The 56,238-nt window shown below is 55.6% G+C and carries 56 protein-coding genes (1 of these 56 only partly in view); 32 read left to right on the forward strand and 24 right to left on the reverse strand.

Annotated features, from left to right (window positions below; translation table 11 throughout):
• The 7 genes from ACR0NO_RS21130 to ACR0NO_RS21160 all read right to left on the reverse strand — a co-directional run.
• Positions 1 to 519: sulfatase-like hydrolase/transferase (locus ACR0NO_RS21130; protein WP_480725486.1), on the reverse strand; the 519-nt coding region annotated here is incomplete at its 3' end.
• 298 nt (positions 520 to 817) lie between these two features.
• Positions 818 to 1,834: a DUF2955 domain-containing protein gene (locus tag ACR0NO_RS21135; protein WP_170473361.1), complete on the reverse strand. Its 1,017-nt coding sequence runs from the start codon at positions 1,832 to 1,834 to the stop codon at positions 818 to 820.
• Entirely contained in the window at positions 1,824 to 2,888 is a 1,065-nt protein-coding gene (locus ACR0NO_RS21140; protein WP_480725488.1) for an HlyD family secretion protein, read from the reverse strand. The genes ACR0NO_RS21135 and ACR0NO_RS21140 overlap by 11 nt, the downstream gene beginning before the upstream one ends.
• A complete protein-coding gene (locus tag ACR0NO_RS21145) occupies positions 2,885 to 3,964 on the reverse strand; it encodes an AI-2E family transporter (RefSeq protein ID WP_480725490.1) in 1,080 nt (359 codons plus the stop codon). The genes ACR0NO_RS21140 and ACR0NO_RS21145 overlap by 4 nt, the downstream gene beginning before the upstream one ends.
• Positions 3,965 to 4,144: 180 nt before the next feature.
• The gene (locus tag ACR0NO_RS21150) at positions 4,145 to 4,471 is read right to left on the reverse strand and encodes a potassium channel family protein (RefSeq protein WP_170377193.1); all 327 of its coding nucleotides are present in this window, start codon (positions 4,469 to 4,471) and stop codon (positions 4,145 to 4,147) included.
• 84 nt (positions 4,472 to 4,555) lie between these two features.
• The gene (locus ACR0NO_RS21155) at positions 4,556 to 6,169 is read right to left on the reverse strand and encodes a mechanosensitive ion channel family protein (protein ID WP_480725492.1); all 1,614 of its coding nucleotides are present in this window, start codon (positions 6,167 to 6,169) and stop codon (positions 4,556 to 4,558) included.
• Positions 6,166 to 7,491 carry a mechanosensitive ion channel family protein gene (locus ACR0NO_RS21160; protein ID WP_480725494.1) on the reverse strand — a complete coding sequence of 442 codons (1,326 nt, stop codon included), beginning with the start codon at positions 7,489 to 7,491 and terminating at the stop codon, positions 6,166 to 6,168. The genes ACR0NO_RS21155 and ACR0NO_RS21160 overlap by 4 nt, the downstream gene beginning before the upstream one ends.
• Positions 7,492 to 7,911: 420 nt before the next feature.
• On the opposite strand from ACR0NO_RS21160, the gene ACR0NO_RS21165 reads away from it, so the two are divergent.
• Positions 7,912 to 8,256: a DUF1254 domain-containing protein gene (locus ACR0NO_RS21165; RefSeq protein WP_480725495.1), complete on the forward strand. Its 345-nt coding sequence runs from the start codon at positions 7,912 to 7,914 to the stop codon at positions 8,254 to 8,256.
• A gap of 295 nt (positions 8,257 to 8,551) precedes the next feature.
• On the opposite strand, the gene ACR0NO_RS21170 is transcribed toward ACR0NO_RS21165, so the two are convergent.
• On the reverse strand, positions 8,552 to 9,463 hold the full coding sequence (locus ACR0NO_RS21170; protein WP_480725497.1) for a LysR family transcriptional regulator: 912 nt from the start codon (positions 9,461 to 9,463) through the stop codon (positions 8,552 to 8,554).
• A 113-nt stretch (positions 9,464 to 9,576) separates the two neighbouring features.
• Here ACR0NO_RS21170 and ACR0NO_RS21175 point away from each other — a divergent pair, with 113 nt between their 5' ends.
• Both ACR0NO_RS21175 and ACR0NO_RS21180 read left to right on the forward strand, forming a co-directional pair.
• Positions 9,577 to 10,512, forward strand: a complete 936-nt coding sequence (locus ACR0NO_RS21175) for a VOC family protein (protein WP_480541374.1) — start codon at positions 9,577 to 9,579, stop codon at positions 10,510 to 10,512.
• Positions 10,513 to 10,526: 14 nt separating this feature from the next.
• On the forward strand, positions 10,527 to 11,147 hold the full coding sequence (locus tag ACR0NO_RS21180; protein WP_480725499.1) for an alpha/beta hydrolase: 621 nt from the start codon (positions 10,527 to 10,529) through the stop codon (positions 11,145 to 11,147).
• Here ACR0NO_RS21180 and ACR0NO_RS21185 read toward each other — a convergent pair.
• Entirely contained in the window at positions 11,109 to 12,059 is a 951-nt protein-coding gene (locus tag ACR0NO_RS21185) for a LysR family transcriptional regulator (RefSeq protein ID WP_480725500.1), read from the reverse strand. The two genes, ACR0NO_RS21180 and ACR0NO_RS21185, sit on opposite strands and share 39 nt — an antisense overlap.
• A gap of 307 nt (positions 12,060 to 12,366) precedes the next feature.
• On the opposite strand from ACR0NO_RS21185, the gene ACR0NO_RS21190 reads away from it, so the two are divergent.
• The 8 genes from ACR0NO_RS21190 (at position 12,367) to ACR0NO_RS21225 (ending at position 20,738) form a co-directional block, all read left to right on the forward strand.
• Positions 12,367 to 12,621 carry a DUF1427 family protein gene (locus ACR0NO_RS21190; protein ID WP_480725502.1) on the forward strand — a complete coding sequence of 85 codons (255 nt, stop codon included), beginning with the start codon at positions 12,367 to 12,369 and terminating at the stop codon, positions 12,619 to 12,621.
• A 30-nt stretch (positions 12,622 to 12,651) separates the two neighbouring features.
• The gene (locus tag ACR0NO_RS21195; protein ID WP_480725504.1) at positions 12,652 to 13,356 is read left to right on the forward strand and encodes a hydrolase; all 705 of its coding nucleotides are present in this window, start codon (positions 12,652 to 12,654) and stop codon (positions 13,354 to 13,356) included.
• Between the two features lie 132 nt (positions 13,357 to 13,488).
• Complete coding sequence (locus ACR0NO_RS21200) at positions 13,489 to 15,222, forward strand: amidohydrolase (RefSeq protein WP_480725505.1); 1,734 nt, start codon at positions 13,489 to 13,491, stop codon at positions 15,220 to 15,222.
• Positions 15,223 to 15,246: 24 nt separating this feature from the next.
• Entirely contained in the window at positions 15,247 to 15,555 is a 309-nt protein-coding gene (locus tag ACR0NO_RS21205; RefSeq protein ID WP_480524940.1) for a GNAT family N-acetyltransferase, read from the forward strand.
• A complete protein-coding gene (locus tag ACR0NO_RS21210) occupies positions 15,539 to 17,149 on the forward strand; it encodes an MFS transporter (protein ID WP_480725507.1) in 1,611 nt (536 codons plus the stop codon). The genes ACR0NO_RS21205 and ACR0NO_RS21210 overlap by 17 nt, the downstream gene beginning before the upstream one ends.
• Positions 17,146 to 18,048: an efflux RND transporter periplasmic adaptor subunit gene (locus ACR0NO_RS21215; RefSeq protein ID WP_480725509.1), complete on the forward strand. Its 903-nt coding sequence runs from the start codon at positions 17,146 to 17,148 to the stop codon at positions 18,046 to 18,048. Before ACR0NO_RS21210 ends, ACR0NO_RS21215 begins: the two co-directional genes overlap by 4 nt.
• Before the next feature lie 55 nt (positions 18,049 to 18,103).
• On the forward strand, positions 18,104 to 18,556 hold the full coding sequence (locus ACR0NO_RS21220) for a (2Fe-2S)-binding protein (protein WP_480725511.1): 453 nt from the start codon (positions 18,104 to 18,106) through the stop codon (positions 18,554 to 18,556).
• 1 nt (position 18,557) lies between these two features.
• Positions 18,558 to 20,738, forward strand: coding sequence for a xanthine dehydrogenase family protein molybdopterin-binding subunit (locus ACR0NO_RS21225; protein ID WP_480725512.1), 2,181 nt, complete (start codon positions 18,558 to 18,560; stop codon positions 20,736 to 20,738).
• A 7-nt stretch (positions 20,739 to 20,745) separates the two neighbouring features.
• Here the strand turns inward: ACR0NO_RS21225 and ACR0NO_RS21230 are convergent, their stop codons facing one another.
• The 10 genes from ACR0NO_RS21230 to ACR0NO_RS21275 are packed head-to-tail and all read right to left on the reverse strand — an operon-like array spanning position 20,746 to position 30,631.
• A complete protein-coding gene (locus ACR0NO_RS21230; protein ID WP_170377160.1) occupies positions 20,746 to 21,567 on the reverse strand; it encodes a 3-oxoadipate:acetyl-CoA acetyltransferase in 822 nt (273 codons plus the stop codon).
• Position 21,568: 1 nt separating this feature from the next.
• Positions 21,569 to 22,453, reverse strand: coding sequence for an intradiol ring-cleavage dioxygenase (locus ACR0NO_RS21235; protein ID WP_480725514.1), 885 nt, complete (start codon positions 22,451 to 22,453; stop codon positions 21,569 to 21,571).
• Positions 22,454 to 22,492: 39 nt separating this feature from the next.
• A complete protein-coding gene (locus tag ACR0NO_RS21240; protein ID WP_480725516.1) occupies positions 22,493 to 24,250 on the reverse strand; it encodes an FAD-dependent oxidoreductase in 1,758 nt (585 codons plus the stop codon).
• A gap of 28 nt (positions 24,251 to 24,278) precedes the next feature.
• Positions 24,279 to 24,860, reverse strand: a complete 582-nt coding sequence (locus tag ACR0NO_RS21245) for a VOC family protein (RefSeq protein ID WP_480725517.1) — start codon at positions 24,858 to 24,860, stop codon at positions 24,279 to 24,281.
• A gap of 3 nt (positions 24,861 to 24,863) precedes the next feature.
• Positions 24,864 to 25,931, reverse strand: coding sequence for a branched-chain amino acid ABC transporter permease (locus ACR0NO_RS21250; protein ID WP_480725519.1), 1,068 nt, complete (start codon positions 25,929 to 25,931; stop codon positions 24,864 to 24,866).
• Positions 25,931 to 26,794 carry a branched-chain amino acid ABC transporter permease gene (locus tag ACR0NO_RS21255; RefSeq protein ID WP_170637753.1) on the reverse strand — a complete coding sequence of 288 codons (864 nt, stop codon included), beginning with the start codon at positions 26,792 to 26,794 and terminating at the stop codon, positions 25,931 to 25,933. Before ACR0NO_RS21255 ends, ACR0NO_RS21250 begins: the two co-directional genes overlap by 1 nt.
• Complete coding sequence (locus tag ACR0NO_RS21260) at positions 26,791 to 27,501, reverse strand: ABC transporter ATP-binding protein (RefSeq protein WP_480725521.1); 711 nt, start codon at positions 27,499 to 27,501, stop codon at positions 26,791 to 26,793. The genes ACR0NO_RS21255 and ACR0NO_RS21260 overlap by 4 nt, the downstream gene beginning before the upstream one ends.
• Positions 27,501 to 28,220: an ABC transporter ATP-binding protein gene (locus ACR0NO_RS21265; RefSeq protein ID WP_480725523.1), complete on the reverse strand. Its 720-nt coding sequence runs from the start codon at positions 28,218 to 28,220 to the stop codon at positions 27,501 to 27,503. The genes ACR0NO_RS21260 and ACR0NO_RS21265 overlap by 1 nt, the downstream gene beginning before the upstream one ends.
• A gap of 49 nt (positions 28,221 to 28,269) precedes the next feature.
• On the reverse strand, positions 28,270 to 29,544 hold the full coding sequence (locus ACR0NO_RS21270; RefSeq protein WP_480725525.1) for an ABC transporter substrate-binding protein: 1,275 nt from the start codon (positions 29,542 to 29,544) through the stop codon (positions 28,270 to 28,272).
• A gap of 25 nt (positions 29,545 to 29,569) precedes the next feature.
• A complete protein-coding gene (locus tag ACR0NO_RS21275; protein WP_480725527.1) occupies positions 29,570 to 30,631 on the reverse strand; it encodes a maleylacetate reductase in 1,062 nt (353 codons plus the stop codon).
• Positions 30,632 to 30,736: 105 nt separating this feature from the next.
• Here ACR0NO_RS21275 and ACR0NO_RS21280 point away from each other — a divergent pair, with 105 nt between their 5' ends.
• The gene (locus ACR0NO_RS21280) at positions 30,737 to 31,666 is read left to right on the forward strand and encodes a LysR family transcriptional regulator (protein WP_480725529.1); all 930 of its coding nucleotides are present in this window, start codon (positions 30,737 to 30,739) and stop codon (positions 31,664 to 31,666) included.
• 1,498 nt (positions 31,667 to 33,164) lie between these two features.
• Here ACR0NO_RS21280 and ACR0NO_RS21285 read toward each other — a convergent pair.
• Positions 33,165 to 34,016, reverse strand: a complete 852-nt coding sequence (locus ACR0NO_RS21285; protein ID WP_480725531.1) for a helix-turn-helix domain-containing protein — start codon at positions 34,014 to 34,016, stop codon at positions 33,165 to 33,167.
• Positions 34,017 to 34,080: 64 nt separating this feature from the next.
• On the opposite strand from ACR0NO_RS21285, the gene ACR0NO_RS21290 reads away from it, so the two are divergent.
• Positions 34,081 to 35,682, forward strand: coding sequence for an ABC transporter substrate-binding protein (locus tag ACR0NO_RS21290; RefSeq protein ID WP_480725533.1), 1,602 nt, complete (start codon positions 34,081 to 34,083; stop codon positions 35,680 to 35,682).
• An 83-nt stretch (positions 35,683 to 35,765) separates the two neighbouring features.
• Entirely contained in the window at positions 35,766 to 37,241 is a 1,476-nt protein-coding gene (locus ACR0NO_RS21295) for a M81 family metallopeptidase (RefSeq protein ID WP_480725535.1), read from the forward strand.
• A 364-nt stretch (positions 37,242 to 37,605) separates the two neighbouring features.
• Here ACR0NO_RS21295 and ACR0NO_RS21300 read toward each other — a convergent pair whose 3' ends face one another.
• Positions 37,606 to 38,280 carry a GntR family transcriptional regulator gene (locus ACR0NO_RS21300; protein ID WP_170680896.1) on the reverse strand — a complete coding sequence of 225 codons (675 nt, stop codon included), beginning with the start codon at positions 38,278 to 38,280 and terminating at the stop codon, positions 37,606 to 37,608.
• A gap of 124 nt (positions 38,281 to 38,404) precedes the next feature.
• Between ACR0NO_RS21300 and ACR0NO_RS21305 the strand changes: the two genes are divergently transcribed.
• The 11 genes from ACR0NO_RS21305 to ACR0NO_RS21355 all read left to right on the forward strand — a co-directional run bounded on the left by ACR0NO_RS21305 (position 38,405) and on the right by ACR0NO_RS21355 (position 47,040).
• On the forward strand, positions 38,405 to 38,911 hold the full coding sequence (locus tag ACR0NO_RS21305; RefSeq protein WP_480725537.1) for a TRAP transporter small permease: 507 nt from the start codon (positions 38,405 to 38,407) through the stop codon (positions 38,909 to 38,911).
• Between the two features lie 3 nt (positions 38,912 to 38,914).
• Positions 38,915 to 40,201 (forward strand): TRAP transporter large permease, encoded by a 1,287-nt coding sequence (locus ACR0NO_RS21310; RefSeq protein WP_480725539.1) that lies wholly within the window; start codon positions 38,915 to 38,917, stop codon positions 40,199 to 40,201.
• 19 nt (positions 40,202 to 40,220) lie between these two features.
• Positions 40,221 to 41,231, forward strand: coding sequence for a DctP family TRAP transporter solute-binding subunit (locus ACR0NO_RS21315; protein WP_480526410.1), 1,011 nt, complete (start codon positions 40,221 to 40,223; stop codon positions 41,229 to 41,231).
• Between the two features lie 21 nt (positions 41,232 to 41,252).
• On the forward strand, positions 41,253 to 42,221 hold the full coding sequence (locus tag ACR0NO_RS21320) for a C-terminal binding protein (protein WP_480725540.1): 969 nt from the start codon (positions 41,253 to 41,255) through the stop codon (positions 42,219 to 42,221).
• Positions 42,215 to 42,526 (forward strand): hypothetical protein, encoded by a 312-nt coding sequence (locus ACR0NO_RS21325; RefSeq protein WP_480725542.1) that lies wholly within the window; start codon positions 42,215 to 42,217, stop codon positions 42,524 to 42,526. The genes ACR0NO_RS21320 and ACR0NO_RS21325 overlap by 7 nt, the downstream gene beginning before the upstream one ends.
• Entirely contained in the window at positions 42,523 to 43,173 is a 651-nt protein-coding gene (locus ACR0NO_RS21330) for an RraA family protein (protein WP_480725543.1), read from the forward strand. The genes ACR0NO_RS21325 and ACR0NO_RS21330 overlap by 4 nt, the downstream gene beginning before the upstream one ends.
• A gap of 70 nt (positions 43,174 to 43,243) precedes the next feature.
• Complete coding sequence (locus ACR0NO_RS21335; protein WP_480725545.1) at positions 43,244 to 44,434, forward strand: L-dopachrome tautomerase-related protein; 1,191 nt, start codon at positions 43,244 to 43,246, stop codon at positions 44,432 to 44,434.
• 61 nt (positions 44,435 to 44,495) lie between these two features.
• The gene (locus tag ACR0NO_RS21340) at positions 44,496 to 45,413 is read left to right on the forward strand and encodes a sugar kinase (RefSeq protein ID WP_480725547.1); all 918 of its coding nucleotides are present in this window, start codon (positions 44,496 to 44,498) and stop codon (positions 45,411 to 45,413) included.
• A 3-nt stretch (positions 45,414 to 45,416) separates the two neighbouring features.
• The gene (locus ACR0NO_RS21345; RefSeq protein ID WP_480725548.1) at positions 45,417 to 46,121 is read left to right on the forward strand and encodes an SDR family NAD(P)-dependent oxidoreductase; all 705 of its coding nucleotides are present in this window, start codon (positions 45,417 to 45,419) and stop codon (positions 46,119 to 46,121) included.
• A gap of 12 nt (positions 46,122 to 46,133) precedes the next feature.
• A complete protein-coding gene (locus ACR0NO_RS21350) occupies positions 46,134 to 46,661 on the forward strand; it encodes a 2,4'-dihydroxyacetophenone dioxygenase family protein (protein ID WP_170668350.1) in 528 nt (175 codons plus the stop codon).
• Positions 46,639 to 47,040: a methylglyoxal synthase gene (locus tag ACR0NO_RS21355; RefSeq protein WP_170668351.1), complete on the forward strand. Its 402-nt coding sequence runs from the start codon at positions 46,639 to 46,641 to the stop codon at positions 47,038 to 47,040. The genes ACR0NO_RS21350 and ACR0NO_RS21355 overlap by 23 nt, the downstream gene beginning before the upstream one ends.
• Before the next feature lie 192 nt (positions 47,041 to 47,232).
• Here the strand turns inward: ACR0NO_RS21355 and ACR0NO_RS21360 are convergent, their stop codons facing one another.
• Positions 47,233 to 48,180, reverse strand: a complete 948-nt coding sequence (locus ACR0NO_RS21360) for a LysR family transcriptional regulator (protein WP_480725550.1) — start codon at positions 48,178 to 48,180, stop codon at positions 47,233 to 47,235.
• Between the two features lie 236 nt (positions 48,181 to 48,416).
• Here ACR0NO_RS21360 and ACR0NO_RS21365 point away from each other — a divergent pair, with 236 nt between their 5' ends.
• On the forward strand, positions 48,417 to 49,157 hold the full coding sequence (locus tag ACR0NO_RS21365) for an SDR family oxidoreductase (RefSeq protein ID WP_425085527.1): 741 nt from the start codon (positions 48,417 to 48,419) through the stop codon (positions 49,155 to 49,157).
• Positions 49,158 to 49,646: 489 nt separating this feature from the next.
• On the opposite strand, the gene ACR0NO_RS21370 is transcribed toward ACR0NO_RS21365, so the two are convergent.
• A complete protein-coding gene (locus ACR0NO_RS21370; RefSeq protein WP_170474859.1) occupies positions 49,647 to 49,865 on the reverse strand; it encodes a hypothetical protein in 219 nt (72 codons plus the stop codon).
• Between the two features lie 211 nt (positions 49,866 to 50,076).
• On the opposite strand from ACR0NO_RS21370, the gene ACR0NO_RS21375 reads away from it, so the two are divergent.
• From ACR0NO_RS21375 to ACR0NO_RS21385, 3 genes are read left to right on the forward strand one after another with little or no spacing between them, the layout of a single operon-like run.
• Positions 50,077 to 50,577: a Dps family protein gene (locus ACR0NO_RS21375; protein WP_480725552.1), complete on the forward strand. Its 501-nt coding sequence runs from the start codon at positions 50,077 to 50,079 to the stop codon at positions 50,575 to 50,577.
• A 51-nt stretch (positions 50,578 to 50,628) separates the two neighbouring features.
• Positions 50,629 to 50,913 (forward strand): sll1863 family stress response protein, encoded by a 285-nt coding sequence (locus ACR0NO_RS21380; RefSeq protein ID WP_480725554.1) that lies wholly within the window; start codon positions 50,629 to 50,631, stop codon positions 50,911 to 50,913.
• 44 nt (positions 50,914 to 50,957) lie between these two features.
• Positions 50,958 to 52,220: a DUF2254 domain-containing protein gene (locus ACR0NO_RS21385; RefSeq protein WP_480725556.1), complete on the forward strand. Its 1,263-nt coding sequence runs from the start codon at positions 50,958 to 50,960 to the stop codon at positions 52,218 to 52,220.
• 502 nt (positions 52,221 to 52,722) lie between these two features.
• Here the strand turns inward: ACR0NO_RS21385 and ACR0NO_RS21390 are convergent.
• Positions 52,723 to 53,325 carry a helix-turn-helix domain-containing protein gene (locus ACR0NO_RS21390; protein WP_480725558.1) on the reverse strand — a complete coding sequence of 201 codons (603 nt, stop codon included), beginning with the start codon at positions 53,323 to 53,325 and terminating at the stop codon, positions 52,723 to 52,725.
• Between the two features lie 147 nt (positions 53,326 to 53,472).
• Here ACR0NO_RS21390 and glyA point away from each other — a divergent pair, with 147 nt between their 5' ends.
• The 3 genes in view from glyA to lipA are tightly spaced (at most 14 nt apart) and all read left to right on the forward strand, a layout consistent with a single transcriptional unit that may run on beyond the window.
• Positions 53,473 to 54,726 (forward strand): serine hydroxymethyltransferase, encoded by a 1,254-nt coding sequence (gene glyA, locus ACR0NO_RS21395; RefSeq protein ID WP_480725559.1) that lies wholly within the window; start codon positions 53,473 to 53,475, stop codon positions 54,724 to 54,726.
• 11 nt (positions 54,727 to 54,737) lie between these two features.
• Complete coding sequence (gene lpdA, locus ACR0NO_RS21400; protein WP_170380686.1) at positions 54,738 to 56,120, forward strand: dihydrolipoyl dehydrogenase; 1,383 nt, start codon at positions 54,738 to 54,740, stop codon at positions 56,118 to 56,120.
• A gap of 14 nt (positions 56,121 to 56,134) precedes the next feature.
• Positions 56,135 to 56,238, forward strand: the 5' end (the start) of a protein-coding gene (gene lipA / locus ACR0NO_RS21405) for a lipoyl synthase (RefSeq protein ID WP_170380687.1). The gene runs 841 nt beyond the window's last position; only the first 104 of its 945 coding nucleotides appear in the window; its start codon is at positions 56,135 to 56,137; the stop codon falls past the right edge of the window.

The following is a 56,238-nucleotide window of genomic DNA, read 5'->3' on the forward strand; positions in this document are numbered from 1 at the left end:
TGGCTCTTCCATGTTGGCTTCAGCAAATCCCGGAAGCGTGCGCCAGACTGTAACGTCCGTGGTTTCAACACCGTAAAACTCGTCGAATCCTTGATTCGTTGGATAGCGCCCTTCGGTCCATCCAAGGTGCCATTTTCCGTACATGGCCGTGTTGTAGCCAGCGTCTTTGAGCATCTCGGCCATCGTGACTTCCCACTGAGTCAGACCGTAAACGCCGCCTCCCAGTGGGACTGTATGGTTTCCGCTCCGAATGCCATATCGTCCTGTCATGGTCGCTGCGCGGGACGGCGTGCACTGACTTTCCACGTTGAAGTTCGTGAGTCTCAAGCCCTCAGCGGCCAAGGCGTCCATTTCCGGAGTGGCGGTGCCGCGAATGATTCCACCGCCATTGAACCCTGGTTCACCCCAGCCAAAATTATCCAGAAAAATAAAGACTATGTTGGGCTTGTCCTGAGCTGAGGCGACAGTGCCCACTAGAAGAGATAGCAACAGTAGGAAAGTTCGCGAAAACCGCTTCATGATGACGCTCCCTATAGATATCATTCGTTCGAGACTGGCGAGGTTGGATGCCTGCGGTCGAAAATGACCGTCTTGTAAGGGATCGCTTAAAACCTTGGCTACGTCCTGAACGAACGGTAAGTTTCAGATCCAGAGTGATCAGTCCGCGAAGCGATCTGGTGGCAATTCGTACAACGCGGAAAGTCAACTTCCCGAGTTTGGATGTATCCTTGAAGTGCGCATTCTGTGTCATGGTAAGTGACTTAGAACAGCAAAACATCCAAACCTTCTGTGGAGTGAATTGTCTAACGGTTTCACCTTAGGCTTCTGATGCAGGCTGTCGTTTCTTTTCAGGCCAGAATTCGTCAACCACGACATAGGCAACAATTACGAAGATCGCAGCGCTGGCGACTTGCAGAACTCGCGTAATACTCTTTACGTCAGCTTCGTCGGAAAAGGGCGCAATTGACCCACCGTAGACGATCAAAGCAGTCGTAATTGCAGAGCCAGCGGCGGCGGCGAGCGGGGCTTGTGATTTTCCAAGTGCTCCGAGGGTCAGGCAAAAGAAAAAACACAGCAGAATAGAGGTGAGAATGACCGGGGCTATTACGTTTACTTCGTAACAAATGATGGAGACTGCCGCCCCAAGAAGGTTAGCCGTCAGCATTGCTTTCGCTACGGTTTTGCCCGCCGCAGGCATCGCCGCGAGTTGCTGGCTCAGCAGCGCGACAAAAAACAGAACCAGTAGTGCAGATGCACCTGAAACAAAGAACGCCATAGCAAACGGAACTGTGACAAGTGACATTCGGACGATGCGGCGATGTGGGTCAAAGTCTGACGACGTTGCTGCTTTCTTCTGAGCGGCCGTCGGAGGTTCAGCGGGAATTAGCACGAACATCAGTGTCGACACGAAACCTGCAAAAAACAAATTCAGCGGTATCCAGTACACGAGCACCAAGGCCAAATCCTGCGATTGCAGAACCAAGTTCGGGATCATTAACGCCCCCATAAGAGCGATGACACCCGGCAATACTCCGGCACCAGAAACCGACCAAACGAAAGACAGGATTATTCCAATCGCCACGAGGATGAGAAACACAACAGGATATGGTGAGAAGATTGACGACAGCAGGAACGAAATGAACATCAATCCAATTGAGAAGACAAACAGCTTGCCAAATGCCGCCAAAGGCAATGCGGCAGGCGCTTGCAGAAACAGTGCAGTGAATACCGCCCCGACGACTGCGAGTGGCCAACCAAGAAACAAGCCCAACGAAAAGACACCGGTCACACCCAGCGCAAGCCGGGCGACAGAGCGCTGGTCCTCAGTACGCATAGGACAGAATTGAAACCACGCGGATATAGGTACGGCCGACGAGGTTCAGCAACGAGTTGTCACTTAGATACATAATCACATCGGCCTGCCCGTTCAGCTGAAAGCGAAGGTCATCTTCAGCACTTCCAGCTTCATAACCGGGTAAGACGATCCTGACCGGGAACCTTTCAGGCTCTCGCAAGAACCCCTTGGTACTTGGTGCGCTTGCCAATTGCCCAGGTTCGTCACCACCACTCAAAGACACAGCGGCACTGAAGCTCTCAATGACGCCCGGAACAATCTTACCGGGATGCATATCCAACACCACATCAACCGGAGACCCTATCGACGCTCTTCCCAGGTTGTTCTCGGTAAAATACGCTTCGATCCAGACGTCCGTTGCATCCAGAAACGTCAACAGATCTTGCCCGGATCGGGCATAAGTACCGGGGGCTATCAGCAAGTTTGAGATGACACCTGTTGCCGGAGCACGCAGTTCAGTCCATTCAAGGTTCAGTTCCGCATCCGCCAATGCAGCCAAGGCGCGCTGGATCTTCGGGTTTTCAACCCCGTCGTCACCGAGCCTCTGCTTGGCTTTTTCCAGATCCGCTTTCGCGTTCTCAAAGTTTGCTTCAGATTCTGCCAGTTGCCCTCGCGCATCATCAGCCTTTGAGACGGCAATCAATCCTTTCTTTTCGAGCGCAAATACGCGCTCTGTCTGAAGGCGCATGGTGTCGAGATCACTCTGCGCCCTCGCCAGTTTGGCCTGCGCAGCGCTTACTTCGGCTGACGAGGCACCCACCTCCTGAGTGGCTGCCTCGAGATCGGCTTGGGCTTTGTCACGATCAATTTCGTAAGGTCTGGAATCGATGCGAACCAGAACATCCCCTGCCGAGACCACCTGACCGTTTTCAACGAGAACCTCGGTCACCGTCCCAGTGACTTGTGGAACGATCTGGGTCGCCACGGCCTTTACTCTGGCATTTCCTGTGAACGGTGTCTTTCTGTCAGCGACCAGATACCAGACGAGAAAAATGAGAATGACGGCTAATGTCGACCAGATCGTCTTCCTCATTCTGCAGCTCCTTCAGCGGCGTTTTCGGCACCCGGTGGTGCGTCAATCCAGACTTTGAACAACTCATAGAAGACCGCAAACAATACGGGTCCCATGAAAATCCCGATCAAGCCATAGGCCATCATACCCCCCAGAACCCCGATGAGGATCACAAGCATCGGCGTTTCAAGGCCTTTCGAGATAAAGACGGGGCGTAGGAAGCTGTCCATTATGGTCACGGGAATGGCCAGTATGGTGAAAATCAAAGCTGCACCTCCGGACATAGAACTCCATGCATAGATGATCACTGGTATAAGCACCAAACCGGGTCCAATCTGGATGATCGAAAGGATCAGGCAGACAAACGCCAACGTCGCGGCCGAGCCAATCCCAAACAGAACCAGCAATATCCAAACGACGACGGCCTGAATGGCGGCAACGCCAATTACACCCTTCGTCACATTTCGGATCGTTGCGCCTGCCAGAGTAACGAATTCACCACCACGCGGTGCAAATACACGATTGGCAAAGCGCTGAAGGCCCTGAACCATACTTGGTCCGGGACTGAACAGAGCACCCATTATCAATACCGACAGGGCAAGGCCAAGAAGCCCAATTCCGATCCCCAACACCTTTCCAAAAAGGGACTTGGTGATTTCAAGAATTTGGGCGCCGTATTTTGCAAGCGCACCGTCCAGATTCCGCTCGAACATACCCCAAACATCAGCAATTTTTCCGCCGACCAGCGGTAGTTCCTTGATACCTTCTGGCGCAGGGGGGATTTTCAATTCACCTTTGTCGGCCTGTTCCGCAAAATCGGACCCTAATTCCGCAGCACCGGAAACCGCTGTTGCGACTGGCCCCAGGGTCAGAACAAGACCCAACAAAACCAAGATCGTCGCTGCAAGCTTCTTTCGCCCTCCCAATTTGGATTGCATCCAATCAAACACCGGAAAGAGCGCCACGCAAAGGATCGTTGCCCAGATGACCACGCTTGCGAGCGGGGCCACCATGACCAATGCGCTATAGAGAAATAGTCCGAGAAACAGCAGTCGTATCGCTAGATCGACAATCTTTGCGTCCTGAGTTTTTTCCATTCCATCCCCCTGGGTTTGTTTTCTGAATATTATACTCAAAAAACGTTATATGTATATTTTTTTGAGATTAGGGTGATGACCTATCGATTTGAAGACAAAAGTGAATCCGCAACACGGTTTGAAATGCGCAGACAATCTCATGCCTGCGCACAAACTCGATTGGACGAAACCAGGTGCAGTTTATTCGTCTGTTTTCTTGTCGTCTTGGGATAAAATCGTATCAGCCACGGTGGTCGCAGCAGTCACAAAAACGCCCAGCCCTACAATGATGTAAAACATTGTGAAGATTTTCCCCACTGCAGTTTCAGGTGAAAAATCACCAAACCCTACGGTCGAAATTGTAACGACAGAAAAGTAGATTGAGTCGAGCCAACTCCAACCTTCTACAAAGTGGTAGAAGACCGAGGCCCATAAAATCATTCCGACCGTGAAGGCCAAAAGGCCTTTCACTCTGCCATCCTTAAAGGCGGTTCGGATCCCTCTGGTGATTCTGGTAAGCGCGTTCATGGGACTACCTTAGCAATTAACACATAATTACATAGCAGTTTTCGAATTTATTATGAATCGCGTGTCGTCGTTGGGCCAAAGAACCTATTCAACTTCATGAGCAAGCCTGCCGTTCCATTCTTCGGTCGAAACTTTAGGTTCAGGCGGATCTGCTATGTAGGACGGTGTCATGATCTGTGTTCCGTTTTCATTGAACACTTCGACTATATTCTCGCGAAGATCGGACAAGATTTTGGGCAAGCTCGATCCACGCGACGTATAAGCATTGATCTCATAATTAATCGCATAGTCCGCCAGCTGCGTCCAAAGGACAAAGGGCTCCGGCGACTTTTTCAAGCCTTGAGTTCGAAGAGCTGCCTCCACAAGCATAGCCTTGATTTTCTTTGGAGGTTCCTCGTATCCGATCCCGACTGAGGTGTGAACCAGCAGTCCTCGCCCATCCACTTTGCGTGAGTAATTCACAACCTCGGAATTTAACAATTGCGAGTTTGGAATACTAATCATCTCGTTTTTTATCGACTTGATGAGTGTTTCCATCAGCTTAATTTCGGTGACGTCTCCTATCTTGTCGCCAACCTGAATGCGATCGCCAATGTTTGTACTGCGTCTATAGATAACAAACAGGCCCGCCATCATATTTGAAACAACAGTGTTTGACCCGAGCGAAACCATGATACCTGCGAGAATGGTCAGACCCTGAAAAGCTCGTGAATCAGACCCTGGAATGTAAGGGTAAGCGAATACGAGCGCGATCACGATGATCAATGCCCTGACCAGCATTTTCGTAGGTGCAATCCAATGGTCTTCAAAGTCCTTGATCTTGAAAGCACCATTCTCGAGGTTTTCAAAGAATAGATCAATGCCACGAATGGCCATTCTTGTGACAGCGGCAATGATGGCGAGCATGATCAGGTTTGGAATGTAGCTCATAATAGCCAAGACAACGCTGATGAGCGGCTCACTGACATACTTCAAAAGGATTTGAGCAATACCCTGTGTTTCGGCGAAAGAAAGCAGGACCAGAGAAAGATAGTAGTAGAAGAAGAACAGAAAAAGGACCCACATCAAGATGTGAATTGAATAGACGATGATCGAGGCGATAGCCCTGCTCCTTAAAATGGACTTGGTGGCTTCCTCGACGCCTTCTGCCCTCTTCTCCAAGATTTTTCGGATGTATTTCAATAGCTTTTTACGTTTTGCAAAAAACCCATACGAAGCCAAAGCAAAGATTACCGTCCAAGCAAATGCCGCCATGGCACTGCCCACTCTGCCCTCATTGGACCGACCTTCTCGGTATTGGAGGATTGCCGCCTCGATCGCTTCGGATTGAAGCCCCGCAAGAACCTCAATTGCCATTTGTTCGTGTTCAGCATCCGCTTGCGTGGTGATCGTAACCATTTGTCCATCCGCGCGGATTAATTTTCCGAACTCGGCATCCGAAATCTGCATCTGGACCGTGTTTCGTTGAGACGCATCTGCGACCTGAGCAATTCGTTCCTCAATTTTTGCCGCCCTTTCAATGGCAGGCAACGCGCTCGATCCTCGAACCACGAACAACTCCGAGCCGTCGATAACAACAGGCGCTATGAACTCGGGATCGTCTCTTTCTTCGGGTGCAACGAGGATCTCCTCGGACTGGGCAAACGCGACATTGCACAAGAGAAGAAATGATACGAACCAAACTGAAAAAGCTCTCATGAGTTTGCTCCTTCCACAGGTATCAAGTGAACATCCCGTTGTGGGAACGGGATAGAAATACCTTCTTCGTCAAACCGCTCCTTTGCTTGACCCGTTAGGTCCCAATAGACTGTCCAATAGTCGTCTGATTTGGACCACGGTCGGCAAAAGATATTGACAGAGTTGTCACCCAACTCGCCCACAAATACTTCCGGCTCCGGCGTCTTCAAACACAACGCATGTTGGGCGACCAAGTCTTTCAGAACGTCAATTGCCTGGGATGCGTTGTCCGAATAGGCGATGCCAAAAACCAGATCGACCCGACGTTCTTCAGATGCGCTCACATTGGTGATCACATCCCCCCAAATCTTGCTGTTTGGCACCACGATGATCTGGTTGTCGAACGTTCTGATCTTGGTCGAAACAACTGACATCTCGTCCACGAAACCGGATGAACCCCCGACCTGGATATAGTCGCCTGTATCAAACGGCTTGAGAACCATGATCATCAGACCGCTTGCAAGATTGCCCAGAGTTTCCTGCAAAGCGAAACCGAGAATAAAAGACAAACCGCCAAGCACCGCAAACAGCGGCGTGACATTGACTCCGAAGAGAGCCAATACGATGAGTATGCCAAGCACAAAAACAACCCAGTAAACCGTTGTGGCGATGAAGCGCTTCAGCATCCTGGAAATCGTCGGAATTTTGCCGAGGCCGCGTTCGGTGATCCGTCGCATCATTCTTGCGACAAACATCATGGCCCAGACAGCGAACAAAACGCCCAGGGCAGCCATCAGTACGCCAACGCCGCCATCCCAAGAAAACAGCCAAGCCCAGGCGTTCTGAAAAAGTGTTTGAATATCGGTCGTCTTAAGTGCGCCAGCTTTCAAGGCAAGAATATAGTCGGTGTGAGGCTCTAATTCTTCCGTCTTTGCTCCTTTCAAAGTCCAGGCTTCAAGCACCAGTCGGTAGTTGTTCAGAAAATCTGATCCAGATTCACTTAAGGAAGACAATTGAGACCGCAAGCTAGCCTCTTGCTCTCCGCTTGCTGACCGAAGCTGAAGGTTGATTTGTGCGACGTCTTCGAGTTGCGATCGCACGTAACCCTGCCAACTACCTGCGACGTCGGATAACTCTTCCGCCGTTAACGGGACGAGTAGGATTTCCAAGTCATCTGCCGGGATTGATTTTTCAACCACCTCTTCCATCAAGTTGTTGTTTTCCAGCACAACAACTTCCTGCTCTGGTTCAGTGACTTGAGCGACAACAGGAAACCCATTCGACGACACCGCAACGCACCAAAGTAATAACCAGACCAGTCTAAATCTGCTCAGTCGTTTCATTTGAAGTCCCCTACTCCTATAGCGCTTGAGGAGAGCATAGGAGGACCCATCAAATCTAGACTTATGTTTATTTTTGCATGTTTAAGTGCAAGTAACGACTTCGCTAACCCCGCCTCGTGGTAGAAAATGGCAGTCACTCCAATTCGCCGATGTTACTGCATTCCGAGTATAGAAAATTCATTTTTGCAGCCGTTCTAAGGTCGACCCAAAAAGGGAAAGGGCTTCATCAGATTTGGACAAGTTTGGAAAGATATCCTCCATGATGCGCTTGAAAGATATCACAATTGCAAAGGCACTTGCTTTCGGCCTAGCTGCTACAAGAACCGCCGATGAAGTGAGTTCGATCTAGCGAATGCCACCACTGCCGAGCAGATGACCTATCATCGAGCTGCCGACGCAGCCGTTTAGGCGATGCCGCTGATGAATTTCAAGTTTTATCGTGATGCACTTGCCAATGCATGGGTTGGTTCCAATGACATTGGGTACAATTCAGAAGCCCAGGATTGGCGTTTCCAGACTGCAACACCGAATAACACGACGCCCTACTTACACGCCTATTGGACTATCGAAGACGGCCCGATCGTTATTGAAATGCCTGCGTCCGAAGAGGGTATTGGAATCTTCGGCACAATTTTGGATGCATGGCAACGCCCTCTGGACGACGTCGGTTCCATCGGTCGGGACTGCGGTGCAGGAGCAAGGTTTACGCTGGTGCCGCAGGGATACAACGGCCCACTGCTTCCGAACACTCTGGTCTATGAATAGGACACAAACTGTAGCTTTGCCGTGCTTCGTCCGATCCTTGCCAGCGGCGGCGCCGAAGAAAACCTTGCGAAAGCCACGGCGCTGACAAAAAATCAAGGTTTACCCGTTGTCTGAAGCATGCGGTGAGGTGTCGACACAGTATGTCGACGTTTACGGGGTGAACTTGGAAACGACGCCTGTCATGGATGGCGGCATATACGGCCACAAGCACCCCCATTTCATGCTCCCGTAAACAGTGTCGTTCAATCTGACTTGCCCTACGGAAAACGAGGGCTGATTTGCAGCCCAAATGGCTTCAACCTTGTGTTTCCAGGTTCGGGTGGTCTTGCACAAATTTTTCAAAGTACTCGGCAAACGTTCCGACGATCGGAGGGAGTTGTTCATATGGGGGGTAGTACAGCGTCAACCATAACGACGTGATAGACCAGTTTGGCATGACCTGCACAACTTGCTCGCCAGCCAACCCCTTGTCAGCAATGAAATCCGGTAGAACACATATGCCCTCTCCTGCGACCGCAAGAGCGTAGAGGAAGTCTCCATTGTTGGAGATTACCTTTCCGCCTGCTTGAATTGAAACGTTGCTACCTGCATTTGAGAAGTCCCAAGTTTCCGAGCGACCTTGCGCGCTGTATGACATCAGAAAGTCTGGGTTCAGATCGCGCGGATGATCAGGTCTGGGGATGCGTTCAAACAGAGACGGCGCAGCAATCATATGCCGCGGAACTTCGCACAGTTTGCGCCAAATTGTCGATTTGTCAGTCGGCGGGCCCGATACACGTACAGCGAGGTCGCAGTTTTCCTCTATCACATTGAGCAGGGTATCGGTGAAGTTGATCTCGACTGAAATATTCGGGTACGCGAGACGAAACCCCGAGATCACTTGCGGCAGCAACGTGACGCCCAGTGATACAGGCGCGGTCAGACGCAAATGGCCCTTGTCAGGTTGATTGGCCCTTTGAAGATTTCGTGTGACCTTTTCGAACCCCTCCAATAGCGGTCTGTACTGCGCAAGGACAGTCGCTCCGGCGCTGGTTAGTGAAACTTGCCTAGTCGTACGCACCAGAAGCTGTGTGCCCAGGTCTCTCTCAAGCTGCGCTATGATGCGTGTTGCTGATGCCGGCGCGATGCCCAGTTCGCGCGCTGCTAGGGAAAAGCTTTTCAGGTCTGATACGGCGCGCAGAACGCGGATGGGCTTGAGTTCGATCATGTCAGCTTAATAATTCCGTTTTCGACAATAATAAAGCCACATACTTATCTATTAACTTTAATAATAGATGCGCCATCTTTGATGCAAGTTGAACACTCGCCCAGGAGCGGAACATGATCAAAGATATCAAAGGGCTGCACCACGTCACATCGATGGCCGCAGACGCCAGCGCCAACAACGCTTTTTTCACCAACACACTTGGCATGCGCCGGGTGAAAAAGACGGTCAATTTCGATGCGCCTGAGGTGTATCACCTCTATTACGGGGATGAGGTTGGAACACCGGGCTCGGTTATGACCTACTTTCCTTTTGGTCAGATGCCAAAAGGGCGCAGAGGTGCCGGCGAGGTAGGTGTGACCGAGTTTGCCATCCCTACAGGCGGTGTCGAATTCTGGAAACAACGTCTTGCATCTGAGGGCGTGACTGGGCTGGCCGATGGCACGGTCTTCGGAGAAAAGCGTCTGTCTTTTGACGGCCCCGATGGCGATAGCTTTGCATTGGTCGAGTCTGATGCGCGAGGCCGGACAGCCTGGACCCAGGGCGGTGTTCCCGATGAGGTCGCGATTCTTGGGTTCCGAGGCGCTCGGTTCGCTCTGAAGGATGTCCATGCGACGGGTGAACTGCTGACCTTCATGGGATACCAGAAAGCTGAAACCGAAGGTGACGTCACTCGTTATGTGATCGAAGGGGGCAATGCTGCGGACACGATCGATCTGCAGCAGCTATCGTCAAGTACCCCGACCGCTGGTCAGGGCGCTGGGTCCGTTCATCATATCGCTTTTGCCGTCGAGGACCGCGCCGCGCAATTGCGAGTTCGGCAGGCCTTGATGGATACAGGCTATCAGGTCACGCCGGTCATCGACCGTGACTATTTCTGGGCGATCTATTTCCGCACGCCGGGTGGGGTGCTGTTTGAGATCGCGACGAACGAGCCCGGTTTCGACCGCGATGAAGACACGGCCCATCTGGGTGAGGCGCTCAAGCTGCCCACTCGATACGAGCCACATCGCAGCAAGATCGAAAGTCTCCTGCCCCCACTTGCATCATGATTTCAGAGGTTGAAATGTCTAAAGATCTCTATCAGGCGCTTGTGCATGCGCCGCAACCCGCCCGTCCGCTGGTCTTTGCCTTTCATGGCACCGGAGGGGATGAGCACCAGCTTGTTGAATTGGCCGGGACTCTTGTCGCTGGCGCCGGGGTCGTATCACCACGCGGCGATGTCTCTGAAATGGGGGCCGCGCGGTTCTTCCGCCGCACGACCGAGGGTGTGTATGACATGGAGGACCTTGCGCGTGCGACGGACAAGATGATTGCCTTCATCGAAGCCCATCGCGCATCGCATCCTGGTCATCAGGTCTATGGCTTCGGCTATTCGAACGGGGCAAACATCTTGGCGGCGGTCTTTCTCAAACGCCCGGACCTGTTCGAGCGGGTCGGCCTTTTGCATCCAATGGTCACATGGGAGCCGAACGCGCATCCTAAGCTGGTGGGGCGGAAAGTTCTGGTGACCGCCGGACGACGCGACCCAATCACGCCATGGCCAATGACGGAACGCCTTATCAGTTGGCTTTCTGCTCATGGTGCCGAGGTCACTTCGGACGTCCATGAAGGCGGACACGAGCTGCGAAACTCTGAACTGACGGCTCTAGCCTCCCACTTCAACGGGGATGTCGGCCCCGGGTGAAGGTTCACGCATTGCATTCAACGTAGACAAGACGGCGGCTTCTTTGCGCGCCCAGGACATGAACTCATGGATATGCTCTTCACGTTCCCGGCCCGGGTGGCAACATATGAAATAGCTGAACCCGGTTTCCACCACCGGACCGAATGGGCAAACAAGTCGTCCGTCCGAAAGCGCAGAATATACCAGCAGCGACCCGCAGAGCGCGACACCCGCGCCTGCGATCGCAGCGTCTACAATCTGGCCACCCGGAGGTCTTTCGAACCGCATGGCTTTCGAGGGATCAACCGCATTCGGAAGTCCGGCGTGTTGGCTCCAAAGAACCCAACTGGGAACCGACCCGTCCAGCATCGGCGTTGTATCATACAGAACTTGCGCGGCCTTGATGTCGGCCGGGGACTTTATGTCGAACGCGTCCAGCACAGCTGGGCTGGCGACCACCAGCATCAACTCCCGGTGAAGCAACTCCGTATAACGGTCCTCTGGCGGTTCGCTGGTGTATCGAATTTCGATATCGGCGGTTGCGTGGGTTTTGTGGTCCGAAGGGTTTTCAGACTCAATGTGGACCTGAACGTCGGGGTGGTCCTTGGTGAACTTGTGCAGCCTTGGCAAAAGCCACTTGCTGATCAACGCATTGCTGGAACTGATGCGCAGTTTGGGCGTCTTCTTGGGTCGGACCTCATCAACCACCTGACGGATCTGCAAGAACGCTTCGCTGATCGTTGGCTGCAAGCGCTGCCCTTCCGGTGTCAGATGAATCGCGCGAGTCTTTCGCACAAACAACGCCACTCCAAGGTCGGCCTCCAGCGCCTTGATCTGCTGGCTAACCGCACCCGGCGTCACGGAAAGCTCATAGGCCGCTTCCTTGATCGAACCGCGCCGCGCTGCGGCCTCAAAGGCGCGCAAACTTAGCAAGGAAGGCAATCGGGACAGTGGCATGGCAATACAGAAAAACAGTTTAGCCTAACTAATGCATACCCGCAGAACTTCTGCTTTGTCGAGTTCAAACTACACCCCACATCAATGCTCAACAGAACTTGGAACTGAGTGAAATGATCAAGATCCACGAAAAAGCATCGCGGGGACGTACGCAAAACGGATGGCTGTATGAGCGCCACGCAGCCTCATGCCGTTGGTGTCAGCACCGAACCCATGTCGGGGTCGCTCGCTCAGAAATTCCTTCGGTCAATTCAATCGAACCAGAATTGCAAGGAGACCCGACGTGACTTGGCAACCATATCTCATATCGCTCGCAGCGGGCCTCGGGATTGGGGTCATCTATGGCCTGATCGCAGTCCGCAGTCCCGCCCCGCCAATCATCGCGCTTTTGGGCCTCTTGGGCATGCTCGCCGGAGAAGCTGCAGTGCAATGGATCCGGGGTCATTCCGACGCTGTGTCACAGGCCCTGCATCTGAAATCCTTCGCCGTCACGCAGGCGGAAGAGACGAGCCAATCAACCAAACCCAAAACCCTTTAACCCCATCCAACCTCAACCAAGGAATGAAAAATGTCCAAACTTGAAGTCCTTACACCTGAGAACAGCCAGATCATCTTCATCGATCATCAGCCGCAGATGGCGTTCGGCGTGCAGTCGATTGATCGTCAGACGCTGAAGAACAACACCGTTGCCTTGGCCAAAGCCGCCAAGATATTTGACGTGCCCACAATCATCACCACGGTCGAAACGGATAGTTTTTCGGGGCATACCTATCCTGAACTTCTGGATGTAAACCCACAGGCGCCTTTGCTGGAACGCACGTCCATGAACTCCTGGGACGACCAGAAGGTCCGTGATGCACTCGCACGCGGGGCAGCGGAAGGACGCAAGAAAATCGTTGTCTCGGGTCTTTGGACCGAGGTCTGCAATATCACCTTCGCGCTGAGCTGCATGGCCGATACGGACTACGAAATTTATATGGTTGCCGACGCGTCGGGCGGTACGTCGGCTGATGCCCACAAATACGCGATGGATCGGATGGTCCAGGCCGGAGTCGTCCCTGTGACCTGGCAGCAGGTTCTGCTGGAATGGCAGCGAGATTGGGCGCGGCGCGACACCTACGATGCTGTCATGGACTTGGTGCGCGAACACTCCGGTGCCTACGGCATGGGTGTCGATTACGCCTATACGATGGTCCACAAGGCACCACCGCGCAGCCGCCACTCTGGCCCTACGCTGGAAGCGGTGCCTGCCGGAAAAGTCGCCGCAGAATAGTCTGCCGCGCCACGCCCGCTCGGTCCCCTCATCCCTCCCCATGAAACCGAGCGGGAGACTTTCCAAACCTCTCTATATCTGTGCTCCTCCGGTGGGCACAGACACCTCACGTTTTGCCAAAGGATCTGCACCATGGCCGCCCCAGACAAGATACTCTTCAACGGCAAGATCACGACGATGGATCCCGACAAGCCCGAAGCAACCGCTGTGGCCGTTTCAGGGGATCGGATCACCGCCGTTGGAACAGACAAGGACATGCTTGGATTTGCGGGACCCGAAACCGAGACCATTGATCTGGGCGGCCAGCGTGTAATTCCCGGTCTGATCGACAGCCATACGCACATCATCCGACAAGGCAACAATTTCGCGATGGAGCTGCGCTGGGATCACGTTCCGTCGCTTGCTGACGGTCTTCGTATGCTGAAGGCGCAGGCAGAGCGCACTCCTGCCGGGCAATGGATCCGCGTGGTCGGTGGTTGGTCCGTCGATCAATTCGCCGAAAAGCGCCTGCCGACGATTGATGAGATCAATGCGGTCGCGCCGGATGTGCCTGTCTACGTGTTGCACCTCTATGATCGGGCGTGGCTGAACAAAGCTGCCCTGCGTGCAATCGGCATCGACAAACACTTCTACGAGCCCTTTGTCTCAGGGCGTCTGGAGAGGGACAATCAGGGCAACCCGACGGGTCTCGCGATGGCGCGCCCCAACGCGCAACCGCTTTACGCGTTGTTGGATATGGCCCCCAAGCTGGATTTCGAACAGCAGGTCACCTCGACCAAGCACTACTTCAAGGCGCTGAATGGTCTTGGATTGACCTCGGCTTTGGATTGCGCGGGTGGGTTCCTGAACTATCCAGATGACTACGGCGTCATCACCGAGTTGAACAAACGCGGCGAGCAAACCGTACGCATCGGCTATCAGCTATTTGCTCAGCGTCCGATGTTTGAGTTGGACGATTTCAAACGCTGGAATGACATCGTCAAGCCAGACGAAGGAAACGACTACCTGAAATGCGTGGGCGCGGGCGAAATGCTGGTCGCATCGGCCTATGATTTCGAAGATTTCAGCTACCCGCGCCCCGATCTACCCAAGCGGATGGAAGGGGACCTCAGGCCGGTACTCGAGTTCCTGTTCGAGAACCGCTGGCCGATCCGGTTCCACTGCACTTACGAGGAAAGCGCCCACCGGTTGCTGAGCCTTATTGAAGAGGTCGGCCGTGACAAAGGGCTGGAGGAGCTGAATTGGATTTTCGATCACGGTGAGACGATCTCAGAATCTACAATGGAGTGGGTTGCCCGTCTGGGCGGCGGTATCAGCTATCAAAACCGCATCGCCTTTCAAACCACAGCCTATCGCGACCGTTACGGCGAAGATGCCCTGCGCGAGGTCATGCCGGTCAAGAAGATGATGGCCTCGGGTGTGCCTCTGGCTGCTGGCACGGATGCGACGCGGGTGTCGTCCTATAATCCGTGGTTGGCCATTCACTGGGCCGTTTCTGGCAAAGGTCGTGGCGGAGACGTCATCTGGAGTGCAGCGAACCGCTTGGATCGGCACGACGCGCTGCGTCATTGGACCGCCGCCGGGGCTTGGTTCAGCCGGGAAGCGGGTAAGAAAGGTCAGATCAAAGCGGGGCAATGGGCGGATATCGCCGTGCTCGACCGGGATTATTTCTCGATCGCCGAGGATGAGATCACCGAAATCGAGGCCGACCTGACACTAACGGGCGGCAAGATCGTGCATGCCAAGGCTCGATTTGCGGCGCATGCGCCTGCCCCTCTGCCGGAGCTTCCCGATTGGTCACCCGTTCCAATTTTCGGTGCACCCGGCGCTTCGACGCAAAGCCAAGGCAGCCTTGCCGCTGAATAGCGGCAAGACCTTAGGAGATTTCCCATGTTGGACGACCAAAAGCTAAAAATCACTTACAGCGAAAGCGATACAAAAGCAAGGTATGGCGCTTCGGTGTCCGGGATCGTGAGCGAGGCAGAACTGACACTGTCAATAGTTACGCCCAGCCTCGTTATCGCCGACCACACGTTTGTCCCGGAAGAGTTGCGTGGTCGCGGCTTGGCTCGGACCTTGGCCGCGCAACTTGTGGCGGACGCGCGCGACAAGGGTCTCCGCATCGTGCCTCTTTGCCCGTTTGTGCGGTCCTACGCCGAAAGAAACCGCGAGGAGTTGGCAGATGTCATCCAGTGGTAGTATCGCGAAACCAGCACCTGCGGCATCAAACTCGGCTTGGGCCCCGTTCAAACATCGGGCGTTTGCGCTTCTTTGGGTAGCGACCCTAATCTCTAATGTCGGCACTTGGATGCATGATGTGGGCGCTGGGTGGCTGATGACGACGCTCAATTCATCTCCGGCGGTTGTCTCACTCGTGCAGGCGGCAACAACCCTGCCAGTGTTCATCTTCGCCTTGTACGCCGGTACGCTGGCGGATCGGTTGGATAAACGCAAGCTGTTGATCACGGTGAACGTGGTGCTTCTGGTACTGGTGTCGGTGCTAACCGTGCTGGTTCAGCTCGAACTGGTAACACCGACGCTGCTGATCCTGTTCACGTTGGCCATCGGAACAGGCACCGCCTTCATGGCTCCGGCCTGGCAAGCGATCGTGCCAACTCTGGTGCCGCGTGATGCGTTGCAACCAGCCATCGCGCTGAATTCAATGGGCATCAACATCAGCCGCGCAATCGGTCCTGCCTTAGCCGGCGTTTTGATTGCATCGGTCAGTTTGGCGGCGCCTTTTGCAGTCAACGCTGTCAGTTATGTCGTGATCATTGGCGCTCTGTTGTTTTGGAAACACGAAAGCGGTGTATCGAAGACATCTCAGCCCGTGTTCAACGCGATGATGACCGGCATGCGGCACGTCGCACATAATGGCCCGCTCAAGGCGACGTTGATCCGATCCTTTGCCTTCTTCATCTTTGCCTCTGCCTATTGGGCTCTGCTGCCGCTGGTCGTCCGGACAATCGAAGGTGGCGGGGCGACGCTGTATGGATTGTTGCTGACGTTGATCGGCGCCGGGGCTGTTGCGGGAGCTTTGACCCTTCCGCAGTTCCGCGCGAAGCTTGATGCAAGCACGACAGCTGCAGGCGGCATCACCGGCACTGCCGTTGCCATGGCAATTCTCGCAACGGCGACAACTCCTCCACTGGCCTATATCGCCGCATTGTTGGGTGGCTTTAGCTGGATTGCCGTTCTCACCACGTTCAATGTGTCGGCGCAGACCGCGCTGCCCAATTGGGTGAGGGCCCGAGGATTGTCTGTGAATCTGATGGTTTTCTTCGGATCCATGGCGTTTGGATCAGCATTCTGGGGTCAGGTGGCCACGGCAACATCTGTTTCGATCACCTTGCTGATCGCAGCAGGCGGCTTGATCGTCGGCTTGATTCTGACGCGCAAGTTCCAGCTTGGTCAGGGCGAAGATCTGGACCTGACGCCCTCTATGCATTGGCCTGCACCACAGGTTGCCCTTGAAGAGGGCGGCTTGGCATCCCGCGGTCCTGTCATGGTCGAAGTTGAGTATCGCATCCGACCCGAGGACGAAGCTGCATTCCTGTCCGCACTTCAGGAATGGTCCGGCGAGCGCTGGCGCGACGGAGCCTATGACTGGCGCGTTTTTCAAAGTGCAGAAGAGCCTGAGCTATGGGTCGAGGCCTTCATGGTCTCATCTTGGGAAGAACATCTGGCCCAGCATGAGCGTGTGTCACACCAGGATCAGGATCTTCAACAGACCGTCGCAGCCTTCGACACCCGCGAAAGCGGACCCGTCGTTCGCCATCTGATCGCACCATGATGAGAGTGTTTGTGATGCTATCGACTTTGGTCACCCAATGGCCCGTTCTTTCGACCACAGTTCTTGTGGCGTTGTTCTGGGCCCATGCACCTGAGCAGGCATCTGCTGGTGACGCAGGTTTTGAGGGCCGTATCGAAGCAGTCGAACGGTCGGACGTCTATAGTCGGGCGGAGGGTATCGTCGAAGAAGTGCTGGTTGAGCAAGGTGACTATGTCGAAGCGGGCACGCCATTGCTGCAGCTTCGAAACGATCTGGAGAAACTGGCGGTCGATGCCGCGCGTGCAAAGCTGGCCAAAGCCGAAGCTCTCTTGCTTCAAGCCCGAGATAGATTGGAACGCGCAGCCCAACTCTCAACGCGAGGAGCGGCAACAGAGGTTGCATTGTTGGACGCTGAAACCAATCTGGCTTTGGCTGAGGCCGAAAGGGCCTTGGCGGAAACCGAGTTGGAGATCGCACAAACCAACTTCAACGACACGCTCATACGTGCGCCGATCTCAGGACATGTTGAAGACCCGCGTGTTGGACCGGGTTCGCTGGTTGAGTTCAATTCCGGCGACCCGCCCCTGTTTCAACTCGTAAATCTGAACCGCTTGCGCGTTGTTTTCGAGATTCCCTATGCCCAATGGGTTTCAGGGTTGAACACGAGCAACACGCACTCAGAGGAGCTATCAAATTCCGGCCAGTTTCACGTTGAAACGGAGATCGGTCAGGTTCTGTCAGATGCAATTCCGCTCACCGGATCGGCGGTTTGGTTCGATGAAAACAGCGGCGAAATTCGCGTGTGGGCAGATCTAGAAAACCCCGACCAAACGTTGCGACCGGGAATGAAAGTTCGTTTAACGCCCATGGTCCACCCAGTCACCGGCGCCGAGCGAGACCACTCCATGGTCAGGCCGTGAAGAAATCCACCCCACAAGATCCTATCAACATCAGGCATCACAAGGACTGTTCCAAATGATCAAATTCGAACTGAACGGCCGACCCGTAGAGGTTGATAACCCTCCTGACGAAATGTTGCTGCTGGTCCTTCGAGATACGCTCAAACTCAAGGGTACGAAATACGGGTGCGGTGCTGCCATGTGTGGAGCCTGCACGGTGCATGTGGATGGTGTGGCGAGCTTCGCGTGTCAGATGTCGGTTAGCGACGTGGAGGATGCGCGAGTCACGACGATCGAAGGATTGTCCGAAGACGGCTCCCATCCTGTTCAGAGGGCCTGGATCGAAGAGCAGGTTGCCCAATGCGGCTATTGCCAGTCGGGTCAGATCATGCGCGCGGTAGCACTTCTGGCGGACAATCCATCCCCGACACGACAGGAAATTGTCGATGAGATGAGCGCGAACCTCTGTCGCTGCGGGACGTATAACCGCATTTTCAAAGCCATCGAACGCGCAGCAAAGGAGGTTTGAGATGACCATGACCATGAACCGTCGCGGGTTTCTACATGGCGCTGCTGGATTGACATTTTTCATAGGTGCGGGAGGGATCTCATCCGTCCGGGCTGAGGCAGCAATTGGCACGCTGGATGTCAATCACTGGTTGACGATCCGGGCGGATGGAAGCATTCGTATCGTCTTCCCTTCGACCGAAATGGGGCAAAGCAGCTACTCCACACTGCCACAAATCCTTGCTGAGGAACTTGATGCAGCATGGGACGACGTTGAGATCGAACAGCTCAACGCTGATGATCGACGCTTTGGAAATCAGCTGTTTGGCGGTGTTCTATATACGGCTGGCAGCACCGGAACGCAGTTCTATTTTGACCCGATGCGCAAGGCGGGCGCGCAGGCGCGCGACGTTTTGCTGCAAATCGCAGCACATGAATGGGCTGTGGACAAAGCCAGCCTTAGGACCGAACCAAGTGTTGTTTTGGGTCCCGATGGCCAACAGGCCAGCTATGGTGAACTGGCGGCGCTCGGTTCAAGGGATGTGACGGTACCAGACGCTGAGACCATGCCGCTGAAAGACCCATCCGCGTTTCGGATCATCGGGCAAGATCTGCCGCGTCGCGACGTTCCGGCCAAAAGCACAGGTCAGGCTGAATACGCCATTGATGTGGAAGTGCCCAATATGGCCTATGCAGCTGTTCTGCGCGCACCAGTCGAAGACGAAATTCCGCTTTCCATCAACGACGAAGCCGCACGCGAGGTACCGGGCGTCATGGATATCGTGACTGTACCCGACGGTGTCGCCGTCGTCGCGGAAAGCCTGTGGTCTGCCTTGGGCGCACGGGGTTTGCTTGAGGTCGAATGGTCCACAACCTCACCCTTCCGGACCTCAAACAGCGAAGAGACTCTGGCCGAATACGTCGCCGCTGTCAGTGCTCCTGAAGCGTCAGGTGCAACCTGGGCCGAGAAAGGCGACGCCCTTGCAGCCATTGGCAACGCTGACCGTCAGTATTCGCAGCTTTATCTGTCGGACTATGCCTACCACGCTCAGATTGAGCCGATGGCGGCTGTCGCCGATGTCGATGTGGACGGGCAAGGGGCCGAGGTTTGGGCAGGCACGCAAACGCAGTCGTGGACTGCGCGCACTGTGGCCGAAGTGCTGGGTATCCCCGTCGAAAACGTACGTCTGAACATGATGACAATGGGCGGAGGATTTGGGCGACGCACAGCCCTGATGCAGAACTATGTGCGTGATGCGGTTCTGTGCTCTAAGGCCGTTGGACGCCCTGTCAAAGTGATTTGGCCGCGTGAAGACGACGTGAAGCAGGGGACCTTCCGCCCGGCTTCGGCCCAAAAGCTTGAGGCCGGTCTGACAGCGGAGGGAAAACTGGACGGGTGGTATCACAAGGTCGCTACACCAACGGTCATTGGTTTCTTCAACCCGCTGCGTTGGGATGCGGTGAACCCGAACGATGTGATCTCAATGCGGGGTGCCGAGAGCAAGTTCTATGGGATCAAGGATTTCCGCGCCGATCACCTCATTATGGACCGGCACGCCCGCCTTGCCCCCTATCGCGGTATTGGCGCGTCCTATACGGCCTTTGCGGCAGAATGTTTTATGGATGAATTGGCAGAACAGGCCGGGCGGGATCCATTGGATTTCCGGTTAGACCTTGTATCAGAAAACCCGCGTGGGCGGCACCTACTTGAGAAGGTGGCCGAGATGTCTGATTGGCAAAATCGGGGCGATCGAAACCTAGGGCTTTCTTTTGCTGGCTACAGCTCGTCCATGGCCGCAGGTGTGGCGGAAGTTGAAGTCGACGCGGACAGTGGAGAGATCCAGATCACCAACTTCTGGGCCGCGATAGATGCGGGCCTGATTGTCACGCCGGACAACGCGCTCAATCAGATCGAAGGTGGCATCGTGTTCGGAATCTCGATGGCTCTTTCCGAAAAGATCGACATTGAAAACGGCGAAGTGGTGCAGAGCAACTTCTGGGACTATGAGATCACACGCGCCTCGCAGATGCCGGAGATCGAGATCTACGTCGCAGAGGTCGATGCGCCGCCAGTCGGTGTAGGCGAGGTTGGCACTCCTATGGTGCCCGCGGCCGTCGCAAACGCGTTCTACGCCGCGCAAGGTAAGCGCCTGCGCCACATGCCGTTTACGCCGGAACGTGTGGCGGCTGCATTGGACAGCTAGTTCAGGTTTAAAGCCCGAGTATTTCACGCGCCTGGTTGGTGGTCGCAACCGGGCGGTTGTATTGGGCACAGATCTCTGCAGTCCGCGTTACAAGCGCCGCGTTTGATGGTGCCAGCGTATTGCGATCCAGGCGCACGTTGTCTTCCAAACCCGTCCGTGCATGGCCACCGGAGGAAATGGCCCAGTGGTTCAGAACCTCCTGCTGCGCACCAATGCCTGCAGCGCACCAAGGCGCACCCGGAAACAGTCGTTCAACGGTCTTCACGTAGAAATCGAATACGTCCCGATCCGCAGGCATTGCGTTTTTGACACCCATGACAAATTGCACATAAGGCGTGTCTTTGATTTGCCCTTTCTTGTGCATCTCGGCCGCCTTCAAGATGTGGCTCAGATCGAAGGCTTCGATCTCTGGCTTGACGTCATATGTTGCCATTTCAGCCGCGAGCCAGTCGACAAGATCAGGTGGATTTTCGTAGACGCGCGTGGGGAAGTTGTTCGATCCAACCGACAACGAGGCCATGTCCGGCCGCAACGGCAACATGCCGCCGCGCGTCTTACCCGCCCCCGATCGCCCTCCTGTCGAAAACTGGATGATCATGCCAGGGCAGTGTTTCTCAAGCCCCTCTTTCAACCTTGCGAACTTGTCGGGGTCGCTCGAAGGCGTTTCGTCATCATTTCGAACATGGGCATGGCAGATGGATGCCCCTGCCTCGAAAGCGGCCTGTGTGCTTTCGATTTGTTCTTCGACTGTGATGGGCACAACCGGGTTGTTGGCCTTGGTTGGCAAGGACCCGGTTATGGCAACGCAGATGATGCAGGGTTCGGACATTTCACGCCTCTTTCGGTGCGAGGACAAAGTCGAATTCGACATCCCAATAGGGACCTTCAAAGCCAACTTCCGCAGATCGCGACTGATCATCGACGCGGTTGAATTCGGCGATCAGGCTTTCTTTGACCCCAAATACCGCATCCGAGTTGATGTACTGATCATCGGGATCAAAGATATGCGTGGTCAGGTCGTCATATCCTTCTTTGGATACGATGTAGTGTAGGTGTGCTGGTCGGTACGGGTGTCGACCAAGACGCTTCAACAGATCGCCAACCGGCCCGTCATCCGGGATTGGATAGTTCTTTGGCCGCACAGCCCGGAACCAATAGGTCCCATCGGCGCCGGTCGTGAAGACGCCGCGCAGGTTGAAATCAGGTTGTATACCTTTCTGTTGCACATCGTAAAACCCATCGTCATTGGCTTGCCAGACATCAATCTTGACGCCTTCCAACGGGTTGCCTTCCACATCGGTGACACGACCTCGCACCACCATGTCCTCGCCCTTTTGGTCGAGACAAATATTGTGTCCCATCTCGTATTCCGGGGCACCTCCCACATGGAAAGGGCCCAGTACAGTATTCTCGGAGGCCCCGGTGGGACGACGAGAGTTCACGGCATCCACCAGCATCGACACGCCCAGAACATCGGACAGAAGAATGTACTCCTGCCGCCAGTCATCGCACATGTGCCCAACCTTGGTCAGGAACATGATCGCCTCGAACCATTCCTGTTGCGTCGGTTCAATCTCCTTCACGGCTTCATGGAGCTTTCGCGTGATGACCTCCATCACCTGCTTCAGCCGTTCGCTTTCTGCGTTTTTGTTGCGTGCCGTGACGACCTCGGCCGAGTTTTCCTCGGTAAAGTATCCCATCTCATGCGAGTCCATTTTGGCCTCCTGACTTGTGTAAGTTTGCTCCAGATTGGCTCATCGCGAAAGCACCGTGGTCAGCGCGCGACGCAGTTCGGCTTCGGCATCCGCGGCCATATCGGCTGAGCGCCACGCAACATGTTGATCAGGACGGACCAACAAACAGCCCGTATCCGAAATTTCGGACGCACGCGCCCAATCCCCGGTGTGGTCAACATAGGTCTGGCGCGGCCCGATGACATGACAGCGAATGGGCAAGCCCAGTTCTTTCGAGATGGTCTCGGCGGCGGAAACCCAGCCCTCACCACCAATTCCGGTCAGCGCGGTGAATTCTCCGCGACCGCACAAATCCAGCGTGGAATGCTTGTTCCCTGTATCATGATCAAACACCCAGACATGTGGAATGCGCGCGCCGGGCCAAGTCGTCGGCTGGTAGTGCAGCTCAGCATCCTGATCAAAACCGGGATTGGGTTGACCATCCGTTTCAATCGCACAGGAGTCGTAGCGCTGGTTCATTTCAACGCCATGCGCATCGAACTCATATTTCTTGAAGGCAATCGCCTCGCGAATGGCCTGCCTTTGTGCTGCAGCTTCAGGCGTTGATCCTGTGCGAGCCTCTAGATTGCTTTGCATGACCTCTGGGTCGACGCCTTCGGCCATTCCGAGTGACTCAAAGATCGGTCCGAATTCGCCAATGGATTGATTGGCTCGCGTGACGATCTGTTTGGCGACTGGAGCGCGTTCTTCGCTGTAGCTGTCGAGCAGGCTCTCTCCGGCATGGCCTTTCAGGACAGCCGCCAGTTTCCAGGCGAGGTTGAAGCTGTCCTGTATTGAGGTGTTCGACCCCAGCCCGTTTGAAGGCGGGTGCCGATGCGCGGCGTCACCCATGATGAACACGCGATCCTTCTGCATATGGGTCGCGTACATATTGTTGACGGTCCAGGTGTTGGCGCTGATCAGTTCGATCTCAAGCTCAGGGTCGCCAACCAGTTGCCGCGCAACCTGAGTGGCCATGGCCTCGTCAACCTCGGGGGCGGGTTGGTTGATGTCATAGCCCCAGACAATGAGCCATTCGTTCCATGGGCGGACCATGCGGACTAGACCCATGCCAATGCCACCGACATTCGCACCCGGTTGCATCACCCAATAGAGCACCGATGGGCGATGCGCGACGTATTTACTGAGGTCCGCACGGAACAGGATGTTCATCGATCCGCCGACGCCCATCTGACCTTCGAAAGGCAGACCGGCATGTTCGGCAACCAGAGAATTGCCCCCGTCCGCGCCGACCAGGTATTTCGACCGGATCGTGATTTCTTCGCCCGACAAACGATCTAGGCATGTGGTCGTCACTCCGTCAGCGTCTTGCTCATGACGTAAGTATTCAGTGCTCATGCGCGCTTGAGTCCCACGGCGACATGCGGTGCCGAAAAGGATCGGCTCCATGAATGTCTGCGGAAGGTCGTTCATCATGGTCGGGCTGGACAGCAGGTGCTCGGCTTTAGAAAGCGGATGATTGCCCCAGCTTTTCATCCGTCCGATTTCCTCACCGGCGAGGCTTTCGCAGAACACGTTTTCACCCATCAGATCCTGATGCGCTGCATGCATATAGGCTTCGGCCTCGACCTCATGACCAAGGTCGCGCAGCACCTCCATCGTGCGCTGATTGGTGATATGCGCCCGCGGCGTATTGGCCAGCCAGCGATAGCGGTTGATGACCATGTTCTCGACGCCATAGCTCGACAGCAAAGCCGCCGTTGCAGAACCCGCTGGTCCGGTCCCGATGATCAGGACATCCGTTGTGATGGTGGCCATAAGCTCTCTCCCTTGTTCTTTGAATTTCTCAGGACCGCGGATCCCAGAGGCGGCCGTCATATTCGGCCTCATAGGCTTTGCCGTCCGGGTAGCTGACCAGTTCCAGCTGCATGCCCCAGGGGGCGAGGAAATAGACCCAGGTCTCGCCAGCGCTTGGCCCGTCGGTCATGGTTGTCGGGTTGCCCAGGACCTCAATGCCCTTATCCTGCAAATAGCTGACGGCACCTTCCATATCGGTGGTATAAAACGCGATATGATGCCCGCCGATATCCGAGTTGCGCGGCAGTTTCGTATCCTGATCCGGTGCGGTGTATTCGAAGATTTCGAAATTGGCGCCGTTGCCACAGCGTACCAGCCGCATCGTCGGGATCTCGGCCTTGGCGTCCACGTTCAGATGGTCCGCCATCCAAGTGCTGTCACCGCCTGAGAACGGTCCCAACGGGTAGAACACATTGCAACCGATTACGTCCTGAAAGAAGGTGACAGCCTCATCGACACTCGGGACTGTAAATCCCACGTGGTCCGTGCCGGTCATTCCCGGTAAGGAACTGCCAGCAAATGCGCCAGTTCCAAGTGCTGTGGCCGCGACCGTCAATGCGAGTGTTTTCATGGATCAATCCTCCTTGTTCGACTGCGCGCCAACCACCAAACGACGGCGCACGGGGAATATTTGAAGTCCGGTTTTTTCGGTGATCAGCCCCCAGATGCCGCGCGGGGCGAAGAGCATGACGGCGATCCCGATCAGACCAAGCACCATGAGGTACCAGGAACCGTAGTCAGCGAGCAGGCTTTGCAAGATGAAGAAGATCAGCACGCCCAGAATCGGGCCTTCGATGGTGCCTATGCCTCCGATCACGACGATGAAAATCACGTAAGCCGTCCAGTCGGTGACCGAGAACGCCGCATCCGGTGAAATCCGAAGCTTCTGCACATAGATCAGCGCGCCTGTCAGCCCGGTTCCTGCGGCTGAGACGAGGTAGACCAGCCATTTCATCCGCACCGCATCGACGCCAACAGATTTAGCCGCTTCGACGTTGTCCCGCACCGCCGCCAGCGCCAGCCCACGCTTTGTTCTGAGCAGCCAGTAGATGCCCGCAATCGTTGCGATCACCAGCGCCAAGGCCAACCAATACGTCAGGATATCCCGCGCTGCCGCGCCGCGAACGTCAAACGTGTTTTGGATCCACTCGGTGGCCCACATCTCACGCGTTGCGGTGCGCGGCAGAGAGGTTCCAGTACCGCCGCCGAGCACTTTCCATTGGGCCACCAGCAGGCGCATGACCTCGGCGATGACCCATGTTCCGATGGCGAAATAGGCTCCTTGCAGGCGGAAGGCGAAGAAGGCCGTGGGTATGGCGACAATCAAGGCTGCAAAGCCGCCCAGCAGTATCGCCGAAACCGGGTCCATACCCCAAAGGATGACGCCGCCGAACATGGCGTATGCCCCCATGCCCACGAAGGCTTGCTGGCCGACGGACACAAGGCCACCATACCCGGCCAGCAGGTTCCAAAACTGCGCTAGTACAAGCATGGTGAAGATGAAGAACAGGTCTTGAATCAACCCCCTGCTGGCAAATGTCGGCAGCAGGATGAACAGAATGATCAGTGCGATGCAGACGGCTCCGGCACTGTAGGACGCGCGGGTCTGAGTCTGGACGCGGTACATTGAAGTATCAGCCATCAGTCCACCGCCCTTGGAAACAGGCCTCTGGGTTTGATCAGAAGCACGATGAGAAACGCTAGGTGGCCAGCCAGGATTTGCCATTCGGGGTTGATTGCTGCGCCGACAGTCTGCGCGACGCCGATGATGATGCCTCCGATCAGAGTGCCCCACAGGCTGCCGAGGCCACCAATAATCACGGCCTCAAAGGCGTAGATTAGGCGCGCTGGGCCGATATTGGGGTCAAAGTTTGCCCGCATTCCCAGATAAAGCGCCGCCAAAGTCACCACGAGCATTGCGATCGCGGTCGCAGTGGCGAAGATACGTTCTGGCCGGATACCCATTAGACCCGCTGTCACCGCATCATCCGAAGTCGCGCGGAACGCCCGGCCCAATTCAGTGCGATAGAAAAGTTGGTTCAGACCGACGATGACAAGGATTGCCGAGGCAAAGGTCAGCAGCGGCAGAACACCGAGGTTCAATCCACCCATTTGTACCGAAGCCGTAGCGATCTCACCCGAAGGCAATCGTTGGCTATCGGCCGAGAACCCTTCGAGCAGCGCGTTTTGCAAAACAACCGACAGACCGAATGTCACTAGCAAAGGCGGCAGGATATCGGGCCCGAGTACGCGGTTCAGCACATGCCTCTGCAAAGCCCAACCCACGCCAAACATGATTGGTGCGGCAATGATTGCGGCCAGAAACGGTGAAAGCCCAAGCAGCGAGACCAGCAGAAGGATCAGATAGGCCGCAAAGACGATGAGATCGCCATGGGCCAGATTGACCAAACGCATTATCCCGAACACAAGGCTCAGGCCTGCCGCGAACAGCGCATATAGACCGCCTAAAAGAACGCCCTGAATGATGGTGTCGATCCAGATCATGCGGCGGCTCCTCCGAAATAGGCGTCGTGTATGGCCTCGCGGCTGAGCGTGTCTGCGGTGCCTTCCAGCGTGACGCGGCCCTCCATCATGCAATAGACGCGGTCTGCGACTTTCATCGCTTGACCAATGTCCTGCTCCACCACGATCAGGCTGGCGCCAGCCTCCTGAATGCGGGGGACGGCATCGTAGATGTCTTTGATGACCACCGGCGCGAGCCCAAGGCTGATCTCGTCACAGAGCAGAACACGGGGGTTGCTCATCAGCGCGCGACCGATTGCGACCATCTGCTGTTGCCCGCCAGACAGGGCAGTGCCGGGATGATTTCGGCGCTCTTTCAGGATTGGGAAAAGGTCGTAAATTGTTTGCAAAGACCAATGCCCTTGTACCTTTCTGCCATAGGTACCGATCAGCAAGTTTTCCTCGACACTGAGCGACGGAAACAGCCGGCGGCCCTCGGGCACCATGGCCACTCCGCGCGCCATGATTTCATCCGCCGCAAGATCTCCGATGGGTTGGCCATGAAATCGCACTTGGTCGGACCCGTTGGTCAGAACGCCCGAGATCGAGCGCATGAGGGTCGATTTCCCGGCCCCGTTTGCGCCGATGATGGCGACGGTTTCACCTTCGTTCAGGTGTATATCCACGCCGAACAGGGCTTGGAAATCTCCGTAGTGGGCGGTCAGCGCGTGGGTCTCTAGCAGGCTCATCAGACTTCGATCCCCAGATAGATTTCTTTGACTTCCCGGCTGTTCATGATCTCATCCGGGTCGCCGAGGCCGATGACCTTGCCGAAATCCAGCACCAGAAGGCGTTCAACGACAGAGGTCAGCGCATGCAGGACATGTTCGATCCAGATGATCGTGACGCCGCTGCTGTGCAGCCCCTTGATTGTGTTAATCAGCGCGGTGCATTCGGCGTCGGTCAGACCTCCGGCGATTTCGTCCAGCAGCAACAGCTTTGGATTGGTTGCCATCGCGCGGGCCAACTCCAGTCGTTTGCGTTGCAACAGCCGCAATCCACCGGCCGTGTCATTGGCCACATCCAACAACTCCGTTTGCTCAAGAATGCGGGCGCAATCTTGTTCGACCTCGTGTTCGGATTTGCTCTGCCCATGCGTCGCGGACACCAGCAGGTTTTCGAACACCGTCAGATGATCAAACGGCTGAGGGATCTGGAAAGAGCGCCCAATACCCGACAAGCAGCGCTGCATGGGCGGCACGCGCGTCACGTCAACCCCATCGAAACGGATCGACCCCGCATCAGAAGTCAGGTTGCCGGTAATCAGATTGAACAGCGTCGACTTGCCCGCCCCATTCGGACCAATGATTCCAAGGGCCTGCCCCTGCGCGACATCAAAACTGACATCGTCAGTGACGGTGATCGCGCCGAAGCTTTTTGAAACGTTTTTGAGCGAAAGAATGGTCATACCGGAGTTCCTGCCCCGGACAGGGTCCGAGGCGCTGGTTTCATTGCGATCAGGAGATTTCTTCCATCACACCTGCGGTTGGGATTTCGGGAGCCGAAGAGTTATCCACGATCACGAGGTCATAGCTGCCATTGTCGAGCAGCCGCCACTGCCCACCAACCAAGGGTGTTTTCGCGACGTTCTGTGCGGCGAAGGGTGGCAGACCAGCCCCATCAAAGGCGATCCGACCAACAATGGAATCCAACTGCGTGGCAGCTATAGCCTCGGCTACGGCATCGCCATCACCTGCGTCATCAACACGTCCCATGACGTTGGCGGCCATTTCAAACAGCGCGTGCACAAAGCCGATGGGCTGGGTCCATTGGCGGCTGGTAGCGGCCATGTAACCCTGCGCCAGTTCAGCTGAACTTGCGCCGGTCAGCGACGACGAGAACGGATGCGTGGGCGACCACCACACCTCGGAACTCAGGTTGTTGCCTGCGTTGCCCAAAGCTTCGACGGCCTGCGGGAACAGGATCGCCTTGCCGATGCTCGCCGCCTTAGGGGTGAAGCCTTGCTGCTTGGCCTGGCTCCAGAAGGTGGTGAAGTCAGGCGGGATGGGAACGCCGGTTACAATTTCAACATTCGCCTGGCGGAACGCGTTGATCTGGGCCGAGAAATCGTCGGTCAGGTTCTGGTAGCGTCCGGGATCTGTCAGGCTGTATCCCAACTCGGATAGAACCGGCGGGAAACCTACATTCGGATCGCCCCAAGCATTGCCATCGCCGTCATTTGGGAACAAGGCACCGACCTGCTTGTTGGTCTCCAATTGACCCCACATCGCCGTGAAGACCGAGATCACGTCCTCAAGCCCCCAGAAGAAGTGATAGGCGTAGTAGAACGGCTCCCAGCTGGCTGGATCGCCGGGATTGCCCTGCTGGCCGATGAACCACGGCTGCCAAGGAGCAACAGTGGAAATACACGGCACTTCCTCGGCCTCACAAGTCGAGGCAACCGGGTTGGTCGTTTCGGGTGTTGAAGCGACCAGCATGAGGTCGATCTCATCATCCACGATCAACTCGCCCGCCACGTCTGCTGCCCGGTTCGGGTTTGACTGACTGTCCTTGACGAAGACTTCGAAATTCGCACCGGCCTCAGATGCGGCGAAATTCTCCAGAATAAACTTATCAGCCTCAGAGAAGGCGGCCAGAGGACCTGATTGCGGGCTGACATAGCCCAGCTTGATCTTGGCACCCTGAGCGATAGCGGGCGCAGCGAGCGAGCCGGCGGCTAGGCCAAGGCCGGTTGCAGCGCTGGATTGCAGCAATTTGCGTCGTGTGATCATGTGTCCCTCCCTTGACACGGTGAAGTCAAACGCTTGGGGCGTTTCCCGCCCACGCGTTTTGAAGAAGCGCCCGCAGCCCGTCAGACGTGACCGGCTGCGGGTTCCAATACGGGTTCTTGAGTGCGATTTCGGTGGCGCGATCCAAATCGGACTCCGACACGCCAAAGTCTTTAAGAGCCATTGGTGCGCCCATGGATTTGGAAAAATTCCAAAGCGCCTGACCTGGCTCAGAACCGCCTAGGATGTCAGACACGGGTGCCAGCAACTCCGGCACACCCACCGCGTTGTAAGCGATGGCATGGGGCAGAACGATCGCATGGGTTTCCGCGTGCGGCAGATTGAAGGACCCGCCCAGCGTATGACAAAGCTTGTGATGCAGAGCCATTCCGACCAGACCAAGTACCGTGCCGCAGGCCCATGCACCACGCTGCGTTTCTTCTCTGGCTTTCAGGTCGTCGGAGCTTTCGACAACGGTCGGCAGACCTTCCGCAAACGCCCTAAGGCCGTCGATCGCCAATTCCGTGGTCTGATCCGTGCGGTCCTTTGCATAAAGTGCCTCGGCAGCATGAGCCATTGCGTTCAAGGCGCTGGTCACGGTCATTGCGGGCGGCAATGACGCCACAAGTTCGGGATCGTACAGGATGGCGCGGGGCAGAACCTTTGGGTCTGTCAGGGTGGTTTTGATGCCATCCTCAGTCTGACCCAAAATCGGAGTAGCCTCGCTGCCGGCATATGTGGTCGGGATGGCGATTTGTGGCAAACCGGTCCGAAGGGCAATCGCCTTACCTAAGCCAATCGTCGAACCTCCACCGACAGAGACAATGCTATCGGCTTTGACAGACAGCGCGTGTTCAACCGCTTCTTCGGTCACGCCAACCGGGGTGTGCATTATTGCCCGAGTAAAGACGCCTGCAGCACGATCCCCAACAGTTGTCGCAAGCTCCATTGCCATATCGACTTGCTGAGGCGTCGACAGGATCAGCGCCTTATTCGATCCCAGTTCCGCTAGCTCCGCGCAGATGTCGTTGCGCAAACCTGCGCCGAACCGGACTTTCTGGCCATTGATGCTGGTGGTGTTGAGAGCCATTGGGCGCGTTCCTGACAAGCGATGGATTGCGGATCTGGAGGGAACGCTAGCAGGCAAACACAGTACTCTTGATCGAATTTTCGACCATCAATATAACTTTTAGTTATGAAGCTTGATCCAAGACATCTCGAGATTCTTGCGGCTATTGTCGAGGCCGGAGGGTTGACCGAAGGCGCTGCTTTACTTGGGAAATCTCAACCCAGTGTCTCCAGAAGCGTCGCTCTCCTGGAGGACAGGGTAGGAGAGCCCCTGTTCCTGCCGACCCGAAGACCATTGCAACCAACTGAGCTTGGTCTTGCGCTTGCTCAGGAAGGTCAAAGAATCTTAAGCGCGGGTCGCCATGCAAGCCGCGTTGTGGACGAGTACCGTCAGGGCATTGCCGGTGCAGTGCGGGTTGCGGGTACGCCGATCTTCATGGATGGTGTTATCTCGAACGTGATTGCAGAGTTTCAGGCCGAGTATCCCAATATTCGGATCGACCAATCCTACGGATACCCCACTGAGCTTTTGTCGCAGTTGTCCGCCGAAACTCTGGACTTGGCCATTCTTCCTATGCGCCCGGCAGACGTGTCTGATGAGTACGCGTTTCGTCAAATCCTGCCTGGTCGAAACGTCATTGCATGCCGTGTTGGGCACCCATTGGCGCGCAAGAAAGAGGTGAAGCTGGAAGATATCACCGAGTTTTCCTGGATCGCGCCTCCTGCAAATAGCCCGCTGTTTCGTGACTTAAGAAACACGCTGGACGGCATCGGTATGCGAGACCTCAAAATCAGTTTCACAGGCGGGTCCTTGAGTGCGGTTGTGAACGTTCTGACGGGTTCAGACTCCCTAACCGTTTTGCCTTTTTCGGTGGTCTTCATGATGCAAAGACAAAAAACTTTGGCAGCACTTCCGATAAAAATCGGTGATCCCGACCGGCACCTGGGATGCGTTACGCTCAGCGCTAGAAGCATGCCGGCTTCGTCGGAGCGCGTTCTTGAGTTCATAAAGCAGAAGTTCGAAATGCTTGATCGCTTGATTTGTAGCGCGGGATGATCTCTCTGACCGGTCTAGCCTGAAACAAACCGAGAGCTCTCGTGGGTTTATGAAACCCGCACGAAGTTTTAGACGCTTGTTGTTCAGTGCTTGCTGTCTCAGGGATCCTATTGTGTTTAGTCGACCTCTGTATGTTTTTAGGTCAGAGTTGTTTGACGTTTGGCTCAGAGTGATTGACGAGAATTACCGATTTGGTGAGGTTTTGGAGTTCTATTGAGGCAGTAGTCGGTAACGCTCTACAGTTCTTGTTGAACGTCGGAAGAATTTGACCTTTGCTTCATAGACTAACCCAACACCACCTGGTCATACTCCCGTAGACAGTTTCGTTTGATCTGACTGACCTTCCTGAAAACGAGAGCTGATTTGCGGCCCAAATGGTTTCAAACTTGTGTTTCCAGGTTCGGGAAGTCCTGCACAACTTTTTCAAAGTACTCGACAGACGTCCCGGTGATCGGTGGGACTTGTTCGAATGGCGGTAGTAAAGCGTCAGCCAAAACAACTTGATAGACCAGCTTGACATCACCTGCTCGACTTACCCGCTAGCCAATCCATTTTCAGCAATGAAATCCGGTAGAACACTTATGCTGTCTCCCGCAACGTCAAGAGCGGAGAGGAAGTCTCCATTGTTGGAGATTATCTTTTGGCTAGCTTGAACTGAAACGTTGCGACCTGCATGAGAGAAATCGCAAGTTTTTGAGTGGCCTTGAGCACTTTATGACATCAGCAAGTCTGGGTTCAGATCGCGCGGATGATCAGACCTGGAAATGGGATGTGTCGCAAAATTTTGGGACAGCTGGAATTAGCGGTTTACTGGGCAAACCTATCTTGTGATCTCGGCAAATAGCCGAAAGCCAGCCGCTGTGGAGCTAGAGAATTGCAGCTTCCGGATCGAGTTGGATATCTTAATACCGTCCAGAGTACGCGAGGCGGATCAGAACGTGCACATTTGCCGTGCGCGTCGCTTGACTAAGCGATGATCCTGCTTGATCAGGATGTTCAAGTAATTGGACTTAACTGTTTGGATTTTGGCTGAGCAACCAAACCGACTAAGGATTTTTTCACTTCTCTAATGCCTGCCGCAGAGGCTCCACTCTTGTCGATCACGGTCGTGTCTGGAATTCCATTTTAAGACTGCACTTTGGCAAAGAACCTTGCTTTCGCTGGACGGTTCTTCTGCTCAGACAGCATAAAATCAAGGGTATTTCCCGCTTCACCGGCGGTCCTATGGATGTAGATCGGTTCGCCGCGAACACTGCGATCATCGGCGAATACTTAGCAATTCACCTGTTGAAAGTGGCGTTATCCATCCGCACGCCGCGTTCAGCCACGTTCTCTTCGAGGTCACGATAGGACACCGTATACCGCAGATAGCATTACACGGCGTGCAAAAAAGGTAAGATCAGACATGTTTACTGATCTCGCTATTGAGACGTGATCCACCCCCACCAGCAGAAACAAATGGGCACCGACCCTGATACGCAGCTACCCTGGGGTTCTTCTACTCAGTAATAATCTTAGCACCAGAGCCTGTGGGCGCACCAAGAAGGTGTTGACGAATCTTCATATCCAGTTTGGTGCTTTTTAAACCGACGATTCCGCTTTTCGAAAACAGCTCTCGAACGGAGCGGTGGTTTTCAGCTCTTTTCCAGACAACAGGCGAAGAGGTCGGCGTCCGACCGGACAACGAAGCGAGATAAGACATCGTGCCGAACAATAGCTTTGACTTGTCTCGATGGGGTTTGTTCAGAATGTACAGGCTGACAGGCGCGTCTGGACCGCGTTCGGAGTCGACGACAAAAACCTGCCCCGCGCGGAAGGCGGCTTTGCCGTCACATCTTGTCCAGCGGCGCGTCGATGACTTTCCTTCGCTTAGCGCTTCGACAACACGGCTATAGACCGTCCCGTTCCGCTCATCCAAGAAGGCAACGTTGACAATGGCTTTGGTTGGATCGTTTGGGGCGCGAAAGAACACTTGATAAGATCCAAGAAACGGCCGCAGCCGTTGAAGATCACCCGGGAACACATCGATCAGAGGGTCTCGTCGCCGATCCGCCTCGGTTTTGGCGAGTTGGGTGGTGTGGTGCCGCAGTTCTGAATGATCTCCCAGCAAGATATGCTCGCCCACGTCGAAGAACCGGCTGATGCGGCGCAAGTTGTTTGGCGAGGGCATGCTGCGGCCGTTGAGGTACTTGGCGAATTGCTGATGGTTGATGCCAATCTCTCTGCAAACAGCTGCTACTGACGGGTAATCGGCACAAAGGTGACGCAGGTTTGCAGCTAAATTCTGGTGCATTGATGGTTGGCCCTTGCGTCGCATAAACTCGCTAAAGAAAGTATAATGTGGCGTCATTGTTAAGCTCAAATTGGTGCGTGATCTTGCGGGCAACAGAAGAATGCTCAGGGAAGGTCAAGCAATGGATAAATTTCAATACGTGCGGCAGATGGAACAGCGTCTGCAATTGCGTCAGGTGGATCGTCGCCAGTTCATGCGCGGTGTTTTGGCAACCGGCATGACCGTCGGTGCAGCAACGCTTTTGGCGGATCGCGCTATTGCGGCCACGCCCAAAAAGGGCGGCAGCATGATTGCCGGGATTGGTCATGGCGGGACGACCGAGCAACTCAATCCGGGGCAGATATCAGCGGGTTTCCTGATTCCGTTGAGCTTGGGCATGAACGGTTTCCTGACTACGATCGACGCGGACAGCAATGTGCAGCCGTCGCTTGCAAAATCATGGGAGGCCTCGCCGGACGCTTCGGTCTGGACCTTCAAGATACGCGGCGGGGTCGAATTCCACAATGGTCGCACAGTGACAGTTGAGGACGTGATTGCCTCAATCAATTTTCACCGCGGAGAAGGGTCAACCTCGACTGGGGCGCCGCTGCTGGCGGGTGTGAAAGAACTGCGTGCGGACGGGCCAAACACCATCGTTTTCGAGCTTGAGGGCGGTAACGCAGATTTCCCGGCCATCCTCAGTGACTACCGTTTTGCTATTCTACCGGCAGAGGGTGACAGTATTGACTGGCAATCCGGTATCGGTTGCGGAGCCTATCAGCTAAAGGATTTCCAGCCAGGGATTTCGGCGGATCTGGCCCGTCACGGGAACCACTGGAACCCTGATGTCGCGCATGTGGACGAATGGAAGCTTCTGGTGCTGCTGGATACGACCGCACGGATGGCGGCGCTATCGGCGGGGTCGGTCGACATTGCCGATAAGGTTGATCCCAAGACGGCCAAATTTGTCTCGCGTGATCCAAATGTTACGCTGCATTCGGTTGCCGGTACGCAGCACTACTCCTTCCCGATGCTGACCAATGCCGCGCCGTTTGACGACAACAATGTACGTCAGGCGATCAAATGGGGCATCGACCGGCAAGAGCTGGTGGACAAGATTCTGCTGGGTTACGGCGAGGTCGGCAATGATCATCCAATCGGGTCCGGTCAGAAGTATTTCAATGCTGAGCTTGAACAAAAGACTTTCGATCCAGACAAGGCAAAATACTATCTGAAACAGGCTGGTCTGGAGTCGCTGAATGTCGAACTCTCGTCCTCTGACGCTGCTTTCCCTGGCGCGGTGGACGCAGCGACGCTGATTTCGAACTCGGCCGCGAAATGCGGGATCAACGTTTCTGTCAAACGAGAGCCCAACGATGGCTATTGGTCCGAGGTCTGGACGAAGAAACCTTGGTGCGCCAGCTATTGGGCCGGACGACCGGTCGAGGATCTTATGTTTTCATTGGCGTTCCAATCCGGTGTCGCTTGGAATGAATCTCTCTGGTCGTATGAGAAATTCGACAAGATACTGGTTGAGGCTCGGGCTGAACTGGACACTGAAAAACGTCGCCAGATGTATGGCGAGATGCAGGATATTGTCGCCAATCAGGGCGGTGTCGCGATCCCGATGTTTGCGTCATACGTTTTTGCCACGCGCCCAAGCGTTGGCACGCCCGAAAAATTCGGCTCGAATCTGGATCTGGATGGAAGCAGCTTTATGGAGCGTTGGTGGAAAGCCGAATAACTCTGGTGAAATATGATGGCATCGCCGAAGATCAGAGGATGGCTCTTGCAGCCGTCCTTTGACGTCTTGGGAACAGGAAATCTATGAAACTTTTCATTGCGACACTGTCGACAGAAACGAACACGTTTTGCACGATGCCGACTGCGATGTCGGGTTTTGAGGACTACTTCCTGCGGCATGGTACGGCGACACAAGAGCCTCCAAACCTTATGACGGAGGCGCTTCGTCTGTGGCGCGATAAGGCCGAAACTCTGGGCTGGCAGGTTGTCGAAAGCCTGACCGCCATAGCCGAACCCGCCGGACCGACCACGCGCAGCTGTTATGACGCTTTTAGCGGCGAGATTCTGTCTGATCTGGCGGAGTGTGGCGGTGCAGATATCATCCTGTTGCAACTGCACGGCGCCATGGTGGCCGAGCATATAGAGGATTGCGAGGGCGATATTCTGGCTCGCGTCCGCGAACAGTGCCCGGAGGCAACGATCGGCGTTTCGCTGGACCTGCATTCTCATTTGACAAAGAAGATGCTGAACGCCAGCGATCTGATTGTGCATTTCAGAGAATACCCGCATGACGACGCAACAGCCTGCGCGGCCGAACTGTTTGATCTGGCAAAGCGGGCACATGCGGGTGAGATCACGCCAAAGATGGCGTTTTTTGATACCCGTATGATGAACCTATACCTGACCAAAGCTGGGGCGATGAAGGATTTTGTGGCCGAGATGGCCGCAGCTCAAACCAGACCCGGTGTGTTGTCGGTTTCATTGAGTCACGGTTTTCCCTGGGCAGATGTCGAAGATGTCGGCGCGCGGATGTTGGTAATAGCAGATGGCCAGGCAAAACTGGCCGCGCAACTGGCCGAGGAGTTGGGGCGGCGCTTCTTTGATTTGCGCAACGAGGTGACCACGCGGTATCTGCCAATCTCCGAAGCGCTTGATCAAATCGGTACACGCTCCGGTTTATGCGTTCTGGCGGACATGGGTGACAATTCAGGCGGGGGAGCGCCGGGCGACGCCACCCACTTGCTGAAAGCCATGCTGGCCCGTGGAATGACAAATTTTGCCAGCGGTTTGTTCTGGGATCCCGGAGTAGTGCGAATTTGTCGGGATGCGGGCATTGGAAGCAGATTGAAGCTTCGGCTTGGTGGAAAAACCGGTGTGGTTTCAGGGGATCCGATCGACCTGATTGCAAGGGTTATGAACATAGAGACAGGCCTGGGTCAGCATCTCGGCACTGGTCTTGAACCAATGGGCACCGTGGTCTGGCTCCGCTTGGATGGCGAGATTGACCTGCTCGTCAACGATCTGCGTGTTCAGGTTTACCATCCTGAAGCCTTCGAGAAGATCGGCATCCGGCTGGCCGAGAAATCGGTGGTGGCGGTGAAATCCTTGTTCCATTTCTATGGCCCATTCAGCCAAATTTCGGATCACATCCTGCAGGTTGCCAGCCCCGGAGGAACACAGCCTGCGTTCCACGACCTCGCGCTTACCAAACGAAAACTGCCGTTCTGGCCCTCGGTTGCGCAGCCATTCTTAGATGAAAGCCTTGTGGACGCCGGGTAGCGGTTTCAACCAATAGGTCTAGCGGTCCGAACCCAATCGCAAACATACACAGCATCCGGTGCTATGGCGTGGGATTGGAGCCACGCCAGATAAAACCCGTTTCGAACTATTCATGTCCTTTCCCCTCGCATCGCCTGTTCGGCTTGCTGAATCAAGCTTTGGCCGATTAGGTGTCAACCTCTGCGGGGCGTGATCTCCGTGATGCCAACACGCGGGGTCGAGCTTAAGGTTAGAGGATATCTGACGCTCTTCATCCGGCCAGAATGCTCCGTGCTTTAGAACGAGAACCAACTGGCCAAATGGACCCGGCATCGCCGAGGTTCTCGCGTGGTTGGGCACCCAAGGTTAGACGTTTCATCGCACGCTATCCTGAACCTGTTCCGTCGGGCTGCGTTGCATCGCTCCAATAAGATCCTTCTTTCCTGTCTATATGGAGTTTCAGCACATCCAAGGCTTGTGGAACGTCACCATCCCGGACGCACTGAAGCAACTCAATGTGCTCCCGATAGGATTTAGCCATGTGATCAGGGTGATGACCCAACCGGCTGCGCAACGCCGCCATTTTCAATGCAATCGTTTGATAGGCGTCATTCAGAAACCGATTGTCTGCGCAGTCGAAGAGGCATTGGTGAAATAGAGTATCCAGATAAAGGTATTCTGCATCATCCGCGGCCTCACGGGCCGCTGTCATCCGATCAACGCATTTTTCAAGCGCGGCATGAAGCGCCTGTGGGTTCGCCTGCATGGCCAAGGTCAAAGCGGTTGTTTCAAGGCACACACGTGCATCGCAAAGTTTTGCGAGTTCCTCGGGCTCCAGATTGAACACGAATGAGCCTCTTTGAGGTTCAACGACCAACAGACCTTCCATCTCAAGCCGGTTGATTGCCTCGCGCACAGGGGTGCGGCTGACCTCAAGATTCTTGGCGATTCGAGCCTCAGACAGTTGCTCACCCAGTTCGAACTCGCCTTTGATAATCCGCTCGCGCAGGTTTTCGGTCACCAATTCCGTCAATGATTTCGGTCTGTTGAATGGGCTCATGTCGCTCTCCTCAGTGCGACAGTAGCAGGCCTGTGTCTGGCATACAATGTGTTAGTGTTGACATATTAGCATACTGTATGCCAGTTTTGATTCTCACGAGGAGACGGCATTGGGAGGGGCGTCTTTGCAAACTCTGGAAACATGGATTGTTGCGTTGAACCGGGCGCTGGTGGCTTTGGCGCTGGCTACGGTTTTTGCAATCGTCTTCGCCAATGTGGTGGGGCGGTACGGTTTTGGTACCTCCCTTGCCTGGGTTGAAGAGGTCGCCAGACATTTGATGATCCTCGGCGCGTTTTGCGGGGCCGGTCTTGCCCTGCGCGAAGGTCGCTTGGTCGCGATCACTACAATTCCGGATTTGCTTCCCGACGCTCTGGCCCGACTGCTGCGCTGGGGCATCGTCTTCGTCATGTTCGCCTTCATGGCGACGATGCTGTGGCTTGGCGTCAAATTCGTTGAATTCGGCTGGAACAAGGAAACCATGTCCACCGGCATTTCGCGCGGCATCCCCTATCTCGCGATCCCGATCGGGTGCGCTTTGTTCCTGATCCAGTTGACCTTTTTCGCCAAACGTTTCGTAAGCCAAGAGTTTGAACACGGTCCCAGCGCCAAGGGCGATGAGGCAGAGATCTGAGCCGTGGCAAAAACCCTGATCATCCTGTTCTTCGCGACGCTGTTTCTGGGTGTTCCCGTAGCCTTCACGATGGGGATCGCCGGCCTGTCCGCGATTTTTATCGACGGTTCTTTGAACCCACTGGTCGCAACCCAACGCATGTTCGCCGGGATCGACAGTTTCCCGCTGATGGCGGTGCCTTTCTTTATTCTCGCGTCCGAGCTGATGACGGCCTGCGGGCTAACAAACGCATTGCTGCGCTTTGCCAACGCTCTGGTTGGGCATGTGCGAGGTGGCTTGGGGCATGTGAACATCCTTGTGTCGATGCTGTTTGCGGGGATCAGCGGCTCTGCTCTGGCAGATGCTGCAGGACCTTCTGCCATTGTGATGCGGATGATGCGCGAGGCGGGGTATGAGAAGAATTACGCCGGTGCCCTGTCCGCTGCGACGGCCACCATCGGCCCGATCATACCGCCCTCCATTCTGGCCGTGATTTTTGCGATCTCAACCAATGGAGTGACGGTCGCGGGACTGTTTCTGGCCGGAATTGTGCCTGGGGTTATGCTGGGCGTTGCGCTGGCCATCGCGAACCATATCGTGTCTACCCGCAACGGCTACCGCGGGCGCGAACATCGCGCCACCATGGTTGAGTTGCGCAGTGCAACTCTGGCGGCCATTCCGGCTCTGATCATGCCAGCAATCATTCTGGGCGGTATCCTGTTCGGTGTGTTCACTCCGACCGAGGCGGGCGCGGTGGCCTCAGCCTACGCTCTGTTCCTCGGTTTCATCCTGCGCGCCTTCACGGTCCGCGCTCTGTACGCCGCTTTTGTGCGGGCTGCGGTGGTGACGTCCTCGGTCTTCCTGATCGTGGCGATGGCGTCGATCTTTGCCTGGCTGCTGACCTACCTGCAAATTCCGCAGGAACTGGCGAAACTTATCACCCAGATCACCGACAACCGTCTGGGCATTCTGTTCATTCTGGCGGCTTTTGCCCTGATCCTCGGCTTCTTCATCGACACGCTGCCCGCGCTGATCATTCTGACGCCGATCCTCGGTCCCATTGCCTATTCCGCGGGGATCGACCCGCTGCAATTCGGGATGATGCTGGTGCTGAACCTGACCATCGGGATGATCACCCCTCCGGTTGGTCCGGTGCTGTTTGTGATCGCCACGGTCGGACAATTGAAAATCGAGCGCCTGTCAAAAGCGGTTCTACCGCTGCTGCTGGCTGAACTCGTCGTGCTGCTTCTGGTCATTCTTGTGCCGGGCGTCAGCACCTTCATCCCCAACTTCTTTGGATTTGCGAACTGACATGAAAGGGAGGAACCTCATGAAAACCATGTCGAAACTGATGACGGCAACAGCCGTTATTGCAATGACCGCCGCCAGTGCGGCCTCGGCTAAAGAGCTGAAATACGCACATTTTCAAGCCGCTGATCTGAGCTCGCCCAAACACGCCGCAGCGCTGGCGTTTGAAGCCTGCGTCGAGGGCAAAACCTCCGGTTCGATAGACGTTCAGATCTTCCCGGCATCGCAGCTGGGTGGCGGGTCCGAGATCATGGAAGGGCTGCAGCTGGGCACAGTTCAGATGGCGGCGATCCATGACGGCCCGATCTCGGCTGTCTACAAACCCTTCTCGGTTTTGGCGATGCCCTATCTGTTCGACGATCAGGCGATGGCCTGGGCAGTGATGGACGGTGAATTCGGTGACGCGCTGGCCGAAGACATGCGGGCGAAAACCGGCATCCGCAACTTTGGCGTAGCCGACAACGGGGTGCGCAATTTCACCAACAACGTGAAGCCCGTGGCCGAACCTGCCGATATGGAAGGCCTGAAAATGCGCGTAATGACCGCGCCGGTCTGGGTGACTCTGGTCGAAAGCCTCGGCGCATCGGCGACTCCCGTTCCGTGGCCGGAACTTCCCGGTGCACTGCAGCAGGGCGTTGTGGACGGTCAGGAAAACGGCGTGACGAATATCGTCAACGCGTCGCTCTACCAGCACCAGAAATACGTCTCGCTGGATGGCCATGTGTTCAGCTGGCACGCCTATCTGATGTCGGACATGTTCTTCGAAAGCCTGACGGATGACGAGAAGAAAGCCGTCGAACAATGCGTCGAGATCTCGAAAACGATCCACCGTGGCATGACCGCCGCGCAGGACGCGAATGCGACCGCGATCCTGTCGGAGAAAGGCATGGAAGTGGTTCCCGTCAGCCCAGAGCAGAAGGCCCTGTTCCGCGAAGCCGCGCAGCCTGCCGTGCGCGAGTACATCGTCGGTGAGATCGGCGAGGAGTGGCCCGATCGCCTCGACGCCGCTGTCGAAGCCTACAAGGCCCAATAACTCATGCCGAGAGACCGCCACATGAACCGCCAAACCATCGCTATTCTTGAACCCGGTTATGCCGCCTATGACACCGAGGCTTCGGTGTTGGCCGAGCAGGATGTTCAGATCGCGCCGGTTGCGCCGGAAACCGAGGCGGTCCCGGCCCTGCAGGCGCTGGATCCGGTTGCCATCCTTGTGCGGGAACGCATTGTGGATGCGGCTGTGATCGATGCCTGCCCGAACCTGAAAGTCGTCGTCCGCTATGGGGTGGGCGTCGACAACATCGACTTGGACTACGCGCAATCGCGAGGCATCTATGTTGCGAATGTACCAGACTATGGTGCGGAAACCGAAGTCAGCGAACATGCGCTGGCACTGTATCTTGCCGTGCAGAGGCGTATTCCGTCCCGAGATGCAGAAGTGCGGCAGGGTCAATGGGGGGTAGGGCAAGCGGCGTTGATCCCCAGCCGCGAAAACGCCACCCTTGGCCTGATTGGCTGCGGCAAGATCGGCCTGCAAGCGGCACGGAAGTTCCGGGCCCTGGGGTTCGCTTCGGTTCTGGTTTTCGACCCCTACCTTAGCGACGACGCAGCCCAAGCGGCGGATGTGCAAAAGGTGGATTTGATCAACCTCTGCAAGGCGTCCGACGTCATCAGTCTGCATGCTCCTCTCACGCCCGAAACACGGCATATTCTGAACGCTGAGCGTATCGCACAGATTAAGCCAACCTCGATCGTGATCAACGTGTCGCGCGGCGGATTGGTGGACGAAGCCGCGTTGGCTCAGGCCCTCCACCAAGGCCGCATTTTCGGGGCAGGGATCGACGTGTTCGAACAGGAACCGGTCGATCCGACCAACCCCCTTTTGCATAGCCCCAACACCATCGTCTCAGACCACGCTGCCTGGTACTCTGAACGCTCGGTTGCGGTGCTGCAGCGATGTGCTGCGCGTGAAGTCGCGAGAGTCCTTGAGGACGAGCAACCCGATCACTGGGTGAACAAATGGTAGATTTCGTCAGCACTTTGCGATCGGCGCAAATTGTCCCGGTGATCCGCCATAGCGACCCCGAAATCGCATTGACGACCGTCAAATCCTTATTCCCCAATCTTGCCCTGATGCCGACTGGCGGCGTGTCTCCTGACACTGCGCAATCCTATCTGAACGCCGGTGCGCTTTGCGTTGGCATGGGTGGAAATCTGCTGCCCGCCCAGGCGCTCGAGGCCGGTCACATCGACTTGGCTCGCGCACAAATCAACGCGGCTCTCACGGCTGCATCTTTTCAATCTTCCCAACGTAAGAGGATACTCTCATGAACACCCAAGAACTCGTTGCCGGGTTTCGCGACGTGGCCACCGCATCCGTCGCGGATGCCGTGGACAAGGTGTCCGGCAAGACCGGATTTCTGCCTGCCTCGATCAAGCCGCGCATCAATGAAAGGAAGATCGTCGGTCCAGCCGTGACAATCTTGGAAGGACCTACCGATGAATTCCTGCCACCGCAGCACGCGCTTGACGCCATCGATGAATCCGAGGCCGGTTCGGTCATCGTGATCTCGACCAATGGCACCACCGATGTGGCGCTGTGGGGTGGTCTGATGACCGCCGGAGCCGTTGCCAACAAACACGAAGGTGCCGTTCTGGACGGTGGCGTTAGGGATCTGGTCGAGATCAAGCGCGACTATGACTTCCCGGTTTATTCCCGCTGCGTTAACCCCGGCACCACTCTGGGTCGCGTTCGTACGCTGGCATCGAATGTAGAAGTCGACATGGGCGGTGTAATTGTCCACCCAGGCGACATCATCGTTGCAGATATCGACGGTGCGGTTGTGGTCCCTCGTGAACATGCAGAACCCATCTTGGAAATGGCACGCGAGATTGATGAGCGCGAAGCCGAACAAGCACGTCTGATCATCGAAAGCGGTTCGCTGCGCGAAGGTCTGGCGAAATACGGCCGTATTTAAAATGACAAACCGCCCCGCAGGTTGCTCGCAACAACCTGCGGGACACCAGACCTCAGCAAGGGAGGAATACATGCTGAAACGAATGCTCAACACGGTGGCCCTTACCGCCGTCCTGGCTACCCCGGCGCTCGCGAACGGGCCCGAGGTCGTCGCGGAATGGAACACTCTGCCCTATGCCGTCAAGGATGAAGCAACGAAATCCGCCTGGGAAGGCAGCGAGATTTACGGCAAAGCGTTGGTTCAAGGCGCCAAGGTCGACAGCCAGGGCAACATCTATGTGTCCACCGCCCGTTGGGGTGGGGCAGAGATCCCCTCGACCGTCTCCAAGCTGGTCAAGAACGGTGATACTTGGGAGCTCGAGGCGTTTCCGTCTGAAGAAATGAACAACATGTCCAACCCTGATGGTCTAAAGGCCGTGCTGGGTTTTGAGATCGACCGCAATGACGTGATGTGGATTCTCGATCAAGGCCACGTGGCAGGCCCTCCGTTCGAAGACGGCGACGCGAAGCTTGTGCTGTGGGATCTGAAAGAGAACAAGGAAATTCAGCGCTATGTTTTCACCGCGGAAGAGGCGGATCGTCAGTGTTCTTTCCTGAACGATCTGGCTGTCGATAACGACACCGGATTTGCCTATATCGCCGACAGCGGCATCTTCTGTGACCCGCTGCACGGTGGCTTGATTGTCTATGACAGCAACACCAATTCGGTGCGTCGTATTCTGGACCAGCACCGGTTCACCAATGATGAGCCGAATTTCTTCTTCAACATTGACGACCGTCCGGTGCTGAAGAATGGCGGCATGCGCACCGGTGCCGATGGTATCGCGCTGTCGGGCGACAAGGAAACACTCTACTGGACCAACCTGACGGGCAATCACCTGTATAGCCTAACGACCGAAGTGCTGCGAGACTTCGAAACCAATGAGACAGTCATCGAAAACGCGGTTGAGGTTGCTGCGGTGCTGCCTTCCAACACCGATGGGATGACGGCGGACAACGAAGGCAACATCTACATGACCGCGCTGTCGCTGGACGGGATCATGAAGTTCGATGAATCCACCCGTCAGGTCAGCCGTTTCGTCCACCACCCAGAAATGAACTGGCCGGATACGCTGGCCTGGGGTCCGGATGGCGAGATGTATGTGGTCTCGAACCACCTGCATATCTGGGTCGATGGCGACATGAACTTTGAAGACCCCGAAATCCCGAACTTCCGTATCTGGAAGATTCCGGGTGTTGGTCAAAGTTATACGGCCGAATGATCCTCCCAAACCCCTTGGTCAGCCCACCGGGGCTGGCCCTTTTTGCAAAGATGAGATGACCATGACCCCCGATATTTTGTGCCTTGGCGAGCCGATGCTGGAGTTCAACCAGCAGCCTGACGGGAACTACCTGCCGGGACATGGCGGTGACACCTCGAACTGCGCAATCGCCGCCGCGCGTCAGGGTGCGTCCGTCGGCTATGTGACGCATATCGGCGCGGATACGTTCGGCAATTCCTTTATGGACCTGTGGAAAGCCGAGGGCATCGACACCTCGACCGCGCGTCAGGTCGCGGATGCTCATACCGGGGTCTACTTTGTGACGCATGGCGCGAACGGGCATGAGTTTAGTTATTTCCGCGCAGGCTCGGCCAGTAGCCGGATGGAGCCAGATGATCTGCCAGTGGCGGCGTTGCAATCGGCGAAGATACTGCACGTTTCGGGGATCAGTCAGGCGATTTCGGATGTTGCTGCCGATACCGTGTTTCGGGCCATTCAGATTGTAAAGGACGGCGGAGGCCTCGTGTCCTACGACACCAATCTGCGCCTGAAGCTCTGGCCGATCGAACGCGCCCGTGCTGTGACGCACGCTGCAATGTCACAATGCGATATTGCCCTTCCTGGTCTGGATGACGCCGAGCAACTGACAGGCTTGTCCGACCCGGATGCCATCGCGGATTTCTACCTAAACCTCGGTGCAAAAATTGTCGCCCTGACGCTGGGGGCCGAAGGGACCCTGGTTGCGACACCAGACAAGCGCGAACGTGTCAAAGGCCGCCGGGTCGAAGCGGTGGATGCCACGGCCGCAGGCGACACATTTGACGGTGCTTTCCTGTCTCGTATTGTTGCGGGCGACGACCCATTTCAGGCCGCACGCTATGCCAACGCCGCTGCTGCGCTTTCGACCCAAGGGTACGGTGCGGTTGCCCCGATGCCTCGCAGCGACGCGGTCGAGGCGTTTCTTGCGGAAGGAGACTGATCCATGAAACACGCCGTTGTAATTGGCGGCACCCGCGGCATAGGCGCCGGTATCGCAGGGGAACTTCGCCGTAAGGGATGGCGCATCACCGCGACCGGTGTCGGAGCTGAAGAGGTTTCGGAATATGCTGCGCAGCACCCTGACGACGTCTGTGCGCAGTTGGATGTGCGGGATACTCAGGCCGTAGCCGCGTTCTTCGGTGGGATCGAGAAACTCGACGGGCTGGTCAATTGCGCAGGTATTCTGGCACGTGGCGCGGAGTATGAGATCGACGTTTTTGAGACAGTGATCGATATCAACCTAACTGGTACCATGCGCTGCTGTCTGGCCGCGCAACCCTTGTTGGCCGCGTCGGGTGGAGCCATCGTGAACACCGCGTCGATGCTCAGTTACTTTGGTGGGCCACTTGTTCCTGCTTATTCTGCCAGCAAAGGCGGCGTGGCGCAGTTGACTAAGGCTTTGGCCGGGAAATGGGCTGAAGATGGCGTGCGCGTCAATGCAGTTGCACCCGGATGGATCGAAACCGAAATGACCGAGGCCCTGCGCGCCGATCCGGCCCGCAACCAGCCTATTCTGGGTCGGACACCGCTGGACCGTTGGGGCAAACCATCCGAGGTTGGCGCACTGGCTGCTTGGCTACTGTCGGATGAGGCTGCTTTTGTGACCGGCGCTGTCTATCCTGTGGACGGCGGCTATTCTGCAATGTGAGGAGGGCAACTGATGCCAGTACAAGGAAACGACGACGATCCCAGGATGCCTTATCAACTGCCCTTCCCCAAGGATGCGCAGGATGAGATCGTCATCCCTGAAGCCGTCGCCAAAGACGAGAGGGTCTGGGTGCCGCAAACCGAAAACGTCTCGTTCCGACCGCTATGCTTGAACCGGTCCCAAGGGTACTGGATGAACCTGTTGCGGGTGCGGAAATCCGGGGTTCTGTCGAGGCATCGGCATCCGCAGCCCGTTCATGGTTTTGTTCTGAAAGGTCGATGGCACTATCTGGAACATGACTGGGTCGCGGAGGAAGGCGGCTATGTATTCGAACCGCCGGGCGAAACCCACACTCTGATCGTACCCGATGATGTCGACGAAATGATCACCTATTTCCAGGTCAACGGCGTGATGCTGTATGTTGACCCATGGGGCAAAACCATGGGGTATGAGGACGTCTTCACTAAAATCGACATGTGCCGTAAACATTATGAGGATGTTGGTTTAGGGGCGGACTATGTCGAGCAATTCATCAGGTAGACCGCTCAAACTGGCCCTGGTTGCCCATGACGCCAAGAAAGACCTGATGGTCGAATGGGCCCAGTCCCATGCTGACATCCTAAGTCAGGCGGAATTGTTCGCCACCGGAACCACCGGTGGCCGCCTCAGGGCCGCCTTGCCTGAGCTTAATGTCACCGCGCTGCATAGCGGGCCACTAGGCGGGGACCAGCAACTTGGGGCAATGATCTGCGAAGGCCGGCTGGACGGTTTGTTCTTTTTTATCGACCCAATGTCGCCGATGCCGCACGACGTGGATGTCAAAGCTCTGAGCCGTCTAGCGATCGTTTATGATCTACCCTTCGCAAGCAGCCCAAGCACAGCGGATTACGTTCTGAAAGGGCTGACCGGACCAAAGTAGCTTTAAGGCTTTGGATGATGCTACGTTCAGTCGGACCCGCAAGGTCAGGGTGTATTGATTTTCGTTGCGTTGCAGGATTCACGGCTTGGAATTCAGAGCGGTGGCATTAGCAGTTTTTTTTTGACTGAGCGACAAGCAGATGGCGTAGCGTCCCTCTTTTTCTCCAGCGCTGGCGCGGCAAACTACAGTCATCTATTGGCTATGAACCCTGACCCCAGGAAACGCGTTTCCCAGATCGAGTTCCGTCGAACGGCTCATTTCAGTGAATGAGTCTACAACGAAGCGCCCCAAGGGTTCATGTGCTGTCTTCTGGGTCCAAACCATTTCGCTTTCCCATTTCGGCAAATCCAATGGCGTTGGAAAGACGTCACACCCAGCGCGCCGCGCAACCGGAGTCAACGACGTTGGCACAGTTGCAATCAAGTCGGATTGAGCGACGATATCGGGTAGCAGAGCAAATTGGGCGCAGGTCAAAACCACTTGCCGAGCTTTTCCAAGCTTCTTTAGTGCCTTATCTACAAAACCGATTTTGTCATTGTTCAGTGTCATCAATGCATGACGAGCCTCTAGGAACGACTCAAGTGTCAAACCATCTCGGGTCAAAGGGTGATCGCGGCGGGCGATACATACAAAACTGTCCGGCACAATCGTCCGTCGATGAAACCGCGCAGGAAGCTGACCAAATGTACCAATGGCCAACGTCACTGTTTCGGCATCCAATTGATCAATCAGATCCGTTTTGTTCATCGGTACGAAGATCAGGCTAAGATTTGGTGCGTGTTCTGCAAAGTAAGTGACCATCGCAGGCGCCAAACGAAGAATTGCTAAATCCGAAGCTGCAACGGTGATTTGGCCTTGGGCGTGTTTGGGATCAAACTCGGTTTGCTCCAGCATTTCGGAAACGATCGTCAGCGCGCCTTGCACTTTTGGCGCCAATTCTTCCGCACGGCTGGTTGGCACCATTCCGCCCGGCCCCCTTTGAAAGAGTGGATCTTCGAACCTGGCGCGAAGCCGGTTCAGCGCGTTGCTCATGGAGGGCTGAGCAAGACCTATAGACGCCCCAGCGCGGCCGACATGTCGTTCGCGGTACATCGCATCGAAGGCTTTGAGGAGATTGAGGTCGAGAGAATTGATATTCATATGGTGAATTTATTGCATTCTATTTATCCATTTCAACAACTTCGTACTGCGCATTAAATATCCGATCAGAAGCAACAAACGCTCAGATTGCGGCGGGTCGAAAGCTCCAAGGGGCACAATGGTTGCCGGAGTATCTAACACCGGAGTTGGGCCTGGAAGTGTGATCCTCAACCAGCCAAACCAACCCAGAGCGGCGATCCGGTGCGAATGCCACTGAAGGAAAGAGGAGTTGAACTGTGACAACCGTTTTTGAAACCGCGCTAAAAGGCAAACATGTCGTCATCGTTGGCGGCGGTAGCGGTATGGGCAAGGCAACAGCTGAACTTGCAGCCAGTTTGGGCGCCAAGGTTACAATCTCAAGCCGCAACAAAGAGAAACTGACGGCCGTTGCGTCTGAAATTGAAGGTGACATTTCGGTCGCTTCCGTTGACACCACTGACGAAGCAGCTGTCAAAGCATGGGCTGCCAGCCTCGGCGAGGTCGATCATCTCGTCATCTCGGCATCCAGCGCTGCGCACGGCGCGTTTGCTGAACTGCCGACTGACGACCTGCGCGGCATGATTGAGGCCAAATTCATTGGCCCCTACGTGACCGCTCGCGAGGTTCTGCCGTATCTGGCCGACGGCGCATCAATCACGCTGTTTTCCGGCGTGCTGAGCCGCCGCCCATCGGCCGGCGCGACCGGTCTAGGTGCGGTGAACGCGGCTGTTGAGGCTTTGACCATGGGGCTCGCGCAAGAACTGGCGGGTAAGTCCCGCGTCAACTGCATCAGCCCCGGAATGGTTGCGACCGAAGCCTATGCAGGCATGCCAGAAGAGGCACGTGAAGGCATGTACGCACAGGTTGGTGGATCGCTCCCTGTTGGCCGCGTCGGCAGGGCCAGCGAAATCGCTCAAGCTGTCATCATGGCAATGACCAACGGTTTCCTGACAGGTTCTGTGCTGGATATCGATGGCGGGCATCTGATCAAAGCCTGACAGTCTTTGCGGGGGTGCTGGCTGCCCCCCTCTTCCTGTTCGGCTCTTGCGGAGCTTCACATGTCAAGTTCCCCGTGTTTCGATTCAATTGATTTGCGCGAGCCGGTCATCTCTACCAGAAAGCCCGCCACTATGGACGATCGTACCGATCAGCTTGGGGCTGTTGACAATTCGTCCGGCGCACCCGGTGAACGCGGCACTTTTTGATACCTCCGAGGCTTGGATTGGATCTGCAGCAGCCCCCCATGTTCAGTTGGCCGATCTACCCGAGCCGGGCTTTGACAAAACTGGTCGTACGCGCCTTTCGGTATGGCGAGGCGTCATCACCATCTGAAAAAAGATGCGGTTGATAACGCGGCCAACTCTCAGATGTTGGGGCGCCTCATACCCTTTCACCGATGAATAGATGCTGACGTATAGGATCGTTTGATCGCTCATGCCATGTTGGTCCACCACTGGCGTCACTGGATTGCTCTGTGGGTTTTCCTGTCACTCGTCCACAACACGAAACTCGCCGGAAGGCGCGTCAGTAGGTGGCTCTGCGAACTCGTTGGAAATCAGACCGCGGCGGATTAGTTCTCGAATGGCGGCCGCTCTGGAAGGTAATCTGTTTTCGAACCGCCAATCATCAATGGCTTTAAGCTCCTCGAGGTCGAGCATCAGTTGCAGTTTTTCTGTGCGCTTTGGTGGTCGATTTTGATCAGACACTGGTATGACCTCAGTAGCTTACGTCAGTTACTCCAAGCATGTATGGCATTGGGCCTGCGTGTCTACATCAATGTTGGCAAGTTGGGCTGGATACCCAGGATCATGAAGCGCTGCATGATGCGTCGGATACCTATAATAAGTATATGATTTTATTTGAAAAATATTTTTTCGCTTTTAGGTTTTACTCCACAAGCAACGAAACGGAGTGAAAATGATACAGCAAGTTTTGAAGTCTGAAGTTCAGGAAGAAACCAACGACACAGGTATCGACAAAAACGCATGGATCGCCAACGCGGTGACGGAAGTGCTGGCCGATACAATGGTTCTGATGGTGAAAACGCAAGGCACACATTGGAACGTCGTGGGCCCACTCTTCTTGCCGATCCATGAACTTACAGAGCGTCAGTATTGCGACCTGTTTGAAGCTGCGGATGATTTGGCCGAGCGTGTGCGCGCTCTAGGTCAGGTGGCCCCGATCTCGTTCACGGACATGGTTAGCCACGCCAAGCTGACCGAAGAAGAAACGGTCAAAAACGCAGAGGGTATGATCAACCAGTTGGTTGCGGACCACGAAGCGATTGCCCGGAACCTGCGTGAGACTGCCGCGACCGCTGCCCGTTATGGCGATGGGGCTACAGAGGATTTGATGAACGCTAGGATGGCGAAGCATGAGGAAGCGGTCTGGATGCTCAAGGCAATTGTTGCGGCCTAATTGGCAGCTCCCATTGATATGAACCAAAGTTTGAGACGAAAGGAAAATTTGATGACACGCGTCGGGTACGAGAAAAAGGCGCAGCTGCAACTGGATAGCTGGAATGCTCAAATTGATGTTCTCGAAGCCAAGCTGAAGGTGGCCGAAGCGGACGCCAAACTCGAGCTCGAGGAGCAGCTCAGTAAGCTCTACAAGGCAAGGTCTGACGCAGAGGCTCAACTGAATGACTTGAAGTCGACCAGCGACGAGGCCTGGGAAGACGTCAAAGAGGGCTACGAGGCTGCATGGGGCGATATGCAGAGTGCTTTGAAAGAAGCGGCGGACCGGTTCGCATAAAGCTGAGTTTGTGAACAATGCTCGTGTCGTGAATGGGGACCGGAATGCAAACACCTAGAGAATTAGTGAGGTACTTTCGCGGGTTCCTAACCATCCCTGCTGCCATAAGCCTCTCAGGGCTTTTGGTGGCTGGGATTGTCTTCAGGACGGAGCAAGCGCTCATAAATTGGGGTTGGTTCACTTCTGATTGGCTCAGTGTTTCCAATCACACTGCGAGCGATGTTCTCAGCGCAATCTCGGCAGCATCCATGTCCGCGTTGGTCATGGTCTATTCCATTGTTCTGCTGGTTTACACTTTGGCGGCAGGATCTATTGGACCCAGGCTCTTGCAGCGTTTTGGCGAAGACAGGGTAAATCAGATTGCAGTTGGCTCACTTGGAGCAACGTTCTTATACAGCTTGATGATCCTGTGGCTGATACGCGATGACACATTCGTTAATTTGGCCGTTGCGATTGGTATGATCTATTCGATCACCTCAGTTCTACTACTGCTTCTTTTCGTTCACACAGTATCGACGCGCGTAACCATTGATCAGGAGGCGGCGCGGATTTCTGAGGCCTTGGATCGCCAAGTGAGCGCCGCAATCGAAAACAGTGCAGATATTCCATCTTCAAAGGCAGTCCCTGAGGAGGGAGACAAGCGCCAAGTCTTGGCTTCGGGCACTGGATATGTGAATTCGATCAATACCGAAGGTCTGGTGAGTGCGGCCAAGGAAGCCGGAGCAGTCGTCGTTTTTGATGTGCAGCCAGGAGACTTTATGGTTCCATCGGACACTTTGGCCTATGTTTATGGTGATAGTGACGAAAGCCTCGATCATCTGGTGCAAGCGGCAGCTCCGTTAATCCCCGCGCGAGATCCTAACGGAGATATCCGCTTTTCTGTTCATCTTCTCGTTGAAATCGCACTTCGGGCTCTGTCGCCAGGTGTCAACGACACGTTCACCGCAATAGTCTGCATCGACCGTCTATCGGCGTCTCTGGCTCGAGCGTGGTCGTCAAAGCTCTGCACGGGCGTGTATCGGGATGACGCCGGAACCGTGCGGGTGGTTTACCCGTCGATCACGGCAGAGTCTTTGTTTCGCGACTCAATGCCGGCACTGAGACGCGCAGCCAGGGGCAATGGGCTCGTAACGGCCGCCCTTATTCGAGCTCAGGTGCGCATCGCGGAGGCAGCTCCGTTTGAAGATGTTCGTATGGTTGCAGATGAACTGGCCGCGGTCAGAGATGAAACACGAGAAAGCGATATGCTAAAGCGCGATATTGAAAAGTTTTGCGGCCAAGTCGAAACCGCACTTGAACGAATTTAGCTAGCTGTCCTGAACTCGAGTCAAAGTATCTCAGCCCTACGAAGACAGGTCACTTAGGTGCCAGTTATCCGTCCGAATAAAGCTTGGACCATAAAACGTGAACTTGTCACACGTCAGCGGGATAGTTCCAGGGCATCAGGCTGGCGATGTTTGCCTGTTTGTGACCGCTTGCAATAGCGATCAGCATTCGGGCGAGCTAGGCGGGGCGGTCCACGCCATTGAGTTTGTAGGTTTCGTTCATTGAGGCGAGGAATGCCCAATTTTGAACTCCGGTCTTGTGTCTAGCGAACAACGCGTTTGTCCTGATCAGGGCTATTAAACGGATTGTCCATTTGACGCTGTTGAAATCCAGTTTCAATCAATCATCGTGGAGGAAGACGATCAGTCCGTCCTAGTGCTTGGCAGTATGGCTCAGAGTCTCGCCGATGGGCAACTTAGCGGAGGCGCGGGTGCGTTGTTTATGCAGCAGCGACATATGAGTCCAACCGACTGTGCGCTCAGATCACTCTAGCGAAACCCACAAGACTTTTGCGTCCTCTTTGCTGGTTGAAATGCAGCCGTGACCCATTCCGCTATCGTAGTACAAGGAATCCCCGGCCTTCATGGTCAATGGGCGATAGTGTTCCGAAATAAAGGTTAGCTCACCGCTGATCACATACATAAATTCTTCACCCGAATGTCTGATCCAGTTCTCGAATTCAGACACATCACGGGCTTTGATCGTCGCGATATAAGGCAGCATTCGCTTGCTGGTGAGTTCAGAGCAGAGCAACTCGTGCAGATATGTCGGTGTGTCCTTCATCTCGCCCTGGCCTTTTGGAGTGTAATCGCGGCGGCCCGAAATACCGCTTTGGCCTGATTGCAGGAACAGCTGCGGGGTGCTCATTTCCAGCGCTTGAGTCAGCCTGCGAACAATATCGAAGCTGGGTCGCGTCTGGTTGTTTTCGATCTTGGAAAGTGTCGAGCGACCGATTCCCGCCGCCCGTCCGGCTTCCTCCAACGTCCACCCTTTTGCACGGCGCGCATCCCGGATTGAACGCCCCAAAGCAGCGCCTTCGTCCTGTTCATCCGGCCCGACGGCGTCGTTCAAGCTGTCATCGACCATAGAAATCTCCCTGATTTTCCGCAGGTTACAGATTTCCCCATCCTTACACAACTTCACAAGTACGAGATATATGTTGCCTTGAGTATCCGATTTCCACTATAGGAAACAAAATTTCGTACTTGGGATTCGAGTATGGAGGAGGGAACCTTGTTTACAAAATCGCTCAAAGATGCAGATCCGATTATTGCTGCTTCCATTGCACGTGAAGGCAAGCGCCAAGCAGAACAGATCGAGCTTATCGCGTCCGAGAATATCGTCTCGCAGGCTGTGATCGACGCGCAAGGTTCTGTGCTCACGAACAAGTACGCTGAGGGCTATCCCGGTCGCCGCTACTACGGCGGGTGCGAATATGTGGATGAGGTTGAGGTTGAAGCGATCGAACGATTGAAGACGTTGTTCGGCTGTGAGTTCGCCAACGTTCAGCCACACTCTGGCGCGCAGGCAAACGGAGCGGTGAAGCTTGCGCTGCTCAGCCCCGGTGACACGATCCTTGGCATGTCGCTTGATGCCGGTGGTCACCTGACGCACGGTGCCAAGCCTGCGCAGTCGGGCAAGTGGTTTCACCCGGTTCAATATGGTCTGACGGACGAGGGGCTCATCGACTATGACCAAGTCGAAGCGTTGGCCAGGTCTGAAAAGCCAAAGCTGATCATCGCGGGCGCATCGGCCTATTCGCAAAAGATCGATTTCGCTCGGTTCCGTGCGATCGCGGATGAGGTTGGTGCCTGGCTGCTGGCCGACATGGCGCATATCGCGGGTCTGGTTGCGACCGGGCTGCACCCCTCGCCAATTGGTCACGCGCATGTGGTCACCTCGACGACCCACAAGACCCTGCGCGGTCCGCGCGGCGGGATTATTTTGACGAATGACGAGGCGTTGGCGAAAAAGATCAACTCTGCTGTGTTCCCCGGACTTCAGGGCGGCCCCTTGATGCACGTGATCGCAGGTAAGGCCGTCGCTTTTGGCGAAGCGTTGAAGCCAGAGTTCAAGGAATACATGCAGCGCGTCGTCGACAGCGCCACCGCTTTGGCCAACGTCATGATGGCGCGTGGCTGTGATATCGTTTCGGGCGGCACAGAAAACCACCTTATGCTGGTTGATCTGCGGCCGCTTGGCGTTACCGGCAAAGATGCAGAAGCTGCGCTCGAGCGCGCCGGATTCACATGCAACAAGAACAGCGTTCCGGGTGATCCGGAAAAGCCGACGATCACAAGCGGTATCCGGCTGGGAACAGCCGCTGGATGTAGCCGCGGGTTTGGGCCTGAAGAGTTCACTCAGATCGGCCATTTGATCGGTGATGTTCTCGATGCGCTACGTGAGTCTCCTGAAGGCGATGCAACCATCGAAGCCGAGACCCGCGCAAAAGTCCGCGCCCTCTGCGACAACTATCCAATCTACTGAAAGAACACCCAATGAGCATTTACGATCTCATCGTCATCGGGGGCGGCCCTGGCGGTTATGTTGCTGCGATCCGCGCGGCTCAACTGGGTATGAAAGTGGCTTGCGTGGAAGGGCGTGGGGCGCTGGGCGGAACCTGTTTGAATGTTGGGTGCATCCCCTCCAAAGCGTTGCTGACCTCCTCGGCCAAATATGCCGAGCTTGCACATCTCTCCTCCCATGGCATTGCCGTCGAGGGGGCCAGCATCGACGTGCCGTCAATGATGGGGCGCAAGGACAAGATCGTTGGCGATCTGACCAAGGGCATCGGTTTTCTGTTCAAAAAGAACGGCGTTGAGCTGATCGAAGGCTGGGCCCGCATTCCGGCGGACGGGCAAGTGCAGGTTGGCGACGATATCTATGAGGCCAAGAATATCCTGATCGCCACAGGGTCTGAACCGACACCGCTGAACGGTATCGAGATCGATGAGAAGGATGTTCTCAGTTCTACCGGTGCATTGTCGCTGGACACGGTGCCGGATCATCTGGTTGTCGTCGGGGCAGGTGTGATCGGGCTTGAGTTGGGTCAGGTTTGGGCGCGTCTTGGGGCCAAAGTCACAGTAGTTGAATATCTGGACCGCGTTCTGCCCGGTATTGACGGTGAGATTGCGAAACTGGCGCAGCGCGCGCTCAGCAAACGCGGCCTGAAGTTCCAGTTGGGACGTGCGCTGAAGGCCATTGAAAAGTCTGAAACCGGATTGACGCTTACTCTGGACCGGGTCGGCAAAGACAAGGAAGAGGTGATCGAAGCCGACAAGGTTCTGATCGCCGTCGGACGCCGACCCGTCACGCGCGGGTTGGGGCTGGAAGAACTGGGGATAGCTCTTGACCCGCGCGGCTTTGTCCAAGTGGACAACAGCTTCCGCACATCGGTTCCCGGCATCTATGCGATCGGGGACTGCGTCCCCGGACCGATGCTGGCCCATAAGGCCGAAGAAGACGGCGTTGCCTGCGTTGAGATGTTGGCGGGGCTGGGCGGCCATGTCGACTACAACACCGTACCGGGTGTCGTTTACACCGACCCTGAGGTCGCCTCGGTCGGTGTGACTGAAGAGGCGCTGAAAGAAGCCGGTGCCGAATACGCGGTCGGCAAATTCGCGTTCATGGCCAACTCGCGCGCACGGTCGACAGGAGAAACCGACGGCGCGGTCAAGGTTTTGGCTGAACCGAACGGCAAAATACTAGGCGCGCATATTTGCGGTGCGCATGGCGGTGATCTGATCGCGGAACTCGTTCTGGCGATGACCAAAGGTGCCACCGTCGCCGAAGTCGCCTCCACCTGTCATGCACATCCAGCTATGGGCGAGGCGGTCAAAGAAGCCTGCCTCGACGCCATGGGTCGCGCGATCCACGCGTAAGAAGGAGCCGCCAGATGACCATCCAGCTTCGCCCCCGCCACCCCGAAAAAGCCAAGAAGGCAGATAGTGTCATTCCCCGCAAGCCCAAGTGGATTCGCAAGAAAAAGGGCGACAGCAC

Source organism: Ruegeria sp. CL3 (assembly GCF_056536505.1).

Excerpts from the sequence above, each read along its gene's own strand:
- ACR0NO_RS21385 (WP_480725556.1), top strand. The coding sequence starts at position 50,958 with ATGCAAACACCTAGAGAATTAGTGAGGTACTTTCGCGGGTTCCTAACC.
- ACR0NO_RS21345 (WP_480725548.1), top strand. The coding sequence starts at position 45,417 with ATGAAACACGCCGTTGTAATTGGCGGCACCCGCGGCATAGGCGCCGGT.
- ACR0NO_RS21355 (WP_170668351.1), top strand. The coding sequence starts at position 46,639 with ATGTCGAGCAATTCATCAGGTAGACCGCTCAAACTGGCCCTGGTTGCC.
- ACR0NO_RS21350 (WP_170668350.1), top strand. The coding sequence starts at position 46,134 with ATGCCAGTACAAGGAAACGACGACGATCCCAGGATGCCTTATCAACTG.
- ACR0NO_RS21175 (WP_480541374.1), top strand. The coding sequence starts at position 9,577 with ATGATCAAAGATATCAAAGGGCTGCACCACGTCACATCGATGGCCGCA.
- ACR0NO_RS21330 (WP_480725543.1), top strand. The coding sequence starts at position 42,523 with ATGAACACCCAAGAACTCGTTGCCGGGTTTCGCGACGTGGCCACCGCA.
- ACR0NO_RS21140 (WP_480725488.1), bottom strand. The coding sequence starts at position 2,888 with ATGAGGAAGACGATCTGGTCGACATTAGCCGTCATTCTCATTTTTCTC.
- ACR0NO_RS21380 (WP_480725554.1), top strand. The coding sequence starts at position 50,629 with ATGACACGCGTCGGGTACGAGAAAAAGGCGCAGCTGCAACTGGATAGC.
- ACR0NO_RS21200 (WP_480725505.1), top strand. The coding sequence starts at position 13,489 with ATGGCCGCCCCAGACAAGATACTCTTCAACGGCAAGATCACGACGATG.
- ACR0NO_RS21145 (WP_480725490.1), bottom strand. The coding sequence starts at position 3,964 with ATGGAAAAAACTCAGGACGCAAAGATTGTCGATCTAGCGATACGACTG.
- ACR0NO_RS21245 (WP_480725517.1), bottom strand. The coding sequence starts at position 24,860 with ATGAAAACACTCGCATTGACGGTCGCGGCCACAGCACTTGGAACTGGC.
- ACR0NO_RS21215 (WP_480725509.1), top strand. The coding sequence starts at position 17,146 with ATGATGAGAGTGTTTGTGATGCTATCGACTTTGGTCACCCAATGGCCC.
- ACR0NO_RS21335 (WP_480725545.1), top strand. The coding sequence starts at position 43,244 with ATGCTGAAACGAATGCTCAACACGGTGGCCCTTACCGCCGTCCTGGCT.
- lpdA (WP_170380686.1), top strand. The coding sequence starts at position 54,738 with ATGAGCATTTACGATCTCATCGTCATCGGGGGCGGCCCTGGCGGTTAT.
- ACR0NO_RS21170 (WP_480725497.1), bottom strand. The coding sequence starts at position 9,463 with ATGATCGAACTCAAGCCCATCCGCGTTCTGCGCGCCGTATCAGACCTG.
- ACR0NO_RS21360 (WP_480725550.1), bottom strand. The coding sequence starts at position 48,180 with ATGAATATCAATTCTCTCGACCTCAATCTCCTCAAAGCCTTCGATGCG.
- ACR0NO_RS21220 (WP_480725511.1), top strand. The coding sequence starts at position 18,104 with ATGATCAAATTCGAACTGAACGGCCGACCCGTAGAGGTTGATAACCCT.
- ACR0NO_RS21195 (WP_480725504.1), top strand. The coding sequence starts at position 12,652 with ATGTCCAAACTTGAAGTCCTTACACCTGAGAACAGCCAGATCATCTTC.
- ACR0NO_RS21375 (WP_480725552.1), top strand. The coding sequence starts at position 50,077 with ATGATACAGCAAGTTTTGAAGTCTGAAGTTCAGGAAGAAACCAACGAC.
- ACR0NO_RS21250 (WP_480725519.1), bottom strand. The coding sequence starts at position 25,931 with ATGGCTGATACTTCAATGTACCGCGTCCAGACTCAGACCCGCGCGTCC.
- ACR0NO_RS21270 (WP_480725525.1), bottom strand. The coding sequence starts at position 29,544 with ATGATCACACGACGCAAATTGCTGCAATCCAGCGCTGCAACCGGCCTT.
- ACR0NO_RS21235 (WP_480725514.1), bottom strand. The coding sequence starts at position 22,453 with ATGGACTCGCATGAGATGGGATACTTTACCGAGGAAAACTCGGCCGAG.
- ACR0NO_RS21240 (WP_480725516.1), bottom strand. The coding sequence starts at position 24,250 with ATGGCCACCATCACAACGGATGTCCTGATCATCGGGACCGGACCAGCG.
- ACR0NO_RS21180 (WP_480725499.1), top strand. The coding sequence starts at position 10,527 with ATGTCTAAAGATCTCTATCAGGCGCTTGTGCATGCGCCGCAACCCGCC.
- ACR0NO_RS21285 (WP_480725531.1), bottom strand. The coding sequence starts at position 34,016 with ATGACGCCACATTATACTTTCTTTAGCGAGTTTATGCGACGCAAGGGC.
- ACR0NO_RS21210 (WP_480725507.1), top strand. The coding sequence starts at position 15,539 with ATGTCATCCAGTGGTAGTATCGCGAAACCAGCACCTGCGGCATCAAAC.
- ACR0NO_RS21230 (WP_170377160.1), bottom strand. The coding sequence starts at position 21,567 with ATGTCCGAACCCTGCATCATCTGCGTTGCCATAACCGGGTCCTTGCCA.
- ACR0NO_RS21300 (WP_170680896.1), bottom strand. The coding sequence starts at position 38,280 with ATGAGCCCATTCAACAGACCGAAATCATTGACGGAATTGGTGACCGAA.
- ACR0NO_RS21260 (WP_480725521.1), bottom strand. The coding sequence starts at position 27,501 with ATGAGCCTGCTAGAGACCCACGCGCTGACCGCCCACTACGGAGATTTC.
- ACR0NO_RS21325 (WP_480725542.1), top strand. The coding sequence starts at position 42,215 with ATGGTAGATTTCGTCAGCACTTTGCGATCGGCGCAAATTGTCCCGGTG.
- ACR0NO_RS21340 (WP_480725547.1), top strand. The coding sequence starts at position 44,496 with ATGACCCCCGATATTTTGTGCCTTGGCGAGCCGATGCTGGAGTTCAAC.
- ACR0NO_RS21265 (WP_480725523.1), bottom strand. The coding sequence starts at position 28,220 with ATGACCATTCTTTCGCTCAAAAACGTTTCAAAAAGCTTCGGCGCGATC.
- ACR0NO_RS21205 (WP_480524940.1), top strand. The coding sequence starts at position 15,247 with ATGTTGGACGACCAAAAGCTAAAAATCACTTACAGCGAAAGCGATACA.
- ACR0NO_RS21290 (WP_480725533.1), top strand. The coding sequence starts at position 34,081 with ATGGATAAATTTCAATACGTGCGGCAGATGGAACAGCGTCTGCAATTG.
- ACR0NO_RS21295 (WP_480725535.1), top strand. The coding sequence starts at position 35,766 with ATGAAACTTTTCATTGCGACACTGTCGACAGAAACGAACACGTTTTGC.
- ACR0NO_RS21150 (WP_170377193.1), bottom strand. The coding sequence starts at position 4,471 with ATGAACGCGCTTACCAGAATCACCAGAGGGATCCGAACCGCCTTTAAG.
- ACR0NO_RS21390 (WP_480725558.1), bottom strand. The coding sequence starts at position 53,325 with ATGGTCGATGACAGCTTGAACGACGCCGTCGGGCCGGATGAACAGGAC.
- ACR0NO_RS21135 (WP_170473361.1), bottom strand. The coding sequence starts at position 1,834 with ATGCGTACTGAGGACCAGCGCTCTGTCGCCCGGCTTGCGCTGGGTGTG.
- ACR0NO_RS21165 (WP_480725495.1), top strand. The coding sequence starts at position 7,912 with ATGAATTTCAAGTTTTATCGTGATGCACTTGCCAATGCATGGGTTGGT.
- ACR0NO_RS21315 (WP_480526410.1), top strand. The coding sequence starts at position 40,221 with ATGAAAACCATGTCGAAACTGATGACGGCAACAGCCGTTATTGCAATG.
- ACR0NO_RS21280 (WP_480725529.1), top strand. The coding sequence starts at position 30,737 with ATGAAGCTTGATCCAAGACATCTCGAGATTCTTGCGGCTATTGTCGAG.
- ACR0NO_RS21225 (WP_480725512.1), top strand. The coding sequence starts at position 18,558 with ATGACCATGACCATGAACCGTCGCGGGTTTCTACATGGCGCTGCTGGA.
- ACR0NO_RS21320 (WP_480725540.1), top strand. The coding sequence starts at position 41,253 with ATGAACCGCCAAACCATCGCTATTCTTGAACCCGGTTATGCCGCCTAT.
- ACR0NO_RS21255 (WP_170637753.1), bottom strand. The coding sequence starts at position 26,794 with ATGATCTGGATCGACACCATCATTCAGGGCGTTCTTTTAGGCGGTCTA.
- ACR0NO_RS21275 (WP_480725527.1), bottom strand. The coding sequence starts at position 30,631 with ATGGCTCTCAACACCACCAGCATCAATGGCCAGAAAGTCCGGTTCGGC.
- ACR0NO_RS21155 (WP_480725492.1), bottom strand. The coding sequence starts at position 6,169 with ATGAGAGCTTTTTCAGTTTGGTTCGTATCATTTCTTCTCTTGTGCAAT.
- ACR0NO_RS21160 (WP_480725494.1), bottom strand. The coding sequence starts at position 7,491 with ATGAAACGACTGAGCAGATTTAGACTGGTCTGGTTATTACTTTGGTGC.